General features: G+C 71.4%; 46 protein-coding genes. 27 read left to right on the top strand and 19 right to left on the bottom strand.

Going from position 1 to position 46,672, the window contains the following annotated elements:
- Window positions 1–278: 278 nt before the first annotated feature.
- Window positions 279–944, bottom strand: a complete 666-nt coding sequence (locus tag GV126_RS09150) for a TetR/AcrR family transcriptional regulator (RefSeq protein ID WP_028425529.1) — start codon at window positions 942–944, stop codon at window positions 279–281.
- Window positions 945–1,144: 200 nt separating this feature from the next.
- On the opposite strand from GV126_RS09150, the gene GV126_RS09145 reads away from it, so the two are divergent.
- Together GV126_RS09145 and GV126_RS09140 are read left to right on the top strand one after the other, a co-directional pair.
- The gene (locus tag GV126_RS09145; RefSeq protein WP_159664326.1) at window positions 1,145–2,038 is read left to right on the top strand and encodes a shikimate dehydrogenase; all 894 of its coding nucleotides are present in this window, start codon (window positions 1,145–1,147) and stop codon (window positions 2,036–2,038) included.
- Between the two features lie 50 nt (window positions 2,039–2,088).
- Window positions 2,089–3,876: a bifunctional sugar phosphate isomerase/epimerase/4-hydroxyphenylpyruvate dioxygenase family protein gene (locus GV126_RS09140; RefSeq protein WP_159664324.1), complete on the top strand. Its 1,788-nt coding sequence runs from the start codon at window positions 2,089–2,091 to the stop codon at window positions 3,874–3,876.
- 123 nt (window positions 3,877–3,999) lie between these two features.
- Here GV126_RS09140 and GV126_RS09135 read toward each other — a convergent pair whose 3' ends face one another.
- The 7 genes from GV126_RS09135 to tkt (GV126_RS09105) form a co-directional block, all read right to left on the bottom strand.
- Window positions 4,000–4,593, bottom strand: coding sequence for a histidine phosphatase family protein (locus GV126_RS09135; RefSeq protein WP_159664322.1), 594 nt, complete (start codon window positions 4,591–4,593; stop codon window positions 4,000–4,002).
- A gap of 6 nt (window positions 4,594–4,599) precedes the next feature.
- The gene (gene gnd / locus GV126_RS09130; protein ID WP_159673471.1) at window positions 4,600–5,478 is read right to left on the bottom strand and encodes a phosphogluconate dehydrogenase (NAD(+)-dependent, decarboxylating); all 879 of its coding nucleotides are present in this window, start codon (window positions 5,476–5,478) and stop codon (window positions 4,600–4,602) included.
- A gap of 15 nt (window positions 5,479–5,493) precedes the next feature.
- Window positions 5,494–7,134 carry a glucose-6-phosphate isomerase gene (gene pgi / locus GV126_RS09125; RefSeq protein ID WP_159664320.1) on the bottom strand — a complete coding sequence of 547 codons (1,641 nt, stop codon included), beginning with the start codon at window positions 7,132–7,134 and terminating at the stop codon, window positions 5,494–5,496.
- A gap of 1 nt (window position 7,135) precedes the next feature.
- Window positions 7,136–8,062, bottom strand: a complete 927-nt coding sequence (gene opcA, locus GV126_RS09120; protein WP_159664318.1) for a glucose-6-phosphate dehydrogenase assembly protein OpcA — start codon at window positions 8,060–8,062, stop codon at window positions 7,136–7,138.
- Complete coding sequence (gene zwf / locus GV126_RS09115; RefSeq protein ID WP_159673469.1) at window positions 8,059–9,678, bottom strand: glucose-6-phosphate dehydrogenase; 1,620 nt, start codon at window positions 9,676–9,678, stop codon at window positions 8,059–8,061. Before zwf (GV126_RS09115) ends, opcA (GV126_RS09120) begins: the two co-directional genes overlap by 4 nt.
- Window positions 9,679–9,770: 92 nt before the next feature.
- Window positions 9,771–10,940, bottom strand: coding sequence for a transaldolase (tal, locus tag GV126_RS09110; protein ID WP_159664316.1), 1,170 nt, complete (start codon window positions 10,938–10,940; stop codon window positions 9,771–9,773).
- A 19-nt stretch (window positions 10,941–10,959) separates the two neighbouring features.
- On the bottom strand, window positions 10,960–13,035 hold the full coding sequence (gene tkt, locus GV126_RS09105; protein WP_159664314.1) for a transketolase: 2,076 nt from the start codon (window positions 13,033–13,035) through the stop codon (window positions 10,960–10,962).
- 166 nt (window positions 13,036–13,201) lie between these two features.
- Between tkt (GV126_RS09105) and GV126_RS09100 the strand changes: the two genes are divergently transcribed.
- A complete protein-coding gene (locus tag GV126_RS09100) occupies window positions 13,202–14,134 on the top strand; it encodes a helix-turn-helix domain-containing protein (RefSeq protein WP_159664312.1) in 933 nt (310 codons plus the stop codon).
- 69 nt (window positions 14,135–14,203) lie between these two features.
- Here the strand turns inward: GV126_RS09100 and GV126_RS09095 are convergent, their stop codons facing one another.
- Window positions 14,204–15,628, bottom strand: coding sequence for a glycoside hydrolase family 16 protein (locus GV126_RS09095; RefSeq protein ID WP_236569929.1), 1,425 nt, complete (start codon window positions 15,626–15,628; stop codon window positions 14,204–14,206).
- A gap of 325 nt (window positions 15,629–15,953) precedes the next feature.
- Between GV126_RS09095 and gap the strand changes: the two genes are divergently transcribed.
- The 5 genes from gap to GV126_RS09070 all read left to right on the top strand — a co-directional run bounded on the left by gap (window position 15,954) and on the right by GV126_RS09070 (window position 20,075).
- Window positions 15,954–16,961: a type I glyceraldehyde-3-phosphate dehydrogenase gene (gene gap / locus GV126_RS09090; protein ID WP_159664310.1), complete on the top strand. Its 1,008-nt coding sequence runs from the start codon at window positions 15,954–15,956 to the stop codon at window positions 16,959–16,961.
- A 163-nt stretch (window positions 16,962–17,124) separates the two neighbouring features.
- Complete coding sequence (locus tag GV126_RS09085; protein WP_028422635.1) at window positions 17,125–18,336, top strand: phosphoglycerate kinase; 1,212 nt, start codon at window positions 17,125–17,127, stop codon at window positions 18,334–18,336.
- 5 nt (window positions 18,337–18,341) lie between these two features.
- Window positions 18,342–19,118 carry a triose-phosphate isomerase gene (gene tpiA / locus GV126_RS09080; RefSeq protein ID WP_159664308.1) on the top strand — a complete coding sequence of 259 codons (777 nt, stop codon included), beginning with the start codon at window positions 18,342–18,344 and terminating at the stop codon, window positions 19,116–19,118.
- Between the two features lie 164 nt (window positions 19,119–19,282).
- On the top strand, window positions 19,283–19,519 hold the full coding sequence (gene secG / locus GV126_RS09075; RefSeq protein WP_159664306.1) for a preprotein translocase subunit SecG: 237 nt from the start codon (window positions 19,283–19,285) through the stop codon (window positions 19,517–19,519).
- A 220-nt stretch (window positions 19,520–19,739) separates the two neighbouring features.
- Entirely contained in the window at window positions 19,740–20,075 is a 336-nt protein-coding gene (locus GV126_RS09070) for an RNA polymerase-binding protein RbpA (RefSeq protein WP_078066843.1), read from the top strand.
- Between the two features lie 264 nt (window positions 20,076–20,339).
- Here GV126_RS09070 and pgl read toward each other — a convergent pair whose 3' ends face one another.
- From pgl to tkt (GV126_RS09045), 5 genes are read right to left on the bottom strand one after another with little or no spacing between them, the layout of a single operon-like run.
- Window positions 20,340–21,122: a 6-phosphogluconolactonase gene (pgl, locus tag GV126_RS09065; protein ID WP_159664304.1), complete on the bottom strand. Its 783-nt coding sequence runs from the start codon at window positions 21,120–21,122 to the stop codon at window positions 20,340–20,342.
- Complete coding sequence (gene opcA, locus GV126_RS09060; RefSeq protein WP_159664302.1) at window positions 21,119–22,213, bottom strand: glucose-6-phosphate dehydrogenase assembly protein OpcA; 1,095 nt, start codon at window positions 22,211–22,213, stop codon at window positions 21,119–21,121. Before opcA (GV126_RS09060) ends, pgl begins: the two co-directional genes overlap by 4 nt.
- A complete protein-coding gene (zwf, locus tag GV126_RS09055) occupies window positions 22,210–23,733 on the bottom strand; it encodes a glucose-6-phosphate dehydrogenase (protein WP_159664300.1) in 1,524 nt (507 codons plus the stop codon). The genes opcA (GV126_RS09060) and zwf (GV126_RS09055) overlap by 4 nt, the downstream gene beginning before the upstream one ends.
- A gap of 4 nt (window positions 23,734–23,737) precedes the next feature.
- Complete coding sequence (tal, locus tag GV126_RS09050) at window positions 23,738–24,856, bottom strand: transaldolase (protein ID WP_159664298.1); 1,119 nt, start codon at window positions 24,854–24,856, stop codon at window positions 23,738–23,740.
- 34 nt (window positions 24,857–24,890) lie between these two features.
- Window positions 24,891–26,978: a transketolase gene (gene tkt / locus GV126_RS09045; protein WP_159664296.1), complete on the bottom strand. Its 2,088-nt coding sequence runs from the start codon at window positions 26,976–26,978 to the stop codon at window positions 24,891–24,893.
- A 492-nt stretch (window positions 26,979–27,470) separates the two neighbouring features.
- Between tkt (GV126_RS09045) and GV126_RS09040 the strand changes: the two genes are divergently transcribed.
- The 3 genes from GV126_RS09040 to GV126_RS09030 all read left to right on the top strand — a co-directional run bounded on the left by GV126_RS09040 (window position 27,471) and on the right by GV126_RS09030 (window position 30,138).
- A complete protein-coding gene (locus GV126_RS09040; RefSeq protein ID WP_382222391.1) occupies window positions 27,471–28,457 on the top strand; it encodes a heme o synthase in 987 nt (328 codons plus the stop codon).
- Between the two features lie 105 nt (window positions 28,458–28,562).
- Window positions 28,563–28,895: a hypothetical protein gene (locus tag GV126_RS09035; protein WP_159664293.1), complete on the top strand. Its 333-nt coding sequence runs from the start codon at window positions 28,563–28,565 to the stop codon at window positions 28,893–28,895.
- A 136-nt stretch (window positions 28,896–29,031) separates the two neighbouring features.
- Window positions 29,032–30,138: an amidohydrolase family protein gene (locus tag GV126_RS09030; protein WP_159664292.1), complete on the top strand. Its 1,107-nt coding sequence runs from the start codon at window positions 29,032–29,034 to the stop codon at window positions 30,136–30,138.
- Between the two features lie 22 nt (window positions 30,139–30,160).
- Here the strand turns inward: GV126_RS09030 and GV126_RS09025 are convergent, their stop codons facing one another.
- The 4 genes from GV126_RS09025 to GV126_RS09010 form a co-directional block, all read right to left on the bottom strand.
- Window positions 30,161–31,171 (bottom strand): COX15/CtaA family protein, encoded by a 1,011-nt coding sequence (locus GV126_RS09025; RefSeq protein ID WP_159664291.1) that lies wholly within the window; start codon window positions 31,169–31,171, stop codon window positions 30,161–30,163.
- Window positions 31,172–31,241: 70 nt separating this feature from the next.
- A complete protein-coding gene (locus GV126_RS09020) occupies window positions 31,242–31,958 on the bottom strand; it encodes an ABC transporter permease (protein WP_202035749.1) in 717 nt (238 codons plus the stop codon).
- A gap of 65 nt (window positions 31,959–32,023) precedes the next feature.
- Window positions 32,024–32,947, bottom strand: a complete 924-nt coding sequence (locus GV126_RS09015) for an ABC transporter ATP-binding protein (protein WP_159664289.1) — start codon at window positions 32,945–32,947, stop codon at window positions 32,024–32,026.
- A 31-nt stretch (window positions 32,948–32,978) separates the two neighbouring features.
- Window positions 32,979–33,866: an AAC(3) family N-acetyltransferase gene (locus GV126_RS09010; RefSeq protein WP_159664288.1), complete on the bottom strand. Its 888-nt coding sequence runs from the start codon at window positions 33,864–33,866 to the stop codon at window positions 32,979–32,981.
- 159 nt (window positions 33,867–34,025) lie between these two features.
- Between GV126_RS09010 and GV126_RS09005 the strand changes: the two genes are divergently transcribed.
- From GV126_RS09005 to GV126_RS08950, 12 genes are all read left to right on the top strand, one after another.
- A complete protein-coding gene (locus tag GV126_RS09005; protein WP_159664287.1) occupies window positions 34,026–34,787 on the top strand; it encodes a helix-turn-helix transcriptional regulator in 762 nt (253 codons plus the stop codon).
- Window positions 34,784–36,205 carry a Fe-S cluster assembly protein SufB gene (sufB, locus tag GV126_RS09000; RefSeq protein ID WP_028422652.1) on the top strand — a complete coding sequence of 474 codons (1,422 nt, stop codon included), beginning with the start codon at window positions 34,784–34,786 and terminating at the stop codon, window positions 36,203–36,205. The genes GV126_RS09005 and sufB overlap by 4 nt, the downstream gene beginning before the upstream one ends.
- A gap of 86 nt (window positions 36,206–36,291) precedes the next feature.
- Window positions 36,292–37,476: a Fe-S cluster assembly protein SufD gene (sufD, locus tag GV126_RS08995; RefSeq protein WP_159664286.1), complete on the top strand. Its 1,185-nt coding sequence runs from the start codon at window positions 36,292–36,294 to the stop codon at window positions 37,474–37,476.
- Window positions 37,473–37,796 (top strand): non-heme iron oxygenase ferredoxin subunit, encoded by a 324-nt coding sequence (locus GV126_RS08990; protein ID WP_028422654.1) that lies wholly within the window; start codon window positions 37,473–37,475, stop codon window positions 37,794–37,796. Before sufD ends, GV126_RS08990 begins: the two co-directional genes overlap by 4 nt.
- Window positions 37,797–37,803: 7 nt before the next feature.
- The gene (sufC, locus tag GV126_RS08985) at window positions 37,804–38,568 is read left to right on the top strand and encodes a Fe-S cluster assembly ATPase SufC (protein ID WP_159664284.1); all 765 of its coding nucleotides are present in this window, start codon (window positions 37,804–37,806) and stop codon (window positions 38,566–38,568) included.
- On the top strand, window positions 38,565–39,821 hold the full coding sequence (locus GV126_RS08980) for a cysteine desulfurase (RefSeq protein ID WP_159664282.1): 1,257 nt from the start codon (window positions 38,565–38,567) through the stop codon (window positions 39,819–39,821). Before sufC ends, GV126_RS08980 begins: the two co-directional genes overlap by 4 nt.
- 11 nt (window positions 39,822–39,832) lie before the next feature.
- Window positions 39,833–40,300 (top strand): Fe-S cluster assembly sulfur transfer protein SufU, encoded by a 468-nt coding sequence (gene sufU / locus GV126_RS08975; protein ID WP_028422657.1) that lies wholly within the window; start codon window positions 39,833–39,835, stop codon window positions 40,298–40,300.
- The gene (locus GV126_RS08970) at window positions 40,297–40,629 is read left to right on the top strand and encodes a metal-sulfur cluster assembly factor (RefSeq protein WP_028422658.1); all 333 of its coding nucleotides are present in this window, start codon (window positions 40,297–40,299) and stop codon (window positions 40,627–40,629) included. The genes sufU and GV126_RS08970 overlap by 4 nt, the downstream gene beginning before the upstream one ends.
- A 156-nt stretch (window positions 40,630–40,785) precedes the next feature.
- Window positions 40,786–41,106 carry a DMT family transporter gene (locus tag GV126_RS08965; protein ID WP_159664280.1) on the top strand — a complete coding sequence of 107 codons (321 nt, stop codon included), beginning with the start codon at window positions 40,786–40,788 and terminating at the stop codon, window positions 41,104–41,106.
- On the top strand, window positions 41,106–41,738 hold the full coding sequence (locus GV126_RS08960; protein ID WP_159664278.1) for a TetR/AcrR family transcriptional regulator: 633 nt from the start codon (window positions 41,106–41,108) through the stop codon (window positions 41,736–41,738). The genes GV126_RS08965 and GV126_RS08960 overlap by 1 nt, the downstream gene beginning before the upstream one ends.
- Window positions 41,739–41,783: 45 nt before the next feature.
- The gene (dapD, locus tag GV126_RS08955; RefSeq protein WP_159664276.1) at window positions 41,784–42,770 is read left to right on the top strand and encodes a 2,3,4,5-tetrahydropyridine-2,6-dicarboxylate N-succinyltransferase; all 987 of its coding nucleotides are present in this window, start codon (window positions 41,784–41,786) and stop codon (window positions 42,768–42,770) included.
- A 174-nt stretch (window positions 42,771–42,944) separates the two neighbouring features.
- Complete coding sequence (locus GV126_RS08950) at window positions 42,945–43,193, top strand: SCO4226 family nickel-binding protein (RefSeq protein WP_159664274.1); 249 nt, start codon at window positions 42,945–42,947, stop codon at window positions 43,191–43,193.
- A gap of 141 nt (window positions 43,194–43,334) precedes the next feature.
- Here GV126_RS08950 and dapA read toward each other — a convergent pair whose 3' ends face one another.
- Window positions 43,335–44,240 (bottom strand): 4-hydroxy-tetrahydrodipicolinate synthase, encoded by a 906-nt coding sequence (gene dapA / locus GV126_RS08945; RefSeq protein ID WP_159664272.1) that lies wholly within the window; start codon window positions 44,238–44,240, stop codon window positions 43,335–43,337.
- A gap of 159 nt (window positions 44,241–44,399) precedes the next feature.
- On the opposite strand from dapA, the gene GV126_RS35695 reads away from it, so the two are divergent.
- From GV126_RS35695 to GV126_RS08930, 4 genes are read left to right on the top strand one after another with little or no spacing between them, the layout of a single operon-like run.
- The gene (locus GV126_RS35695; RefSeq protein ID WP_185947508.1) at window positions 44,400–44,561 is read left to right on the top strand and encodes a hypothetical protein; all 162 of its coding nucleotides are present in this window, start codon (window positions 44,400–44,402) and stop codon (window positions 44,559–44,561) included.
- Window positions 44,558–45,277, top strand: a complete 720-nt coding sequence (locus tag GV126_RS08940; RefSeq protein WP_159664270.1) for a hypothetical protein — start codon at window positions 44,558–44,560, stop codon at window positions 45,275–45,277. Before GV126_RS35695 ends, GV126_RS08940 begins: the two co-directional genes overlap by 4 nt.
- A gap of 55 nt (window positions 45,278–45,332) precedes the next feature.
- Window positions 45,333–45,785 carry a phage holin family protein gene (locus GV126_RS08935; protein WP_185947509.1) on the top strand — a complete coding sequence of 151 codons (453 nt, stop codon included), beginning with the start codon at window positions 45,333–45,335 and terminating at the stop codon, window positions 45,783–45,785.
- A complete protein-coding gene (locus tag GV126_RS08930; RefSeq protein WP_159664268.1) occupies window positions 45,782–46,351 on the top strand; it encodes a DUF3618 domain-containing protein in 570 nt (189 codons plus the stop codon). The genes GV126_RS08935 and GV126_RS08930 overlap by 4 nt, the downstream gene beginning before the upstream one ends.
- The last annotated feature ends 321 nt before the right edge of the window (window positions 46,352–46,672 follow it).

The following is a 46,672-nucleotide window of genomic DNA, read 5'->3' as shown; positions in this document are numbered from 1 at the left end:
CGGACACGGCGGCTCCTTCGGGCGGACTCCGGTCCGGCCTCGTCGTCGGGCGGCCGGGCCTGGGCGGAGTGAGCGGAATACGGAACAACAGGACGCGGGGAGAGGGCCGGACGGGGCGGGATGGGACCGGTTCGGCTAATTAACCCACTGGGTAGTTAGTAGCGGTGGGTGGGATGTTGCGCCCGTGTGTCCGCCGTGTCAAGAGGGGCGGCTCGCGAACGACCGCGCGGGCGTCCTCGCACACGGCTGCGCGAACGGTCACGGGGACGACTGCCCGGTCACTCCCCGGCGCGCTCCGCCGTGAGGTAGGCGATCACCATGTCGCCGAGCATGGTGCGGTAGTGCTCGCGCCGCGCCGGATCGACCAGGTCGCGGTCGAACAGGGCGCCGAAGGTGGGCCGGTTGGCGACCCGGAAGAAGCAGAACGAGCTGATCATCGCGTGCAGGTCGACGGCGTCCACGTCCGCCGTGAACAGCCCCGAGGCCCGCCCGGCCGCCAGGATGCGGCGGATCACGTCCAGCGCCGGGGAGCCGATCTTTCCCAGCTTCTCGGAGGCGGCGATGTGCTCGGCGCCGTGGATGTTCTCGATGGACACCAGGCGGATGAAGTCCGGGTGCCGCTCGTGGTGGTCGAACGTCAGCTCGGCCAGGCGCCGGATCGCCGCGACCGGGTCCAGGTGGTCGACGTCCAACTGCTGCTCGGCCTCGCGGATCACGCCGTACGCCCGCTCCAGCACGGCCGTGAACAGCTGTTCCTTGCCGCCGAAGTAGTAGTAGATCATCCGCTTGGTGGTGCGGGTGCGGGCGGCGATCTCGTCCACGCGGGCCCCGTCGTAGCCGGCCCGGGCGAACTCCTGTGTGGCCACGTCGAGGATCTCGGCCCGGGTGCGGGCGGCGTCGCGGGTGCGCGCGCCGGGACGTGCCGGTTCGTCGACGCTGGTCATCACGGTCCTTCAGGTCGTCACGCAAGGGGGCGCGTGCGCCCTCGGCAACGGGGGAGTGCGGGCGCGCCGTCTGGCTCGTGATTGTAGAAGCAGGGCTTCACCGCCCGGGTGGGGTCTTTCCCGGGGGCCGTCCGGCTGATATAGCTAACGTACTAGTTCGTACATTAGCTCTCAGTGCTGCCCGCTCAGGAGGTCCCGCCGTGGCCAAGGACGCTTATCTCGTCGGACTGATCGGTTCCGGCATCGGCCCCTCGCTCAGCCCGGCGCTGCACCAGCGGGAGGCCGACCGCCTGGGCCTGCGGCTGCTGTACCGGCTCATCGACATCGACACCCTCGGCGTGCGCCCCGAGGCGGTCGGCGACCTGGTGCGCTCCGCCCGCGACCTCGGTTTCGACGGGCTCAACATCACCCACCCGTGCAAGCAGCTCGTCCTGGAGCACCTGGACGCCCTCGATCCGCAGGCCGAGGCGCTGGGCGCGGTCAACACCGTCGTCTTCGACGGCGGCCGGGCCACCGGCCACAACACCGACGTCACCGGTTTCGCCGCCTCCTTCGCGCGCGGCCTGCCCGACGCGCCGCTGGAGCGCGTGGTGCAGCTCGGCGCGGGCGGGGCCGGCGCGGCCGTCGCCCACGCGACGCTGACCCTGGGGGCCGAACACGTCACCGTCGTGGACGCGGTGCCCGAACGGGCCGCCGCCCTCGCCGGCTCCCTGTGCCGCCACTTCGGCGCCGGCCGCGCCGCCGCGGCCGGCCCGGACGCGCTCGCGGGCCTGCTCGCCGCGGCGGACGGCGTCGTGCACGCCACCCCGACCGGCATGGCCGCCCACCCCGGCATGCCCTTCCCGGCCGAGCTGCTGCACCCCGGCCTGTGGGTCGCCGAGGTCGTCTATCGCCCGCTGGAGACCGAACTGCTGCGCACCGCTCGCGCGGCCGGCTGCGCCACGCTCGACGGCGGCGGCATGGCCGCCTTCCAGGCCGCCGACGCCTTCCGCCTGTTCACCGGCCGGGAGCCGGACGGCGCCCGGATGCTCGCCGACCTGCGCACCCTCACCGAGCGGGAGCCCGCCGACGGCCCAGCCCTGGCGGGCCAGTAGCGCGGCCGACGGACAGCAACAGCAACAGCAGGAGCAGGAGAGGTATCCAGGTGCGTACGTCCATCGCCACCGTCTCGCTGAGCGGCTCTCTCACCGAGAAGCTCACCGCCGCCTCCCGGGCCGGCTTCGACGGCGTGGAGATCTTCGAGAACGATCTGCTCGCCGCCCCGCTCGCCCCCGAGGAGATCCGCGCCCGCTGCGCCGACCTCGGCCTCGCCATCGAGCTGTACCAGCCGATGCGGGACATCGAAGCCGTACCGAAGGCCGAGTTCGCCCGCAACCTGCGCCGCGCCCGGCACAAGTTCGAGCTGATGCGCAGGCTCGGCGCCGACACCGTCCTGGTCTGCTCCAGCGTCGCCCCCACGGCCGTCGACGACGACGCGCTGGCCGCCGAGCAGCTGAGCGAACTGGCCGATCTCGCGCAGGACTTCGGCATCCGCGTCGCCTACGAGGCACTCGCCTGGGGGCGGCACGTGAGCACCTACGACCACGCCTGGCGCATCGTCGAGGCGGCCGGTCACCCCGCGCTCGGCACCTGCCTGGACAGCTTCCACATCCTCTCCCGGGGCTCGGACCCGAAGGGCATCGAGGACATCCCCGGCGAGAAGATCTTCTTCCTCCAGCTCGCGGACGCCCCGCAGCCGGCCATGGACGTGCTCCAGTGGAGCCGCCACCACCGCTGCTTCCCGGGCCAGGGCGGCTTCGACGTCGCCGGACTGCTGCGGCACGTGCTGCGCGCCGGCTACACCGGCCCGCTGTCCCTGGAGGTCTTCAACGACGTCTTCCGGCAGGCCGAGGCCGGCCCGACGGCGATCGACGCCCACCGCTCGCTGCTCGCCCTGCAGGAGGCCGTCGGCGTCGTGGAGCTGCCCGAGCCCGTCGTGCCGACCGGCATCGCCTTCACCGAGCTGGTCACGCCGGACGCCGAGCCGGTCGCCGCGGTGCTGGCCGCCTTGGGCTTCGTCCGCGCCGCACGGCACCGCGGCAAGCCCGTCGACCTCTGGCAGCGCGGCGAGGCCCGGATCCTGGTCAACACCGGCCCCGCCGCACGCCGTGAGGGCACCCGGCTCGCCGCGATCGGCCTGGAGACCCCGGACCCGGCGGGCGCGGCCCGCCCCGCCCAGGCCCTGCTCGCCCCCCTCCTGCCGCGCCGCCGCGCCCCCGAGGACGCCCCGCTGGAGGCGGTGGCCGCCCCCGACGGCACGGAACTGTTCTTCGGCGCGACGAGCCGGGCCGGCCTGCCCGACTGGCGCGCCGACTTCGACGACCTCGCGGACGCCGACCCCGCCGAGGGGGGCCGTATCGACCACCTCGCCCTCACCCAGCCCTGGCACCACTTCGACGAGGCGGCCCTGTTCCACCGCACGGTGCTGGGCCTGGACGCGCAGGACAGCGTCGACGTCGCCGACCCGTACGGGCTGCTGCGCAGCCGGGCGGTCACGAACGCCGACGGCACCGTCCGGATCGCCCTCGGCGTCGGCGCGGCCCCCGTCGACGACACCGTGCACGCCCAGCACATCGCGCTCGCCACCGACGACGTGGTCGCCGCCGCCCGCCGCTTCCGCGCCGCCGGCGGCCGCCTCCTGCCGATCCCGGCGAACTACTACGAGGACCTGGCGGCCCGCTACGAGCTGCCCGCCGACGACCTGGAAACCTACCGCGACCTCGGCATCCTCTACGACCGGGACGCGGGCGGCGCCTTTTGCCACTGCTACACCGAGACGGTGGGCCGCGTCTTCTTCGAGCTGGTCCAGCGCGATCCCGGCTACGCCGGCTACGGCGCCGCGAACGCCTCCGTCCGGCTGGCCGCCCAGCACTCCCACCGCCCGGCCCGCTGACGCGACCGACGCCGGATGCCGGCCTCGCCCGCGTGACACACCGCGGCCCGGGCCACCGCACAGGTGGCCCGGGCCGGGTGAAAGAGCCGAGGAACCCCGGAGGAAACCTCAGGAAGGAAGAGGCTACGGCCGCGTGTTCCACTCCGCGATCACCGGACGCCCGTGCTCCGTGGACAGCCGGCTGACCGTGCCCGTCTCCAGCCGGAACAGCCGTCCCTCGGCGGGCGGCAGGCCCAGCCTGCGGGCGGTGAGCACCCGCAGGAAGTGCGCGTGCGCCACCAGGACCACATCGCCGTCGTCCCGCGCGAGCGCCGCGTCGACGCGGGCGAGCACCCGGTCGGCGCGCCGCCCGACCTCCTCGGGCGACTCGCCCGGGTGGCCGTCCGGGCCGGGCACCACTCCGTCCGTCCACAGGTCCCAGCCGGGGCGGGTGCGGTGGATGTCGTCCGTGGTCACGCCCTCGTAGCCGCCGTAGTCCCACTCGTGAAGGTCGGCGTCGGGCACCGCGCCGGTCAGGCCCGCCAGTTCGGCGGTGCGCACGGCGCGGGCGAGCGGGCTGGTGCGCACCGCCGCGTAGGTCCGGCCGGACAGGAGCGAAGCGAGCGACTTGGCCTGTTCCTCGCCGTGCCGGGTCAGCGGCAGATCGGTGTAGCTGGTGTGCTGCCCCGACACGCTCCACTCCGTCTCGCCGTGGCGGACCAGCAGCAGGTCCCCCACGGCGGGTCAGCCCTTCTTCTCGACGGCGTGGCCGCCGAACTGGGTGCGCAGCGCCCCGATCATCTTCATCTGCGGCGAGTCCTCCTGGCGGGAGGGGAACCGGGCGAGGAGGGGGGCGGTGATCGCGGGCAGCGGCACGGCGTTGTCGATGGCGGCCTCGACGGTCCAGCGGCCCTCGCCGGAGTCCTCGGCGTAGCCGCGCAGCTTCTCCAGGTGCTCGTCCTCGTCGAGGGCGTTGACCGCGAGGTCCAGCAGCCAGGAGCGGATGACGGTGCCCTCCTGCCAGGAGCGGAAGATCTCCCGGACGTTGTCGACGGAGTCGACCTTCTCCAGCAGCTCCCAGCCCTCGGCGTAGGCCTGCATCATCGCGTACTCGATGCCGTTGTGGACCATCTTCGCGAAGTGCCCGGCGCCCACCTTGCCGGCGTGGACGTAGCCGTAGGGGCCCTCCGGCTTGAGCGCGTCGAAGATCGGCCGCAGCCGGTCGACGTGCTCCTTGTCGCCGCCGACCATCAGCGCGTAGCCGTTCTCCAGGCCCCACACGCCGCCGGAGACGCCGGCGTCGACGAAGCCGATGCCGCGGGCGTGCAGCTGCTTGGCGTGCTTGACGTCGTCGGTCCAGCGGGAGTTGCCGCCGTCCACGACGAGGTCGCCGGGCTTGAGCAGGGTCGCCAGCTGGTCGATGACGTGCTGGGTGGCGCCGCCGGCCGGGACCATGACCCACACCACGCGGGGCTGGGGGAGCTGGTCGACCAGGTCGACCATGCTGGGCACGTCGCTCAGCTCGGGATTGCGGTCGTAGCCGATGACGGTGTGGCCGGCGTTGCGCAGACGCTCGCGCATGTTGCCGCCCATCTTGCCGAGGCCGATGAGGCCCATCTGCATCGCTGCCATGTCAGCTCACTTCCTCAGGGTGCGGTAGGCGGCCACGAGGGCGGCGGTGGAGGGGTCGAGACCGGGCACGTCGGCGCCTTCGGTCAGGGCGGGCTCGACGCGCTTGGCCAGGACCTTGCCGAGTTCGACACCCCACTGGTCGAAGGAGTCGATGTTCCAGATCGCGCCCTGGACGAACACCTTGTGCTCGTACAGCGCGATCAGCTGGCCGAGCACGGACGGGGTCAGCTCGGTCGCCAGGATGGTGGTCGTGGGGTGGTTGCCGTGGAAGGTGCGGTGCGCGACCTGCTCCTCGGCGACCCCCTCGGCCCGCACGTCCTCGGCGCTCTTGCCGAAGGCGAGGGCCTGCGTCTGGGCGAAGAAGTTCGCCATCAGCAGGTCGTGCTGGGCCTTGAGGTCGTCGCTCAGCTCGGCCACGGGCCGCGCGAATCCGATGAAGTCCGCCGGGATGAGCTTGGTGCCCTGGTGGATGAGCTGGTAGTAGGCGTGCTGGCCGTTGGTGCCCGGCGTGCCCCACACCACCGGACCGGTCTGCCACTGGACCGGCTCGCCGTCGCGCTGCACGGACTTGCCGTTGGACTCCATGTCCAGCTGCTGCAGATAGGCGGTGAACTTCGACAGGTAGTGGCTGTAGGGGAGCACCGCATGGGTCTGGGCGTCGTGGAAGTTGCCGTACCAGATGCCCAGCAGGCCCAGGATCAGCGGGGCGTTGGCCTCCGCCGGGGCGGTGCGGAAGTGCTCGTCGACCAGGCGGAAGCCGTCGAGCATCTCACGGAAGCGGTCCGGGCCGATGGCGACCATCAGCGACAGGCCGATGGCGGAGTCGTAGGAGTAGCGGCCGCCGACCCAGTCCCAGAACTCGAACATGTTGGCGGTGTCGATGCCGAACTCGGTGACCTTCTCCGTGTTCGTCGACAGGGCCACGAAGTGCTTCGCCACGGCCTTCTCGTCGCCGCCGAGCCCGGCGAGCAGCCAGGAGCGGGCCGAGGTGGCGTTGGTGATGGTCTCGATCGTGGTGAAGGTCTTGGAGGCGACGATGAACAGCGTCTCGGCCGGGTCCAGGTCGCGGGTGGCCTCGTGCAGGTCGGCGCCGTCGACGTTGGAGACGAACCGGACCGTCAGATCCCGGTCGGTGAACGCCCGCAGCGCCTCATAGGCCATCGCGGGGCCCAGGTCGGAGCCGCCGATGCCGATGTTGACGACGTTCTTGATGCGCTTGCCGGTGTGGCCGGTCCACTCCCCGGACCGCACCCGGCCGGCGAAGTCGCTCATCCTGTCCAGCACGGCGTGGACCTTGGGCACGACGTTCTCGCCGTCGACCTCGATCACCGCGTCCGCCGGGGCGCGCAGCGCGGTGTGCAGCACGGCCCGGTGCTCGGTGAGGTTGATCTTCTCGCCGCGGAACATCGCGTCCCGCAGGCCGAAGACGTCGGTCGCCGCGGCCAGGTCCCGCAGCAGGGCCAGCGTCTCGTCGGTGACCAGGTGCTTGGAGTAGTCGATGTGGAGGTCTCCGACGCGCACCGTGTAGCGCTCGGCGCGGGAGGGGTCCGCCGCGAACAGCTCACGCAGATGCGGCTGCGACCGGTCGCGGTGGTCCTGCAGCGCGGTCCACTCCGGCCGCTGGGTGAGCTTGGGGGTGTCGGACATGTCAGACGGTCTCCTTGATGGGCTCGCCGCGCAGGGCGACGGCGTACATCTCGTCGGCGTCGAGGCGGCGCAGCTCCTCGGCGATGAGTTCGGAGGTGGGGCGCACCTTCAGCGCGAGCGTACGCGAGGGCTGCCCCGGCAGGGTGAGGGTGGCCAGCGGGCCGGCCGGCCGGTCCACGACGATGTCGCCGGTCGCCGTGGACAGGCGGACGGTGGTCACGAACGGGCCCTGGCTGGGCACGCGGTCGACCGTGACGCCGAGGCGCGCCTGGAGCCAGCGGGCCAGCAGTTCCGCGCTGGGGTTGTCCGGTTCGGCCTCCACGGCCGCGGAGGTCACCTCCACCCGGGCCTGGTCGAGCGCGGCGGCGAGCATCGAACGCCACAGCGTCAGCCGCGTCCAGGCCAGGTCGGTGTCGCCCGGCGCGTAGTTGCGCGCCCGGGTCTGCAGGACCTCCAGCGGGCGCTCGAAGGCGTACAGGTCGGTGATGCGGCGCTGGGCCAGCGCGCCCAGCGGGTCGGCGGCGGGGTTGTCGGGCGCCTCCACCGGCCACCACACCACGACCGGCGCGTCCGGCAGCAGCAGCGGCAGGACCACCGAGTCGGCGTGGTCGGAGACCTCGCCGTAGGTGCGCAGCACCACCGTCTCGCCGGTGCCGGCCTCGGAGCCGACGCGGACCTCCGCGTCCAGCCGGGAGTGGGTGCGGTCGCGCAGGGTCCGCGCGTGCCGCTTGATGACGACCAGGGTGCGCGAGGGGTGCTCGCGCGAGGCGTCCTGGGCCGCCTTGATCGAGTCGTAGGCGTTCTCCTCGTCCGTGACGATGACGAGGGTCAGGACCATGCCCACGGCGGGGGTGCCGATGGCACGGCGGCCCTGCACCAGCGCCTTGTTGATCTTGCTTGCCGTGGTGTCGGTCAGGGCGATCTTCATGGCCTGCGCCAGCTCCGTCCGTCTCGTGCGAGCATCTCGTCGGCTTCCCGCGGACCCCACGTCCCCGAGGCGTACTGGGCGGGCCTGCCGTGCTCGTCCCAGTACCGCTCGATCGGGTCGAGGATCTTCCAGGACTCTTCCACTTCCTGGTGACGGGGGAACAGGTTGGCGTCACCCAGCAGCACGTCCAGGATCAGGCGCTCGTACGCCTCCGGGCTGGACTCGGTGAAGGACTCGCCGTAGGCGAAGTCCATCGTCACGTCCCGGATCTCCATCGACGTGCCCGGCACCTTGGAGCCGAACCGGACCGTCATGCCCTCGTCCGGCTGGACGCGGATCACGATGGCGTTCTCGCCCAGTTCCTCGGTGGCGGTGGAGTCGAAGGGGGAGTGCGGGGCCCGCTTGAAGACCACCGCGATCTCGGTGACCCGGCGGCCCAGCCGCTTGCCGGTGCGCAGGTAGAACGGCACTCCCGCCCAGCGGCGGTTGTCGATGCCCAGCTTGATCGCCGCGTAGGTGTCGGTCTTGGAGGCCGGGTCGATCCCCTCCTCCTGGAGGTAGCCGGGCACCTTCGCGCCGCCCTGCCAGCCCTCGGCGTACTGGGCGCGCACCGTGTGGGCGCCCAGGTCCTCCGGCAGCCGCACCGACTTGAGCACCTTCAGCTTCTCGGTGAGCAGCGCCTCGGCGTCGAAGGCGATGGGTTCCTCCATCGCGGTGAGCGCCATCAGCTGCAGCAGGTGGTTCTGGATGACGTCCCGGGCGGCGCCGATGCCGTCGTAGTAGCCGGCCCGGCCGCCGATGCCGATGTCCTCGGCCATGGTGATCTGGACGTGGTCGACGTAGCTGCGGTTCCAGATCGGCTCGTACATCTGGTTGGCGAAGCGCAGCGCCAGGATGTTCTGGACGGTCTCCTTGCCCAGGTAGTGGTCGATGCGGAAGACCTGCTCCGGGTCGAAGACGTCGTGCACGATCCGGTTCAGCTCCCGGGCGCTGGCCAGGTCGTGACCGAACGGCTTTTCGATGACGGCGCGCCGCCAGGAGCCCTCGGGGGCCTGGGCCAGACCGTGCTTCTTGAGCTGCTGCACGACCTTGGGGAAGAACTTCGGCGGCACCGAGAGGTAGAAGGCGAAGTTGCCGCCCGTGCCCCGGGAGGCGTCCAGCTCCTCCACGGCGTCCTTGAGCTGCTTGAACGCCGTGTCGTCGTCGAAGTCACCGGGGATGAACCGCATGCCCTCGGTCAGCTGGTGCCAGACCTCCTCGCGGAACGGCGTGCGGGCGTGCTCCTTGACCGCCTCGTACACCACCTGCGCGAAGTCCTGGTTCTCCCAGTCGCGGCGGGCGAAGCCGACCAGGGAGAAGCCCGGCGGCAGCAGGCCGCGGTTGGCCAGGTCGTACACGGCCGGCATCAGCTTCTTGCGGGACAGGTCACCGGTGACGCCGAAGATGACCAGTCCGGACGGCCCCGCGATGCGCGGCAGCCGGCGGTCGGAGGGGTCGCGCAGCGGATTCACCCAGTCGGCGGCAGGCTGCACCGGCACCCGCACCTCGGACGGCGCGGGCGCCTCCTTCGGCGCGGCGGGCGCGGCCGGCTCGTGGGTCTGCGCCGCGGCCTGCATGGCCTTCGGGCTCGGCTCCTCGGTGCCCACGGCGGCGTCCGGGGACGGGCCTGTGGCCGCGTCCCGCGCCGCCGGCTCGGCGGGCTTCTTGCTCATTCCGCGTCAACTCCCTTGCTGTCCATGGACTTGGTCACCGCGTCCAGCAGGTCCTGCCAGGCCTTGTCGAACTTGGCGACGCCCTCGTCCTCCAGCTGCTGGACGACCTCGTCGTAGGAGATCCCCAGCCGCTCGACCGCCGCCAGGTCGGCGCGGGCCTGCTCGTAGCCGCCGGTCACCGTGTCACCGGTGATGTCGCCGTGGTCGGCGGTGGCGTTCAGCGTGGCCTCCGGCATGGTGTTCACCGTGCCCGGGGCGACCAGCTCGTCCACATACAGGGTGTCCTTGTACGCCGGATCCTTCACCCCGGTGGAGGCCCACAGGGGGCGCTGCGGGTGCGCGCCGGCCGCCGCAAGCGCGGCGAACCGCTCACCGGCCGGGGTCGCACCGCTCGCGGAACCGAACACCTGCTCGTATGCCGCGTACGCCAGCCGCGCGTTCGCCAGCGCCGCGCGGCCCTTGAGCGCCAGGGCCTCCTCGGTGCCCAGCAGGGTCAGCCGCTTGTCGATCTCGGTGTCGACGCGGGAGACGAAGAAGGAGGCCACGGAGTGGATCGCCGACAGGTCCAGGCCCGCGGCACGCGCCTTCTCCAGGCCGGCGAGGTAGGCGTCCATCACCTCGCGGTAGCGCTCCAGGGAGAAGATCAGCGTCACGTTGACACTGATACCCGCCGCGAGTACCTCGGTGATGGCCGGCAGGCCCGCCCGGGTGGCCGGGATCTTGATCATGACGTTCGGGCGGTCCACCAGCCAGGCCAGCTGCTTGGCCTCGGCGACGGTGGCCACGGTGTCGTGCGCCAGGCGCGGGTCGACCTCGATGGAGACCCGGCCGTCGCGGCCGCCGGTCGCCTCGTAGACCGGGCGCAGCACGTCGGCGGCGGCGCGCACGTCGGCGGTGGTCATCATCCGCACGGCCTCGTCGACCGTGACCCCGCGCACCGCCAGGTCGGCGAGCTGCTCCTCGTAGCCCTCGCCGGAGCCGATGGCGGCCTGGAAGATCGACGGGTTGGTGGTGACACCCACGACATTCTTCGTCTCGACCAGCTCGGCGAGGTTGCCCGAGTCGATCCGGCGGCGCGAGAGGTCGTCCAGCCAGATCGACACGCCCTGGTCGGACAGGCGCCCCAGCGCCCCGGCGGTCGTGGTTGCTTCGGTCACAGTGATCATCTTCCTTGTTGCGTTCGGATCATGCGCGCGCGGCGGCCAGGGATGCGCGGGCCGCAGCGGCGACGTTCTCGGCGGTGAAGCCGTACTCGGCGAACAGGGTCTTGGCGTCGGCGGAGGCACCGAAGTGCTCCAGGGACACGATCCGCCCGGCGTCACCCACATAGCGGTACCAGGTCAGTCCGATGCCGGCCTCCACGGCGACCCGCGCCCGCACCGACGGCGGCAGCACCCGCTCGCGGTACGCCTGCGGCTGCTCCTCGAACCACTCCACGGACGGCATCGACACCACCCGGGTGCCGATCCCCTCGGCCTCCAGCGCCTCCCGGGCCGCCACCGCGAGCTGCACCTCGGAGCCGGTGGCGATGAGGATGACCTCCGGCTCGGGCGTGGAGGACTCCCGCAGCACGTAGCCGCCCTTGGCCGCGTCCGGGTTCGGCGCGTAGGTCGGCACGCCCTGGCGGGTCAGCGCCAGCCCGTGCGGGGCCGGGTGGGTGGCGTGCCGCTTGAGGATCTCGATCCAGGCGATGGCGGTCTCGTTGGCGTCGGCCGGACGGACCACGTTCAGGCCCGGGATGGCGCGCAGCGAGGCCAGGTGCTCCACCGGCTGGTGGGTGGGGCCGTCCTCGCCCAGGCCGATGGAGTCGTGCGTCCAGACGTACGTCACCGGCAGCTGCATCAGCGCGGACAGGCGCACGGCGTTGCGCATGTAGTCGGAGAACACCAGGAAGGTGCCGCCGTAGATGCGGGTGTTGCCGTGCAGGGCGATGCCGTTCATCTCCGCGGCCATGGAGAACTCGCGGATGCCGAAGTGGACTGTGCGGCCGTAGGGGCTGGCCCCCGGCAGCGGGTTGCCCTCCGGCAGGAACGAGGAGGTCTTGTCGATGGTGGTGTTGTTGGAGCCGGCGAGGTCGGCGGAGCCGCCCCACAGCTCGGGGATCACCGCGCCGAGCGCCTGGAGCACCTTGCCGGAGGCGGCGCGGGTGGCGACGGACTTGCCCTCCTCGAAGACCGGGACGACGTCCTCCCAGCCCTCGGGCAGCTGCCCGGCCAGGATCCGGTCCAGCAGCGTGGCGCGCTCGGGCTGGGCGTCGCGCCACGCGGCGAGCTGCTTGTCCCAGGCGGCGTGCGCCTCGGCGCCCCGGTCCAGGGCCTGCCGGGTGTGGGCGAGGACGTCCCCGTCCACCTGGAAGGTCTGCTCGGGGTCGAAGCCCAGGACCCGCTTGGTGGCGGCGACCTCGTCCTCGCCGAGGGCCGAGCCGTGCGCGGCCTCGGTGTTCTGCGCGTTCGGGGCCGGCCAGGCGATGATCGTGCGCATCGCGATGATCGAGGGGCGCTCGGTCTCGGCCTTGGCCGCCGTCAGCGCCTCGTACAGGGCGCGCACGTCGATGTCGCCGTTCTCGGCCGGCTCGATGCGCTGGGTGTGCCAGCCGTAGGCCTCGTACCGCTTCAGCACGTCCTCGGAGAACGCGGTGGCGGTGTCGCCCTCGATGGAGATGTGGTTGTCGTCGTAGAGGAAGACGAGGTTGCCGAGCTTTTGGTGGCCGGCGAGCGAGGAGGCCTCCGCGGAGACGCCCTCCTGAAGGTCGCCGTCGGAGACGATCGCCCAGATCGTGTGGTCGAAGGGGGAGGTGCCCTCGGGGGCGTCCGGGTCGAACAGGCCGCGCTCGTAGCGGGCGGCCATCGCCATGCCCACCGCCATCGCGACACCCTGGCCCAGCGGGCCGGTGGTGGTCTCCACCCCGGCCGTGTGCCCGTACTCCGGGTGACCGGGCGTCTTCGAGCCGTAGGTGCGGAACGCCTTCAGGTCGTCCAGCTCCAGCTCGTATCCGGCCAGGTAGAGCTGGGTATAGAGGGTCAGCGAGGTGTGGCCGGGGGAGAGGACGAACCGGTCACGGCCGGTCCACTCCGGGTCCGCCGGGTCGTGCCGCATCACCTTCTGGAAAAGGGTGTACGCGGCCGGGGCGAGGCTCATCGCCGTGCCGGGGTGGCCGTTGCCCACCTTCTGCACGGCATCGGCCGCCAGCAGACGGGCGGTGTCCACGGCACGCCGGTCGAGGTCGGTCCACTCGAAGCGCTCGGTTGTGTGCTCGCTCATCTTCAAGAAGTCCTCGGAAGAAGGAGGGGATGCTGCCGTACGCGTTCAAACTTAAAAGTCTGACTTTTTGGCGTGAAGGTCTCCGTGTGTCAGCCTGTGGTGAAAGTGGGACACCCCGCGACGGACGAGCCCGCCCGGCGGGCGGTCAAGGCGGTACGAGAGGGACATGACGGACGCAATCACCCAGGGCGGAGCCGACCCCGGGAGCGAGGACGACGGCGCGGACGGCGACCCGGTCGACCAGATCAGGACCTTCCCCTTCCCGGTCGACCTCAGCCTCGCCGGCGTCGGGCTCCAGGTGGGCCCCATGGGCACCGGGCGCACCTGGCACGCCGAGGCTCCTTTGCACCGAGTCCACCGCATCGACTTCCACGTGGTCATGCTCTTCAGCGAAGGCCCCGTGCGGCACATGATCGACTTCGCCGAGTACGAGGCCGCGGCGGGCGATGTGCTGTGGATCCGCCCCGGACAGGTCCATCGCTTCTCCCGCGCCGACGAGTACCGCGGAACCGTCCTGACCATGCAGCCCGGCTTCCTGCCCCGCGCCACGGTCGAGGCCACCGGCCTGTACCGCTACGACCTGCCGCCCCTGCTCCACCCCGACGACGCCCAGCGCGCCGCCCTCCAGGCCGCCCTCGCCCAGCTGCGCCGCGAGTACGAGGACACCGAGACCCTCCCGCTGAGCCTGCACACCGCGGTGCTGCGCCACTCGCTCACCGCGTTCCTGCTGCGCCTGGCCCACCTCGCCGCCAGCGCGGCCACGGCGACCCGGCCGCAGACCGACACCACTTTCACCCTGTTCCGCGACGCGGTCGAGAAGGGCTTCACCACCAACCACAGCGTCAGCGCCTACGCCGACGCCCTCGGCTACTCCCGCCGCACTCTGGTCCGCGCCGTGCGCGCCGCCACCGGCGAGACGCCCAAGAGCTTCATCGACAAACGGGTCGTGCTGGAGGCCAAGCGCCTGCTCGCCCACACCGACCTGCCCATCGGCCGGGTCGGCGCCGCCGTTGGCTTCCCCGACGCGGCCAACTTCTCCAAGTTCTTCCAGCTGCACACCGGGCAGACGCCGGTGGCGTTCCGCGCCGAGATGCGCTGAGGACGCGGCACGCCGCGGACACGACACAGGGGCCCCGTGAGCGAACGGGGCCCCTGTGCGCGGGACGGCTCAGTGGCCGAAGTCGAACCAGTTGACGTTCACGAAGTCGGCCGGCTGGCCGCTGGTGAAGGTCAGGTACACGTCGTGCGTGCCGGTCACCGCGGAGATGTTCGCCGGCACCGTCCGCCAGGACTGCCAGCCGCCGGTGTTCGCCACCGCGAAACTGCCGATCGGCGCGTTGGAACGGCTGTCCAGGCGCACCTCGACCAGCCCGCTGACCCCGCTCGCCGCGCCGCTGGCGACCCGGGCGTAGAACTGATTCGCCGCCGTCGAGCCGAAGTTCACGCCCTTGTACAGGGCCCAGTCGCCGTTGGCCAGGGAGCCGAGGTCCTGGCCGCCGCCGCTGTCCGTGGTGGCCTCGGCGACCACGCCGCTCTGGGCGTCGTACGACTCCGCCTGCACGGGGCTGTAGGCGTCGCGGTTGCCGGTGGGCGGGGGAGTGGTGCCGCCCCCGCCGCCGGACTGCAGCACCCGGACGTAGTCCACGGTCATCGGGTGGCCGGGCTCGGTGCCGCTGTCCGGACCGCCGCCGAACGCTCCGGGGAAGCCGCCGCCCATGGCCACGTTCAGGATGACGAAGTAGCCGTGCTGGGTGGCGTTCGCCCAGGTCGTCGCGTCGACCTGGGTGGCCTTGACCGTGTGGAAGGTGACGCCGTCGACGGAGAAGCGGATCTCCTCGGGGCTGGTGGAGCGGTCCCACTCCATCGCGTAGGTGTGGAAGCCGGCCTGGCAGGTGGCGCCGGGGCAGGACGTCGAACCGCCGATGCCGGTGGTCTCGTTGCAGGGACCGCCGGGGTTGGTGCCGCAGTGCATGGTGGCCCAGTCGGTGTTCAGGCCCTGGACGTTCTCCATGATGTCCAGCTCGCCGACGCCCGGCCAGTTCCAGTAGTTGCCGCGGAAGGGCGAGCCCAGCATCCAGAACGCGGGCCAGTAGCCCTTGGCGGCGGCGCCGGTGACGTTCGGCAGCTGGATCCGGGCCTCCACGCGCAGCTTGCCGCCGGCCGGCGGCTGGAAGTCGGTGCGGGTGGTCTCGATACGGCCCGACGTCCAGTGGCCGGAGGCGTCCCGGCGGGGCGTGATGAGCAGGTTGCCGCTGCCGTCCAGGGCGACGTTGCTCGTGGACGAGGTCATCGTCTCCACCTCGCCGGTGCCCCAGTTGGCGGCGCCGCCCGGGTAGGAGGTGCCGGTGTCGTACTGCCAGTTGGCGGTGTTGACGCCGGAGCCGGCGGGGCCGTCGAAGTCGTCCAGGAACGCCGCACCCCCGCGCCCCCGAGGCGGCGGCGCGGGTCCGCCTGTACCGCATCTGGGGATTCCCGGATCTTCCGGCGTGTCGCCGTCGTCCTCGGGGCACCCGGTCCCTGCGTGCGCCGGGGCGCCGGCGGGGTGGCTCCGCAGGTGGCCGGCGCGTGCCGCGGGCGCCGCGACCGTCCGCATTCCGGTCGCCGGGACCTGTCCTCGACGGGCGGCCGGACGGCCTCGGCGAGAGGCCCGGGACGGCGCGTCTCATGTGAGACGAGGCGCTCACGAAAGAGTGATCAATACGGTCAACCCGCCACCGACATCCGTAACGAAATGGAGTGATCCGGACGCTCGTGCGAGCGCCCCGTACCTCTACTGATCGGTATGAAGCGCCGCGCTTTTCGCGGGGCGTCCGAATGTCACTTACGACGCCCCAGAGGGGTAGGGTCGGGGGTGGTCGGGGACATCCCAAAACAGCTCGCCGGCGTCGAAACCGGCGTACCAACGAGGAGATCGGTTCGTGACGATCCGCGTAGGCATCAACGGCTTTGGCCGCATCGGTCGTAACTACTTCCGCGCGCTGCTGGAGCAGGGTGCAGACATCGAGATCGTGGCTGTCAACGACCTGGGTGACACCGCGACCACCGCTCACCTGCTGAAGTACGACACCATCCTCGGGCGCCTCAAGCAGGAGGTCTCCCACACCGAGGACACCATCACCGTCGACGGCAAGACCATCAAGGTCCTCTCCGAGCGCAACCCGGCCGACATCCCCTGGGGTGAGCTGGGCGTGGACATCGTCATCGAGTCCACCGGCATCTTCACCAAGAAGGAAGACGCCGAGAAGCACCTCGCCGGCGGCGCGAAGAAGGTCATCATCTCCGCGCCGGCGAAGAACGAGGACGTCACCATCGTCATGGGCGTCAACCAGGACAAGTACGACGCCGCCAACCACAACGTCATCTCCAACGCCTCCTGCACCACCAACTGCGTGGCGCCGATGGCGAAGGTCCTCGACGAGAACTTCGGCATCGTCAAGGGCCTGATGACGACGGTGCACGCGTACACCAACGACCAGCGCATCCTGGACTTCCCGCACAAGGACCTGCGCCGGGCCCGCGCCGCCGCCGAGAACATCATCCCGACCACCACCGGCGCCGCCAAGGCCACCGCCCTGGTGCTGCCGCAGCTCAAGGGCAAGCTGGACGGCATGGCCATGCGCGTCCCGGTGCCCACCGGCTCGGTCACCGACCTGGTCGTCGAGCTGTCCCGCGAGGTCACCAAGGAAGAGGTCAACGCCGCCTTCCAGAAGGCCGCCGAGGGCGAGCTGAAGGGCATCCTCGAGTACACCGAGGACCCGATCGTCTCCTCCGACATCGTCAACGCCCCGGCGTCCTGCACCTTCGATTCCTCCCTGACCATGGTCCAGGAGGGCAAGAACGTGAAGGTCATCGGTTGGTACGACAACGAGTGGGGCTACTCCAACCGCCTCGTCGACCTGACGGTCTTCGTCGGCAACCAGCTCTGATCGGCCGAAGCAGGCACTCGATGTGACACCAGGGCTCGGGCAGCGCACCACGGCGCGGTCCGGGCCCTGACGCACGTACGGCGGGCCGGCACCTCCGGCCCGCGTGCACACCGATCGCTCAGCCCTCGTACGATCAAGAGCCCCTCCTCAGGAGTCCCATTCCATGAAGACGATCGACGAACTTCTCTCCGAAGGCGTGGACGGCAAGCGGGTCTTCGTCCGCGCCGACCTCAACGTGCCGCTGGCCGACGGTGTCATCACCGACGACGGCCGCATCCGCGCCGTGCTGCCCACCGTCAAGGCGCTGGCCGAGGCGGGCGCCAAGGTGGTCGTGGCCTCGCACCTGGGCCGCCCCAAGGGCGCCCCGGACCCGGCCTTCTCGCTGCTGCCCGCCGCCGAACGGCTCGGCGAACTCCTCGGCGCGCCCGTGGCCTTCGCCCAGGACACCGTCGGCCCCGCCGCCCACGACGCCGTGGACGGCCTGCAGCCCGGCCAGGTCGCGGTCATCGAGAACCTGCGCTTCAACCCCGGCGAGACGTCCAAGGACGACGCCGAGCGCGGCGCCTTCGCCGACCGGCTCGCCGCCCTCGCGGACGTCTACGTCGGCGACGGCTTCGGCGCGGTGCACCGCAAGCACGCCTCCGTCTACGACCTCCCGGCCCGCCTGCCGCACTACGCCGGCTACCTCATCGCCACCGAGGTCGGCGTCCTGAAGAAGCTCACCGAGGACGTCCAGCGGCCTTACGTCGTCGCGCTCGGCGGCGCCAAGGTCTCCGACAAGCTCGCCGTCATCGACCAGCTGCTCGGCAAGGCCGACCGCCTGCTCATCGGCGGCGGCATGGCCTACACGTTCCTCAAGGCCAAGGGGTACGAGGTCGGCAAGTCGCTCCTGCAGGAGGACCAGATCCCGGTCGTCAAGGAGTACATGGAGCGCGCCGAGAAGTCCGGCGTCGAGCTGGTCCTGCCGGTGGACGCGATGGTCTCGCCCGACTTCCCGGACCTGAAGACCAAGGCCCCGGCGAACCCGACCGCCGTCGCCGCGGACGCCATCCCGGCCGACCAGGAGGGCCTGGACATCGGCCCGGAGACCCGCACGCTGTACGCCGCCAAGCTCGCCGACGCCGCCACCGTCTTCTGGAACGGCCCGATGGGCGTCTTCGAGCACCCGGACTTCGCCGAGGGCACCAAGGCCGTCGCCCAGGCCCTGGTCGACTCCAAGGGCTTCACCGTCGTCGGCGGTGGTGACTCCGCCGCCGCCGTCCGCACGCTCGGCTTCGACGAGTCGGCGTTCGGCCACATCTCGACCGGCGGCGGCGCCTCCCTCGAATACCTCGAGGGCAAGACGCTCCCCGGCCTCGCCGCACTGGAGGACTGACCTCAATGACCACCCGCACGCCGCTGATGGCGGGCAACTGGAAGATGAACCTCAACCACCTCGAGGCCATCGCGCACGTCCAGAAGCTCGCCTTCGCCCTGGCCGACAAGGACTACGACGCCGTCGAGGTCGCCGTCCTGCCGCCCTTCACCGACCTGCGCTCGGTGCAGACCCTGGTCGAGGGCGACAAGCTGAAGATCAAGTACGGCGCCCAGGACATCTCGCAGCACGACTCGGGCGCCTATACCGGCGAGATCTCCGGCCCGATGCTGGCCAAGCTCAAGTGCACGTACGTGGTGATCGGCCACTCCGAGCGCCGGCAGTACCACAACGAGACCGACGAGCTGGTCAACGCCAAGGTCAAGGCCGCCTACAAGCACGGCCTGACCCCGATCCTGTGCGTCGGCGAGGAGCTGGAGGTCCGCGACGCGGGCCACCACGTCGCCCACACCCTCGCCCAGGTCGAGGGCGGTCTGAAGGACCTCCCGGCCGAGCAGGCCGAGACCATCGTGATCGCCTACGAGCCGGTGTGGGCCATCGGCACCGGCAAGGTCTGCGGCGCCGAGGACGCCCAGGAGGTCTGCGCGGCGATCCGCGGCAAGATCGCCGAGCTGTACTCCCAGGACGTGGCCGACAAGGTCCGCATCCAGTACGGCGGCTCCGTGAAGTCCGGCAACGTCGCCGAGATCATGGCGCAGGCCGACATCGACGGAGCCCTGGTCGGTGGCGCCTCGCTGGACGCCGACGAGTTCGTCAAGATCGTCCGGTTCCGCGAGCAGTGAGCCGGACCGGCGCGGCCGGCGGCGGCCCGGCCGTGAGTAGGCGGTAGCGGCGATCCGTCGTACGCTGTGCGGGGGCCGCGGGCTCGGACGGTGAGCGGCTAAGCTCACCGGACAAGAGCTTCGGCCCCCGTCGTCCATCCGAGTCCGAGGAAGTTGGTCCAGCCGTGGTTTTGGGGTTCTCGATCGCCCTGATCGTCTTCAGCCTGCTGCTGATGCTGCTGGTGCTGATGCACAAGGGGAAGGGCGGCGGCCTCTCCGACATGTTCGGTGGCGGTATGCAGTCCTCCGTCGGCGGCTCCTCGGTCGCCGAGCGCAACCTCGACCGCATCACCGTGGTGATCGGTGTGCTGTGGGTCGCCTGCATCGTGGTCCTCGGCATCCTGATGAAGAGCAACAGCTGACCGCGGACCGCCCGACGGCGAGCCCCGCACGGTCCGAACGAGAAGCCCCATGGTCGGTACGCGCCCCGCGGCGCGGCCTATCATGGGGCTTGCGTCTGGGAGCGGGGCCGTTGTAACTCCAATCACTGGACGCGCGTTGGGCCTTACGTAGACTGAGGCGCTCGCGGCGAAGCGGAACGCCGACTCGCTTCGCGGCACCATCACGCAGGGAGTTACGACCGTGGCAAGTGGCAACGCGATCCGAGGAAGCCGGGTCGGGGCGGGGCCGATGGGCGAGGCCGAGCGCGGCGAGTCCGCGCCGCGGCTGCGCGTCTCCTTCTGGTGCTCCAACGGGCACGAGACGCAGCCGAGCTTCGCCAGCGACGCGCAGGTCCCCGACACCTGGGACTGCCCGCGCTGCGGCTTCCCGGCCGGACAGGACCGGGACAACCCGCCGGACCCGCCGCGCACCGAGCCGTACAAGACGCATCTGGCGTACGTGCGGGAGCGGCGCAGCGACGCGGACGGCGAGGCGATCCTCGCCGAGGCGCTCGCCAAACTGCGCGGCGAGATCTAGGAACTGACGACCGGCCAGGTTGCCCATGGGCAACCTGGCCGGACGCGGTTTGCCCGCCGCCCGGCGCTCACCGGGCCACCCGGAACCCCCGGCCGCACGAAGATGTACCCCGGTCATGCGTGAGGGCGGGACGGGCCGATGTGCAGCCCGTCCCGCCCTCGACGGCCGTCGGACCTGTCGGCCCGTCAGGCCTTCGCACCTGACACTGCCTCAGGCCCTTCAGGCCCTTCAGGCCCTTTAGCTCCGGCAGGCCCGGCAGGTTCCTCAGGCCGAGGCCGGCGGATACAGCGACCGCGGCAGCTGCGAGGCCGCCGCCGTGTCCAGGAGCCACAGGGTGCGGGCCCGGCCGTAGGCGCCCGCGGCGGGGGCCTGGATCTCGCCCGCGCCCGACAGGGCCATCGCCACCGCGTTGGCCTTGTCCTCGCCCGCCGCCAGCAGCCACACCTCGCGGGCGGAGCGGATCGCGGGCAGGGTGAGCGAGATACGGGTGGGCGGCGGCTTCGGGGAGCCGTGCACGCCGATCACCGTGCGCTCGGTCTCCCGCACCCCCGGGTGCTCCGGGAACAGGGAGGCCACGTGCGTGTCCGGGCCCACGCCGAGCATCAGCACGTCGAAGGTCGGGACCGCGCCGTGGTTCTGCGGGCCGGCCGCGCGGGCCAGCTCCTCGGCGTAGGCCTCGGCCGCCGCCTCGACGTCCGTGCCGTAGGGGCCGTCCGACGCGGGCATGGCGTGCACGCGCTTGGGATCCAGCGGCACCGCGTCCAGCAGCGCCTGCCGGGCCTGCGTGACGTTGCGCTCGGGGTCGCCCTCCGGCAGGAACCGCTCGTCGCCCCACCACAGGTCGAGGCGGCCCCAGTCGATGGCGTCGCGGGCGGGCGCCGCGGCCAGCGCGGCGAGCACCCCGTTGCCGTTGCGGCCCCCGGTCAGGACCACGTTCGCCGAGCCCGTCGAGGCCTGCGCGTCCACGATCTTCGTGATCAGCCGGGCCGCGGCGGCCTGCGCCATCAGCTCCTTGTCACGGTGGACGACCAGTTGCGGAGTGCTCACTTCGCCGTCGCCTTCCGGTTCGGGGACTTCCGGGCGGTCTTGGCGGCCGCCCGCCGCGCGGGGGCCTTGACCGCCTCCTCCTCGGGTGTGGCCACCGCGACCGGCTCCTCGGCGGACACGGTGTCCTGAGCGGCCGCCGGGGAATCCGGCCGGTCCGCGGACGCCGGCCCGCCCAACCGGGACACGCCGTAGCGCAGCGCCGAGGCGTAGGTGTCGTCCGGGTCCAGCCGCCGCAGTTCCTCGGCGATCAGCTCGGCCGTCTCACGCCGCTTCAGCGCCACCGCGCGCTCCGGCTGCCCCTCGATGGACAGGGTGGCCAGCCGGCCGTCGGCCCGGTCCAGCGCGATCGGGCCGCAGGTGGTGTCCAGGCGGCCCGCGGTCAGCCCCGGCCCGGCGGACATCGAGCGCTTCACCGGCACGTCCAGCCGGTCCGCGAGCCACATCGCCAGCAGCTCGCAGCTCGGATTGAACTCCTCGCCCTCCACCTCCACGGACTTCACCTCGCAGGTGACCTGGTCCAGGGCCGCCGCCAGCATGGAGCGCCACGGCGTGATCCGGGTCCAGGCCAGATCCGTGTCGCCGGGGCTGTAGGCCTCGGCGCGCGCCGCCAGTTCCCGCAGCGGGTCCTCGCAGGCGTAGGTGTCGGTGACGCGGCGCTGCGCCAGCGCGCCCAGCGGATCCCTGGCCGGGTCCAGCGGGCCGTTCACCGGCCACCAGACGACGCCGGGCGCGTCCGGCAGCAGCAGCGGCAGCACGACCGACTGGGCGTGGTCGCAGACCTCGCCGTACAGCCGCAGGACCACCGTCTCGCCGGTGCCCGCGTCGGCGCCGACGCGGACCTCGGCGTCCAGCCGGGAGGAGGTGCGGTCGCGCAGGGTGCGCGAGACGCGCCGGATGACGACCAGCGTGCGGGAGGGGTGCTCGCGGGAGGCGTCACCGGCGGCCTTGAGCGCGTCGTAGGCGTTCTCCTCGTCGGTGACGATGACGAGGGTGAGCACCATGCCGACGGCCGGGGTGCCGATGGCGCGGCGGCCCTCCACCAGCGCCTTGTTGATCTTTCCGGCATTGGTGTCGGTCAGGTCTATCTTCATGGCCGGCGCCAGCTCCGTCCGTCTCGTGCGAGCATCTCGTCCGCCTCGGCGGGCCCCCACGTCCCGGACGGGTACTGCGCGGGCGTGCCGTGCGTGTCCCAGTACTCCTCGATCGGGTCGAGGATCTTCCAGGACAGCTCGACCTCCTCCGTGCGCGGGAAGAGGTTGGCGTCGCCCAGCAGCACGTCCAGGATGAGCCGCTCGTAGGCCTCCGGGCTGGACTCGGTGAAGGACTCGCCGTAGGCGAAGTCCATCGACACGTCCCGGATCTCCATGGACGTGCCCGGCACCTTGGAGCCGAAGCGCACGGTGACGCCCTCGTCGGGCTGGACGCGGATGACGACCGCGTTCTGGCCGAGCTCCTCCGTCGCCGTGGTGTCGAAGGGGGAGTGCGGGGCGCGCTGGAAGACGACCGCGATCTCGGTGACGCGGCGGCCCAGGCGCTTGCCGGTGCGCAGATAGAAGGGGACGCCCGCCCAGCGGCGGTTGTCGATCTCCAGCTTGATGGCCGCGTAGGTGTCGGTCTTCGACTTCTTGTCGATGCCCTCTTCCTCGAGGTAGCCGATGACCTTCTCACCGCCCTGCCAGCCGGCCGCGTACTGCCCGCGCACCGTCGAGGCGCCCAGGTCCTTGGGCAGCCGCACCGCGCCGAGGACCTTCTCCTTCTCCGCGGCGAGCGCGGCGGCGTCGAAGGAGGCCGGCTCCTCCATCGCGGTCAGGGCGAGCAGCTGCAGCAGGTGGTTCTGGATGACGTCCCGGGCGGCACCGATGCCGTCGTAGTAGCCGGCTCGGCCGCCGATGCCGATGTCCTCGGCCATGGTGATCTGCACATGGTCCACGAAGGACCGGTTCCAGATCGGCTCGAACATCTGGTTGGCGAAACGCAGCGCCAGGATGTTCTGGACGGTCTCCTTGCCCAGGTAGTGGTCGATGCGGAAGACCTGGTCCGGGGCGAACACCTCGTGGACGATGGCGTTGAGTTCCTCGGCGGACTTCAGGTCGTGCCCGAAGGGCTTCTCGATGACCGCGCGCCGCCAGGAGCCGCCGGTCTGCTCCGCCAGCTGGTGCTTCTTCAGCTGCTGGATCACCACGGGGAAGGACTTGGGCGGTACGGAGAGGTAGAAGGCGAAGTTGCCGCCCGTGCCCTGCGCCTTGTCCAGGTCCTCGATCGTGGCGCGCAGCCGTTCGAAGGCCTCGTCGTCGTCGAAGGTGCCCTGCACGAAACGCATGCCCTGGCTGAGCTGCTGCCAGACCTCCTCGCGGAACGGCGTGCGGGAGTGCTCCTTGACGGCATCGTGCACGACCTGGGCGAAGTCCTCGTCCTCCCAGTCGCGGCGGGCGAAGCCGACGAGCGAGAAGCCCGGCGGGAGCAGACCCCGGTTGGCGAGGTCGTACACGGCGGGCATCAGCTTCTTGCGGGACAGATCGCCCGTGACGCCGAAAATGACCAGGCCCGACGGCCCCGCGATACGCGGGAGCCGTCGGTCTGCGGGGTCACGCAGCGGGTTACCGCTGGTCAAGGTGTCAGCCCTCCGCGGGAGCGAGGCGCTCCAGCTCCGCCTCGGTCGACTTCAGCAGGTCGTTCCACGAGGACTCGAACTTCTCCACGCCCTCGTCCTCCAGGACCTGGACGACGTCGTCGTAGGAGATGCCGAGCTTCTCCAGCGCGTCCAGGTCGGCACGGGCCTGCTCGTAGGTGCCCTTGATCGCGTCGCCGCGGATCTCACCGTGGTCCTCGGTGGCCTGCAGCGTGGCCTCGGGCATGGTGTTCACCGTGTTCGGCGCGACCAGCTCCTCGACGTACATGGTGTCCTTGTACGCCTTGTCCTTCACACCGGTGGACGCCCACAGCGGACGCTGCCGGTTGGCGCCCGCGTTCTCCAGCGCGCTCCAGCGGTCCGAGGAGAAGACCTCCTCGTACGCCTGGTAGGCCAGGCGCGCGTTGGCCACGCCCGCCTTGCCGCGCAGCGCCTTGGCCTCGTCGGTGCCGAGCTCGTCGATGCGCCGGTCGATCTCGGTGTCCACGCGGGAGACGAAGAACGACGCCACCGAGTGGATCTTCGACAGGTCCAGGCCCTTCTCGCGGGCCTTCTCCAGACCCGTGAGGTAGGCGTCCATGACCTTGCGGTAGCGCTCCAGCGAGAAGATCAGCGTGACGTTGACGCTGATGCCGTTGGCGATCGTCTCGGTGATCGCCGGCAGACCCGCCTGGGTGGCCGGGATCTTGATGAGGGTGTTGGGGCGGTCCACCAGCCAGGCCAGCTGGCGGGCCTCGGCGACGGTCGCCCGGGTGTTGTGCGCCAGGCGCGGGTCGACCTCGATGGAGACCCGGCCGTCCTTGCCGTCGGTGGCGTCGAACAGCGGGCGCAGGATGTCGGCGGCGTCCCGGACGTCCGCCGTGGTGATCATGCGGATCGCCTCTTCCACGGTGACCTTGCGGGCGGCCAGGTCCGTCAGCTGCTGGTCGTAGCCGTCGCCCTGCGAGATCGCCTTCTGGAAGATCGTCGGGTTGGTGGTGACGCCCACGACGTGCTGCTGGTCGATCAGCTCGGCGAGGTTGCCGGACGTGATCCGCTTGCGCGACAGGTCGTCCAGCCAGATCGCGACGCCTTCGTCGGAGAGGCGCTTGAGTGCGTCTGTCATGGAAATTGCATCTCCTACGTGTCGTTTATGAGCGTCAGCGCTGGGCGGCGGCGATGGATTCCTTGGCCTTTGCGGCCACGTTCTCGGCGGTGAAGCCGAATTCCTTGAACAGCAGCTTGCCGTCGGCGGACGCACCGAAGTGCTCCAGGGAGACGATGCGACCGGCGTCCCCCACGTACTTGTGCCACGACAGGCCCACGCCCGCCTCGACCGCCACGCGCGCCCGCACGGCCGGAGGCAGCACGCTGTCCCGGTACCCCTGGTCCTGCTCCTCGAACCACTCGATGCAGGGCATGGACACCACACGGGTGGGAATGCCCTCGGCCTGCAGCTGCTCGCGCGCCTCGACGGCGACGTGCACCTCGGAGCCGGTGGCGATCAGGACGACCTGCGGCTCACCGCCCTCGGCCTCGAACAGGACGTAGCCGCCGCGGGCGGCGTCGTCGTTGGGCTCGTAGGTCGGCACGCCCTGACGGGTCAGGGCGAGACCGTGCGGCTGGCCCTTGCCGTACTCCTTGGTCCAGCGCGCGAGGATCTCCCGCCAGGCGATGGCGGTCTCGTTGGCGTCGGCCGGGCGGACCACGTTCAGGCCCGGGATGGCGCGCAGCGAGGCCAGGTGCTCCACCGGCTGGTGGGTGGGGCCGTCCTCGCCCAGGCCGATGGAGTCGTGCGTCCACACGTACGTCACCGGCAGGTGCATCAGGGCCGACAGGCGCACGGCGTTGCGCATGTAGTCGGAGAACACCAGGAAGGTGCCGCCGTAGACGCGGGTGTTGCCGTGCAGCGTGATGCCGTTCATCTCCGCGGCCATCGCGTGCTCGCGGATGCCGAAGTGGATGGTGCGGCCGTAGGGGCTGGCCTCGGGCAGCGGGTTGCCCTCCGGCAGGAACGACGACGTCTTGTCGATGGTGGTGTTGTTGGAGCCGGCGAGGTCGGCGGAGCCGCCCCACAGCTCGGGGATCACCTCGCCGAGCGCCTGGAGCACCTTGCCGGAGGCGGCGCGGGTCGCGACCGACTTGCCCGTCTCGAACACCGGGATCTTCTCGTCCCAGCCGGTGGGCAGCTCGCCCTTGGCGATCCGGTCGTACTCGGCGGCCCGCTCGGCGTTCGCCTCGCGCCAGGCCTGGAAGGACTTCTCCCACTCGGCCTTGGCCTGCCGGCCGCGCTCCAGTGCCTTACGGGTGTGCTCGATGACCTCGTCGGCGACCTCGAAGTGCTTCTCCGGGTCGAAGCCGAGGACCCGCTTGGTGGCCGCGACCTCGTCCTCGCCGAGGGCCGAACCGTGCGCGGCCTCGGTGTTCTGCGCGTTGGGGGCCGGCCAGGCGATGATCGAGCGCATCGCGATGAACGACGGCTTGTCGGTGACCTTCTTCGCCTCCTGGATCGCGGCGTAGATCGCCCGCGGGTCCAGGTCGCCGTTCTCCTGCGGCTCCACGCGCTGCACGTGCCAGCCGTAGGCCTCGTACCGCTTGACGGTGTCCTCGGAGACGGCGGTCTCGGTGTCGCCCTCGATCGAGATGTGGTTGTCGTCCCACAGCAGGATCAGGTTGCCCAGCTTCTGGTGCCCGGCCAGCGAGGACGCCTCCGCGGAGATGCCCTCCTGCAGGCAGCCGTCACCGGCGATGCAGTAGATGTAGTGGTCGAAGGGGGACTCGCCCGCCGGGGCCTCGGGGTCGAACAGGCCGCGCTCGTAGCGGGCGGCCATCGCCATGCCCACCGCGTTGGCCACGCCCTGGCCCAGCGGGCCGGTCGTGGTCTCCACGCCCTTGGTGTGGCCGTACTCCGGGTGACCGGGGGTCTTCGAACCCCAGGTGCGGAAGGACTTCAGGTCGTCCAGCTCCAGGCCGAAGCCCGCCAGGTACAGCTGGGTGTACAGGGTCAGGGAGGAGTGGCCGGCGGACAGCACGAAGCGGTCGCGCCCCACCCACTGCGGATCGGCCGGGTCGTGCCGCATCACCTTCTGGAACAAGGTGTAGGCGGCGGGCGCCAGGCTCATCGCCGTACCGGGATGGCCGTTGCCGACCTTCTGTACGGCGTCGGCGGCCAGGACACGCGCGGTGTCCACCGCACGCTGGTCCAGCTCGGTCCACTCGAGGTCTGTGGTGGTCGGCTTGGTGCTCACCCTGGGTCAGGGCTCCTCTCCACATGTCGGATGCCGGTGCACATGACCACGCACCGGCTGCCGGCGTTCTCGGCGTCGGCCGGCATTGCTGAGCCTACCCCCGTAAGGACGTGCATTTTTTCGAGCGATTCCAGACTGCCGGGACTTCTGGAAATCCGCCTCCCGACCCGCGCGTTCCGCATTCCGCACCTGAATACGCAGGCGCTCATTCGATCGCTCAATCGAGCTGTGTCGCGCCCGTCGGACAACTCTTCGCGCGGCGCTCCCGGTGACCTGCCCGCGCACTCCGGCGCGACGCGGCGCAGGCCCCCGCGCCGGGGAGCGGAGGGGGTGCGGCGGCCCCGGCGGAGGGGCCCCGCAGGCGGGTGCGGCCAACACGACACCACCCCCGCGAATGTCCGGGTCTGGGCAACGTCTACAGTGGCGTGGTACGCGCGAGCCTTTACCGTGAGTTCACGGGGGTGGGGGCTCGCTGGGATGTCTCTGTCAGGGGTGTGCGTGACGGCCGTCGAATCCCGTCCAACGGGTGGGGGCACCGCCCATGCCGTTCAGGCGATGGGGGAACTCGGTGCAGGCCAGAGCCCGAGCCACCGGCCGTTCGGGGCCCGTGTCAAGGCGTTCGTGGCACTGACCAAGCCGCGGATCATCGAGCTGCTGCTGATCACCACCGTTCCGGTGATGTTCCTGGCGCAGCAGGGTGTGCCCGACATGAAGCTGGTGCTGCTCACCTGCGTCGGCGGCTACCTGTCCGCGGGCGGCGCCAACGCCCTGAACATGTACATCGACCGCGACATCGACGCGCTGATGGACCGCACCTCGCAGCGGCCACTGGTCACCGGCATGGTCAGCCCACGCGAGTGCCTGGCCTTCGGCATCACGCTGGCGGTCGTCTCCACGCTGCTGTTCGGTTTCACCGTCAACTGGCTGTCGGCGTGGCTGTCGCTCGGCGCGCTGCTGTTCTACGTCGTCGTCTACACGATGATCCTCAAGCGGCGCACGTCGCAGAACATCGTGTGGGGCGGCATCGCCGGCTGCATGCCGGTGCTGATCGGCTGGTCCTCGGTCACGAACTCCATGTCCTGGGCGCCCGTCATCCTCTTCCTCGTCATGTTCTTCTGGACGCCGCCGCACTACTGGCCGCTGTCCATGAAGGTCAAGGACGACTACGCGCGCGTCGGCGTGCCGATGCTGCCGGTCATCGCCTCGAACAAGGTCGTCGCCAAGCAGATCGTGATCTACAGCTGGGTCATGGTCCTCGTCTCGCTGCTGCTGACGCCGCTCGGCTACACGGGCTGGTTCTACACGGTGGTGGCCCTGGCGGCCGGCGGCTTCTGGCTGTGGGAGGCGCACGCGCTGCAGAACCGGGCCAAGGCCGAGGTGACCGGCGCGAAGCTGAAGGAGATGCGCCTGTTCCACTGGTCCATCACCTACGTGTCGATCGTGTTCGTCGCGGTCGCGGTGGACCCGTTCCTGCGCTAGGTCACAGTCCCCTGAGGGACTCTCTCGCCGACGGGCGGGGTGTCGTGGTCAAGGCCACGCACCCCGCCCGTCGCCGTTTCGGCTACCCGTGGGTAGTCTCCAGGCATGGCAGACACGCAACAGGCTGACACCAAGGCCGAGCGGACGGCGGCCCGCCTCGCCCACCGCATCGGCTCCTTCTCCAAGGCCCACGGAGGGGCCGAGGGGCAGGTCGCGTACCTCGGGCAGCGCGGCGCCCGTATCGTCCTCGTCGGCGAGGACGGCGCCTGGGGTGACATCGTGGCCCCCAGCTACGCCGTCGCCGAGAAGGCCGTGGAGAGGTCCGGGATCACCGTCCACGAGGCGTTCGACGGCGAGCTGGCCGCGAAGGTCAAGACGGGCCGGTACGAGTGGTCCCGCATGGCGGGGATCCAGCTGGGCGGCCCGAGCAACCGCTGAGACGGGCCGGGCGGCGGAGGCGAGTCCCGGGCGGCCGGCGGAGCCCGCGCCGCGGAGGCGACGGCCGAGCAACACCTGACGGCCGGTTCACCCGTTAGGACCCATGGAGCAAGCGGTCCACCCACGGGAGCCCCGGATGATCGACACGCCGTCCCTCGTGGACCAGCACTGCCACGGCGTCCTGAGAACGGAGCTGGGCCTCGGCACCTTCGAGGCCCAGCTGGCCCGCACCGAGGGCCCGCCCGCGCCCGGCACCACCCTCTTCGACACGCAGACCGGTTTCGCCGTACGCCGCTGGTGCCCGCCGCTGCTCGGCCTGGAACCGCACTGCCCGCCCGCCCGCTACCTCGCCCGGCGCCGCGAACTGGGCGTCCTGGAGGCCGGCCGCAGGCTGCTGCGGGGCAGCGGCATCACCACCTACCTCGTGGACACGGGACTGCCCGGGGACCTCACCGGCCCGGGCGAGATGGCCTGCGCCGCGGACGCCGCCGCCCACGAGATCGTCCGCCTGGAACTCCTCGCCGAGCAGGTCGCGGACACCTCCGGCACCGTGGAGTCCTTCCTCGCCAACCTCGCCGAGGCCGTGCACGGCGCCGCCGCGCACGCGGTCGCCTTCACCTCCGTGGCGGGCCTGCGCCACGGCCTGGCGCTCGCACCCGAACCGCCCGGTCCCGGCCAGGTGCGCGGCGCCGCGGGCCGCTGGCTGGCGGCGCGGCGGGTCGGCGGGCAGCTGAGCGACCCGGTGCTGCTGCGGCACCTGCTGTGGAGCGCGGTCGCCTCCGGCCGGCCGCTGCAGCTGCACGCGGGGCTCGGCGAACCGGGCGTGCGCATCGACCGCACCGATCCGGTGCTCCTGACGGACTTCGTCCGGGCCACCGCGGGCCTGGGCACCGACCTGGTCCTGCTGCACGGCTACCCCTACCACCGGCACGCCGCCCACCTGGCCGGCGTCTTCCCGCACGTGTACGCCGACGCGGGCGCCGCCCTGGTGCGCACCGGGGCGCGGGCCGCCACGATCCTCGCGGAGGTCCTGGAGCTGGCCCCGTTCGGCAAGGTGCTCTTCTCCAGCGGGGCGCACGGCCTGCCCGAGCTGCACGTGGTGGCCGCCCGCCTGTTCCGCGAGGCGCTGGGCCGCGTGCTGGGCGCCTGGGTCGCCGAGGGCGCCTGGTCACCGGCGGACGCGCAGCGGGTGGCGGGGATGGTCGCGGCGGGCAACGCGCGGCGGGTGTACGGGCTGGAGTGACCCGCCGGAAGGTACGCCGGGGCTACGCCTTGGTGAGCGCGGCCTCGGCGGACTGCTCCGGCAGCTGAGCCGGTACCGTCTCCGGCCGCTCCCGCAGCGACAGCAGCACCCGCAGCACCCCGATCCACATCAGGCACGAGCCGAGCATGTGCAGGGCCACCAGGACCTCGGGGAGGTGGGTGAAGTACTGGATGTAGCCGATGGCGCCCTGCAACAGGAGCACGACGAACAGATCCCGCGTGCGGCTCAGCGGCCCCTTGGGCGCGTCCACGGCCTTGAGCACGAACCACAGCGCGAACGTCAGCGTCACCACGATCCAGGCGAGCACCGCGTGCAGCTTGGCCACCGTCTCCCAGTCGATCGGGATGCGGTAGACCTCCTTGGAGTCGCCCGCGTGCGGGCCGGCGCCGGTCACCACCGTGCCCACCCCGATCAGCAGCACGCTCGCCGCGACCAGGAACCACACCAGCTGCTGCACCGCCTTGCCGACGAGCGGACGCGGGGCGGCGTCGCCCTCGCGGGTGCGCTGCCACATGACCGTGGCCACCGCGATCAGCGCCGTGGACAGCAGGAAGTGCGCCGCGACCGTGTAGGGGTTCAGGCCGACGAGGACGACGACGCCGCCGAGCACCGCGTTGCCCATCACGATCCAGAACTGTGCCCAGCCCAGCCTCGTCAGGGAGCGCCGCCACGGCTTCTGCGACCGCGCGGCGATGATCGCCCAGCCGACGGCCGCGCACAGCACGTACGTCAGCATGCGGTTGCCGAACTCGATGACCCCGTGGAAGCCCATGGCCCGGGTGGTGGTCAGTGAGTCGTCGGTGCAGGTCGGCCAGGTCGGGCAGCCCAGACCCGAGCCGGTCAGGCGGACGGCGCCGCCGGTGACGACGATGACGACCGCCATCACGAGGGCGGCCAGCGCCGCCCGCTGGACGGTCCTCGGCTGCGGGGTCCAGCGTGCGGCGATGAAGGCGAGCGGGTTGCGCGCGGCGGATGCGGCGTCGGCGCGGGTCAGCTTTGGCACGCGTCCCATGGTAGGCGTCCGCTTGTGCACGCTTTCACGAGGGTCGCTCCGAGCCGTGTGCACGGGATGCCTCCGGGGCCTACTCCCAGCGGAAGAACTTCCCAGCGGCCGCCAGCCCCACGACCGCCCAGACGGCGAGGATCCCCATGTCGCCCCACGGCATCCCGGCGCCGTGCTGCAACACGTCCCGCAGCCCGTCGGACAGGGCCGAGATGGGCAGCAGGCCGAGCGCGTCCTGGGCGCCGGCGGGGAACTTGTCCAGCGGCACGACCACCCCGCCGCCGACCAGCAGCAGCAGGAAGACCAGGTTGGCGGCGGCCAGCGTGGCCTCCGCCTTCAGCGTCCCGGCCATGAGCAGGCCGAGCCCGGAGAAGGCGGCCGTGCCCAGCACCATCAGCAGCAGCACCGCGAACGGGTTGCCGTGCGGGGACCAGCCCAGCGCGAAGGCGATCACGGTCAGCAGGATCACCTGAAGGATCTCGGTGACCAGCACCGACGCCGTCTTGGCGGTCATCAGGCCCCAACGCGGCAGCGGCGAGGCGGCCAGCCGCTTCAGCACGCCGTAGCGGCGTTCGAAACCGGTGGCGATGGCCTGCCCGGTGAACGCCGTCGACATCACGGCCAGCGCCAGCACGCCGGGCGTGAGGAAGTCCACGGACCGGCCCGATCCGGTGTCGACGATGTCCACGGAGCTGAACAGCACCAGCAGCAGCGTCGGGATGACCACGGTGAGCAGCAGCTGTTCGCCGTTGCGCAGCAGCATCTTCGTCTCCAGCGCCGCCTGCGCCGCGATCATGCGGGGCAGCGGGGCCGCGCCGGGCTTCGGCGTGTAGGCGCCGGTGGGGATGGAGGTGGCGGTGGTCACGAGCGCAGCTCCTTGCCGGTCAGCTCCAGGAAGACGTCCTCCAGTGTGTGCCGCTCGACGGAGATCCGGTCGGGCATCACGCCGTGCTGCGCGCACCAGGACGTCACCGTGGCGAGCAGTTGCGGGTCGACCTTGCCGTTGACCCGGTAGGCGCCCGGTGTCAGCTCGGCGGCCGAGCAGTCGGCGGGCAGCGCCTTGAGCAGGGAGGCGACGTCCAGGCCGGGGCGGCCGGTGAAGCGCAGCGTGTTCTCGGCGCCGCCGCGGCACAGTTCCTCGGGGGAGCCCTGGGCGATGACCCGGCCGGCGTCGACGATGGCGACGTCGTCGGCGAGTTGTTCGGCCTCGTCCATGTGGTGCGTGGTGAGGATCACGGACACGCCGTCGGCGCGCAGGTCACGCACCAGGTCCCAGGTGGCCCGGCGGGCCTGCGGGTCGAGTCCGGCGGTCGGCTCGTCGAGGAAGACCAGCTCGGGCCGGCCGACCACGGCCATGGCGAGCGCGAGCCGCTGCTGCTGCCCGCCGGACAGCCGGCGGTAGCTGGTGCGCCCGCAGCTGCCCAGCCCCAGCCGTTCGATCAGGGCGTCCACGTCCAGCGGGTGGGCGTGCAGCTTGGCGATGTGCCGCAGCATCTCCTCGGCGCGCGCGCCGGAGTAGACGCCGCCGGACTGCAGCATGACCCCGATGCGGGGGCGCAGCTCGGCGGCCTGGGCGACGGGGTCGAGGCCCAGGACGCGCACCGTGCCGGAGTCCGGCTTCCGGTAGCCCTCGCAGGTCTCGACCGTGGTCGTCTTGCCGGCGCCGTTGGGGCCGAGGACGGCGGTGATGCCCGCCCGGGCCACCAGGTCGAGGCCGTCCACCGCGGTCTTCGTGCCGTACCGCTTCACCAGGGCCTGGACCTGGACCACGGGCTCACTGTGCATGGCATCAGAGTCTAGGGACGCGCCGGACCTTTCAGCCGTGGGGGTGGGTGATGTCCTCCCCGTGGACGTCCTCCGCGCGGACGTCCTCCGCCCGAACGGCCTCCCCATGGACGCCCGCCTCGTGGACGCCCTCCTCGCGGGGGCGGTGCACCGGCAGCCAGCGTTCGGCGTAGGCCACCGCGTCGGCCAGGGGGAACAGCCGGGCCGTGGCCGCCCCGACCGTGCCGCGCACGACCGGCCGGTCGCGTTCGAAGTCGTGTCCCAGCTCGTCGAAGCGGTCGGAGGTGATCGACACCTCGGTGACCACCTCCCAGCCGTGCGGCCCGGGCCGGCCCACGGCGACGCGCGGTGCGGGGATGCGGTATTCGGCCAGGTGGAAGCAGGTGCAGGAGGCGTATCCGGCGCCGAGCAGCAGCACCCGGGCGCCGGCGGCCTCCAGCCGGGCGAGCGGGCTGCGCTCGCCCAGGCGGCAGTCGGCGGCGTGCCCGTCCGTGATCTCGGCGGCGCGCGGCCCGATCGCCGCGAACGACGTCTGGGGATGCGCGCTGCGCCGGGCGCCCGGCCAGGTGCGCACGGTCTCGGGGATCACGCCGACCCCGCGGGTGGGCGTGATCCGCGGGTCGTACGCGGGCATCGTGGCCCGGATCTCCTCCCACCACTGCTCGGGCACCGGCGGGCTGCTCCACACCGCAGGGTCGGACAGGTCGCCGGACTGGGTGGGCACCACGAGGGTGCCGTCCGGGCCGAGGGCGTCCAGGAGTGCCTGGACGACCGCGACGGCCCCGCCGCACACCCAGCCGAGTGAGCTGAGGGAGGAGTGCACCAGGAGCAGCTCGCCGGGGCGGACGCCGAGGTCGCGCAGCCCCTCGGCGAGCGAGCGGCGGGTGACGAGTGGGCCGGTGGGAGAGGGTGCGGACATGGGTGGCAGTCTCGCCCATCGGGGCGCCGGACGGGGCTCTTTGATCGATCGGAGATCGTTTCCGCAGGTCACGTTAGGTATACCTAAGTGATGCAGGGCACCGTCCGGCCCGATGGAGGTCGCTTGTCAGGCTCCGCGGAATTACGCAACAATGGCGTTGTGAAAAACGTCGGCGAGGCTCGGGAGACCCCCACGGGGGCCCCTCAGGAGGAACTCGCGGCCGGGATGCGTTCGGACCGTTCCACACGCAACCGGGTCGCGCGCTCCATCCTGGACCACGGCCCGTCGACCGTCGCCGAGCTGGCCGAACGGCTGGGACTCACCCAGGCGGCCGTACGGCGTCATCTGGACGCCCTGGTCGCCGATGACGTGGTCGAGGCCCGCGAGCGCCGGGTGTACGGGGCGCGCACGCGCGGCCGGCCCGCCAAGGTCTTCGCGCTCACCGACTGCGGCCGGGACGCCTTCGACCAGTCCTACGACCAGCTGGCCGTGGACGCGCTGCGCTGGATCGCCGAGCGGGAGGGCGGCCGGGAGGCGGTCGCCGCCTTCGCCCGGGCCCGGCTCGCCGCCCAGGCGAGCGCGTACCGCGAGGCGATCGAGACGGCCGGTCCGGACCGGCGCACCGAAGCGCTGGCCAAGGCGCTGAGCGCGGACGGGTACGCTGCTACGGCGCGCAGCGCGCCCCTCCCGCAACAGGGTGAGCAGCTCTGCCAGCACCACTGCCCGGTCGCCCACGTCGCGGAACAGTTCCCGCAGCTGTGCGAGGCGGAGACGGAGGTCTTCGCCGAACTGCTGGGAACGCACGTCCAGCGGCTGGCGACCATCGCCCACGGCGACGGCGTCTGCACGACGTTCATCCCCAAGATTTCCAAGTCCAGCGACACCGCATCTGCTAGCACGGCCGGGAGGAACCCCGCATGACTCTCCCCACGGAGACTGCCCACCCCGAACTCGAGGGCCTGGGCAAGTACGAATACGGCTGGGCCGACCGGGACGTGGCCGGTGCGTCGGCGCGCCGCGGCCTGGACGAGGACGTCGTCCGGGACATCTCCGCCAAGAAGTCCGAGCCGGAGTGGATGACCAAGCTCCGCCTCAAGGGCCTGAGGCTCTTCGAGAAGAAGCCCATGCCGAACTGGGGCTCGGACCTGTCGGGGATCGACTTCGACAACATCAAGTACTTCGTGCGCTCCACGGAGAAGCAGGCGGAGTCCTGGGAGGACCTGCCCGAGGACATCAAGAACACGTACGACAAGCTCGGCATCCCCGAGGCGGAGAAGCAGCGCCTCGTCGCCGGTGTCGCGGCCCAGTACGAGTCGGAGGTCGTCTACCACCAGATCCGCGAGGACCTGGAGGAGCAGGGCGTCATCTTCCTCGACACCGACACCGCGCTCAAGGAGCACCCGGAGCTCTTCAAGGAGTACTTCGGCACGGTCATCCCGGCCGGTGACAACAAGTTCGCCGCGCTGAACACCGCCGTGTGGTCCGGCGGCTCCTTCATCTACGTGCCGCCGGGCGTCCACGTCGAGATCCCGCTGCAGGCCTACTTCCGCATCAACACGGAGAACATGGGCCAGTTCGAGCGGACCCTGATCATCGTCGACGAGGGTGCCTACGTGCACTACGTCGAGGGCTGCACCGCGCCGATCTACAAGTCGGACTCGCTGCACTCCGCGGTCGTCGAGATCATCGTCAAGAAGAACGCCCGCTGCCGTTACACGACCATCCAGAACTGGTCGAACAACGTCTACAACCTGGTCACCAAGCGCGCCGTGGCCTACGAGGGCGCGACCATGGAGTGGATCGACGGCAACATCGGCTCCAAGGTGACGATGAAGTACCCGGCCGTCTACCTGATGGGCGAGCACGCCAAGGGCGAGACGCTGTCCATCGCCTTCGCCGGCGAGGGCCAGCACCAGGACGCCGGCGCCAAGATGGTCCACATGGCGCCGAACACCTCGTCCAACATCGTCTCCAAGTCGGTCGCGCGCGGTGGTGGCCGTACCTCCTACCGCGGTCTGATCGAGATCGGCGAGGGCGCCGCCGGCTCCAAGTCCAACGTGCTGTGCGACGCGCTGCTGGTGGACACCATCTCCCGGTCGGACACCTACCCCTACGTCGACGTCCGCGAGGACGACGTGTCCATGGGCCACGAGGCCACCGTCTCCAAGGTCTCCGAGGACCAGCTCTTCTACCTGATGAGCCGCGGCCTGTCGGAGGACGAGGCGATGGCGATGATCGTGCGCGGCTTCGTCGAGCCGATCGCCAAGGAACTGCCCATGGAGTACGCGCTGGAGCTGAACCGGCTGATCGAGCTGCAGATGGAGGGCGCGGTCGGTTAATCCCCGGCCCGGGCCGGGGCACGACCCCGGCCCTCCCCGCCCCCGTCAAGCCCCATACGCAACGGAAAGCGAGCATTACGACAGCCATGGCTGAGGCCCAGAACATCCCCGTGGGATCCACCACCGCGGGCTCGATCGCGGTCGCCGCCGAGTCGACCGTCGCCACGCGCATGAGCGCGCCGCCGTCCTTCGACGTGGCGGACTTCCCCGTCCCGCACGGCCGTGAGGAGGAGTGGCGGTTCACCCCGCTCGAGCGCCTGCGCGGCCTGCACGACGGCACCGCCGTCGCCACCGGCCAGGGCGTGAAGGTCGTCGTCGAGGCGCCCGAGGGCGTCACCGTCGAGACCGTCGGCCGCGACGACGCCCGGCTCGGCAAGGCCGGCACGCCGGTCGACCGCGTCGCCGCCCAGGCGTACTCCGCCTTCGAGCAGGCGTCGGTCGTCACCGTGCCGAAGGAGACCGTGCTGAGCGAGCCGATCCGCATCGCGGTGCACGGCGAGGGCGGCACCGCCTTCGGCCACCAGGTCGTCGAGGTGGGCGCGTTCGCCGAGGCCGTCGTCGTCATCGACCACACCGGTGACGCGGTGCTCGCCGCGAACGTCGACTACGTCCTCGGTGACGGCGCCAAGCTGACCGTCGTCTCCGTCCAGGACTGGGACGACAAGGCCGTCCACGTCGCCCAGCACAACGCGCTGGTCGGCCGCGACGCCTCCTTCAAGTCCGTGGTCGTCACCTTCGGCGGCGACCTGGTCCGGCTGCACCCGCGGGTCACCTACGCCGGCCCCGGCGGCGAGGTGGAGATGTACGGGCTGTACTTCACCGACGCCGGCCAGCACCAGGAGCACCGCCTCTTCGTCGACCACGGCGCCCCGCACTGCAAGTCGAACGTCGCCTACAAGGGCGCGCTCCAGGGCGACGACGCGCACGCGGTGTGGATCGGTGACGTGCTCATCGAGGCCAAGGCCGAGGGCACGGACACCTATGAGATGAACCGGAACCTGGTGCTCACCGACGGCGCCCGGGTCGACTCCGTGCCGAACCTGGAGATCGAGACGGGCGAGATCGTCGGCGCCGGCCACGCCTCCGCCACCGGCCGCTTCGACGACGAGCAGCTGTTCTACCTGATGGCCCGCGGCATCCCGGAGCACGAGGCCCGCCGCCTGGTGGTCCGCGGCTTCTTCGCCGAGCTGGTCCAGCAGATCGGCGTGAAGGACATCGAGGAGCGCCTGCTCGCCAAGATCGAGGAGGAGCTGGAGGCGTCGGTCGCATGAGCAACGCCTTCGTACGCGTCTGCGGGCTGAGCGAGCTGGAGGACGACACCCCCAAGCGGGTGGAGATCGACGGCACGCCCGTTTCCGTGGTGCGCACCGAGGGCGAGGTGTTCGCCATCCACGACATCTGCTCGCACGCGAACGTCTCGCTGTCGGAGGGCGAGGTCGACGACTGCCACATCGAGTGCTGGCTGCACGGCTCGCGCTTCGACCTCCGTTCCGGAAAGCCCGACGCACTTCCGGCGACGCGTCCCGTCCCCGTTTACCCCGTAAAGATCGAAGGGGACGACGTGCTCGTCTCCCTCTCCCAGGAGTCCTGAGGCACCCATGGCAACGCTTGAAATCCGAGACCTGCACGTCACCGTCGAGGCCGACAACGCCACGAAGGAGATCCTCAAGGGCGTCGACCTGACCGTGAAGCAGGGCGAGACGCACGCCATCATGGGCCCCAACGGCTCGGGCAAGTCGACCCTCGCCTACTCGCTCGCCGGTCACCCCAAGTACACGATCACCGGCGGCACCGTCACCCTCGACGGCGAGGACGTCCTGGAGATGTCCGTCGACGAGCGCGCCCGCGCGGGCCTGTTCCTGGCGATGCAGTACCCGGTGGAGGTCCCCGGCGTCTCCGTCTCCAACTTCCTGCGCACCTCCGCCACCGCCATCCGCGGCGAGGCCCCCAAGCTGCGCACCTGGGTGAAGGAGGTCAAGGAGACCATGGAGCGTCTCCACATGGACCCCTCCTTCGCCGAGCGCAACGTCAACGAGGGCTTCTCCGGCGGTGAGAAGAAGCGCCACGAGATCCTCCAGCTGGAGCTGCTCAAGCCGAAGATCGCGATCCTGGACGAGACGGACTCCGGTCTGGACGTCGACGCGCTGCGGATCGTCTCCGAGGGCGTCAACCGTGTCCGCGAGACCGGCGCGGTCGGCACCCTGCTGATCACGCACTACACGCGCATCCTGCGCTACATCAAGCCCGACCACGTCCACGTCTTCGCCGGCGGCCGCATCGTCGAGTCCGGCGGCCCCGAGCTGGCGGACAAGCTGGAGAACGAGGGCTACGAGGCGTACACGAAGGGTGGCGCATCCGAGTGACAGAGCTGCCGGGCCTCCTCGACACCGAGGCGATCCGCAAGGACTTCCCCATCCTGGACCGCCTGGTCCACGACGGGCGCAAGCTCGTGTACCTGGACAACGCGGCGACCTCGCAGACCCCGCGCCAGGTGCTCGACGTGCTCTCCGAGTACTACGAACAGCACAACGCCAACGTCCACCGCGGGGTACACGTGCTCGCCGAGGAGGCCACGGCGCTGTACGAGGGCGCGCGCGACAAGGTCGCCGCGTTCATCAACGCGCCCAGCCGCGACGAGGTGGTCTTCACCAAGAACGCCTCGGAGTCGCTGAATCTCGTGGCGAACATGCTGGGCTGGGCGGACGAGCCCTACCGGGTGGACTCCGACACCGAGATCGTCATCACGGAGATGGAGCACCACTCCAACATCGTGCCCTGGCAGCTGCTGGCGCAGCGCACGGGCGCGAAGCTGAAGTGGTTCGGCCTGACCGAGGACGGCCGCCTGGACCTGTCGAACATCGACGAGGTCATCACGGAGAAGACGAAGATCGTCTCCTTCGTGCTGGTGTCCAACATCCTCGGCACCGTCAACCCGGTCGAGGCGATCGTGCGCCGCGCCCAGGAGGTGGGCGCCCTGGTGTGCGTCGACGCCTCCCAGGCCGCGCCGCACATGCCGCTGGACGTGCAGGCGCTGCAGGCCGACTTCGTGGCCTTCACCGGCCACAAGATGTGCGGCCCGACCGGCATCGGCGTGCTGTGGGGCCGCCAGGAACTGCTGGAGGACCTGCCTCCGTTCCTCGGCGGCGGCGAGATGATCGAGACGGTGTCGATGCACTCCTCGACGTACGCGCCGGCGCCGCACAAGTTCGAGGCGGGCACCCCGCCGATCGCGCAGGCCGTCGGCCTGGGCGCGGCGATCGACTACCTGAACTCCATCGGCATGGACAAGGTCCTCGCCCACGAGCACGCGCTCACCGAGTACGCGGTGAAGCGGCTCGCCCAGGTCCCCGACCTGCGGATCATCGGCCCCACCACGGCCGAGGACCGCGGCGCGGCGATCTCCTTCACGCTCGGTGACATCCACCCGCACGACGTGGGTCAGGTCCTCGACGAGCAGGGCATCGCGGTCCGGGTCGGCCACCACTGCGCCCGCCCCGTCTGCCTGCGGTACGGAATTCCTGCGACCACGCGAGCGTCGTTCTATCTGTACTCCACGCCGGCGGAGATCGACGCCCTGGTCGACGGCCTGGAGCACGTACGGAACTTCTTCGGATGAGGGGCTGAGGCGTGAAGCTGGACTCCATGTACCAGGACGTCATCCTGGACCACTACAAGAACCCGCACGGTCGGGGCTTGCGGGACGGCGACGCCGAGGTGCACCACGTGAACCCGACGTGCGGCGACGAGATCACGCTTCGCGTCAAGTACGACGGCACGACGATCGAGGACGTCAGCTACGAGGGCCAGGGCTGTTCCATCAGCCAGGCATCGGCCTCCGTGCTCAACGACCTCCTGGTCGGCAAGGAGCTGGCCGAGGCGCAGAAGATCCAGGAGACCTTCCTGGAGCTGATGCAGTCCAAGGGCCGGATCGAACCCGACGACGCGATGGAGGACGTGCTGGAGGACGCGGTCGCCTTCGCCGGCGTCTCCAAGTACCCCGCGCGGGTCAAGTGCGCCCTGCTGAGCTGGATGGCGTGGAAGGACGCGACGGCCCAGGCGCTGGGCGGCGCCGAAGCCGAAAGGAAGACGGCATGACCGACACCGCTGAGATGAAGCCGGTCTCGGAGGAGGAACTCCGCGAGGCCCTGATGGACGTCGTCGACCCCGAGCTGGGCATCGACGTCGTCAACCTCGGCCTGATCTACGGCATCCACATCGACGACTCCAACGTGGCCACCGTCGACATGACCCTGACCTCGGCGGCGTGCCCGCTGACCGACGTCATCGAGGACCAGGCCCGGTCCGCGACCGAGGGCATCGTCAACGAGCTGCGCATCAACTGGGTCTGGATGCCGCCGTGGGGCCCCGACAAGATCACCGACGACGGCCGCGAGCAGCTGCGCGCGCTCGGGTTCAACGTCTGAGATCGACGTCCGAGACCGACGAGAAGACGGCGGGATCCGTTCGGGATCCCGCCGTCTTCCTGTGTCCGCACCCGCCCGCGCCGGTCCGCACCGCACGGTCGTGTACGGCCGCACGGTTGTGTACGGCCGTACACAACGGCCGGTACGCTCCCCGGCATGGGATACGTGATGCTCGCCGGCGCCATCGCCGCGGAAGTCGCCGCCACCACCGCGATGAAGTACAGCGAGGGCTTCAGCCGGCTCGGGCCGTCGCTGGTGACCCTCCTCGGCTATGTGCTGTCCTTCCTGCTGCTGGCCCAGACCCTGAAGTCGGTGTCCATCGGCACGGCCTACGCCATCTGGTCCGGCATCGGCACCGCGGCCGTCGCCGCGCTCGGCCTGCTCCTGTTCGGCGAGGGCCTCGACGCGGCCAAGATCGCCGGGATCGTGCTGATCATCGGCGGCGTGGTGGTGCTGAACCTCGGCGGAGCGCACTGATGCCCCGCCGCTACGACCCCGAGCGCCGGCAGCGGATCATCGACGCGGCGATCCGCGTGGTGGGCCGCAAGGGCATCGCCGGTCTGAGCCACCGCACGGTGGCGGCCGAGGCGGACGTCCCGCTGGGCTCCACGACGTACCACTTCGCCACCCTGGACGACCTGCTGGTCTCCGCCCTGCGCCAGGCCAGTGAGGGCTTCGCCAAGGTGATCGCCGCCCGCGGCGGGCTGAGCGATCCGGGTGCCGACCTCGCCGGGGAACTGGCGGGCCTGATGGGGGAGTGGCTGGCGGGCGACCGCACCGGGGTGGAACTGGAGTACGAGCTGTATCTCGCCGCCCTGCGCCGCCCCGCCCTGCGCCCGGTGGCCGCCGAGTGGGCCGACGACCTGGCCGCGCTGCTCGCCCGCCGCACCGACCCGGTCACCGCCCGCGCGCTGGTGGCGCTGATGGACGGCATCTGTCTACAGGCGCTGCTCACGGGCACGCCGTACGACGAGGCGTACGCGCGCGAGGTGCTGGCGCGGGTCATCGGCCGCCCCGCCGTCGCGCCCGGATCGCCCCCTGGCGCCGCGCCTGGATCACCTGCCGGCCCCGGGCCCCGACCGGCCCCTGACGCCGCGCCCGGCAGGTGAGACGCGGTTCGCCCTCACGACCCCGCTCACGTTAGGTTTTGTCCCATGACCGAGTCTGCTACCCGCACCACCGGCGCCGTGGCCGCCGGACTTGCCACGATCGCCTCCGACGGCACCGTTCTCGACACCTGGTTCCCCGCGCCCGAGCTGACGGACCAGCCCGGACCGGCCGGTACCGAGCGGCTGTCCGCCGAGCAGGCCGCGCAGCTGCTGGGCGGCGGCGCGACGGCGGCCATCGGCCCGGACGCCCGCCGGGGCGTGGAGGTGGTAGCGGTCCGCACGGTCATCGCCTCGCTGGACGAGAAGCCGATCGACGCCCACGACGTCTACCTGCGCCTGCACCTGCTCTCGCACCGCCTGGTCAAGCCGCACGGCCAGTCCCTGGACGGCATCTTCGGTCACCTCGCCAACGTCGCCTGGACCTCGCTCGGCCCGGTCGCCGTGGACGACATCGAGAAGGTGCGCCTGAACGCCCGCGCCGAGGGCCTGCACCTGCAGGTCACCTCGATCGACAAGTTCCCCCGCATGACGGACTACGTCGTCCCCAAGGGCGTGCGCATCGCCGACGCCGACCGGGTCCGCCTGGGCGCCCACCTCGCCGAGGGCACCACGGTCATGCACGAAGGCTTCGTCAACTTCAACGCGGGCACCCTCGGCACCTCCATGGTCGAGGGCCGCATCTCCGCCGGCGTCGTGATCGGCGACGGCTCGGACATCGGCGGCGGCGCCTCCACCATGGGTACCCTCTCCGGCGGCGGCAATGTGATCATCTCCATCGGCGAGCGCTGCCTGATCGGTGCCGAGGCGGGCGTGGGCATCGCGCTCGGCGACGAGTGCGTGGTCGAGGCCGGCCTGTACGTCACCGCGGGCACCCGTGTGACCCTGCCCGACGGCCAGATCGTCAAGGCCCGCGAGCTGAACGGCGCCTCCAACATCCTCTTCCGCCGCAACTCGGTCACCGGCGCGGTCGAGGCCCGCCCGAACAACGCGGTCTGGGGCGGCCTGAACGAGATCCTGCACAGCCACAACTGACCCCGCGGCCCCGGCCGGTCACCGAGGCGGTCGCCTCCGCCGCCTCGCGGACCGGCCCGGCCCCTGGTCGCCCGCACGGCCGTGCGGGCCCAGGATGGAGAGGACAGAGCAGGGCGAGCCGGCCCGGCGCCGTTCGGACGCCGGGACACGGCAGCCGGAAGGAGGCGTGCTCCCATGCCCCGGTTCATGGACGTCCATCACGGGATGCAGGGCATCACGGCCGACCAGTTGCACCAGGCGCACGAGGCCGATCTCGCCGTCGAGAAGGAGGAAGGCGTCCACTTCGAGCAGGCCTGGGCGGACCCGGAGTCCGGGATCGTCTACTGCCTCTCCGAGGCGCCCTCGGCCGAAGCGGTGCGGCGCGTCCACGAACGCGCCGGGCACCGCCCCGACGAGATCCACCCGATCCCCTTCACCGCCTGACCGCCTGACCGCCTGACCGCCCGCGAGCCCGAGCGTCCGAGCGGCCTCCGGCCCGAGGTACACGCGGGCCGGAGGCGGGTGCGCCGCTGTGCTCCGTCCGCTCGGCCGCAGGGCGGCCGCCGTCACGATCGTCTCCGACGCTCACCCCGCGGTCAGCCGCGCGTACGCGGCCAGCAGAGCGTCGACCGCGGCCGGGGCGGCCGGCCGCAGGGGCGCGCGGACCGGGCCCGCCGGAAGCCCGAGGGCGCCGAGCAGGCCCTTGACGGTGACCGTGCCGGGCAGTCCCGCATGCAGCGTCAACTCGATGAGTTCGGTGGCCTGTTGCTGGAGCCGGGCGGCCCGGGCGGTGTCGCCCGCGTCGAACGCCTCCAGCACGGCGCGCAGGTGACGCGGGACCGCGTTCGCCACCGTGCTGACGTAGCCGGTGCCGCCCACCGCGTACAGCGCGAGGTTGTGTTCGTCGCTGCCGGCGTAGACGGCCAACTGGCTGTGTGCCAGCACCTTCTGGATGCCGAGCAGATCACCGGAGCAGTCCTTCACCGCAACGATGCCGGGGTGCTCGGCGAGCCGGAGCAGGGTGTCGGGTTCGATGCGGGTGCCGGTGCGGGCGGGGATGTCGTAGAGCACGACGGGCAGGGGGCTTGCGTCCGCGACGGCGCGGAAGTGCGCCTCGACCGCGTCCTGCGGCGGCTTGCTGTAGTACGGCGTCACCACCAGCACGGCGTCGGCCCCCGCCTTGTGGGCCGCGCGGGCGAGTTCCACGGTGTGCCGGGTGTCAGAGGTGCCCACGCCCGCGATGATCGAGGCCCGCTCGCCGACCGCCTCGCGCACCGCCCGGATCAACGCCGCCTTCTCGGCGTCCGTCGTGGTCGGCGACTCGCCCGTCGTGCCGTTGAGCACCAGGCCGTCACATCCCTCGGCCACCAGGCGGGCGGCGAGGTGCTGGGCGCCCGGCAGGTCCGGCGCGTCCGAGGCGGCGGTGAACGGCGTGATCATGGCGCACAGGGCACGGCCCAGGAGTGGTGCAGGTGTGACCGGTGATGTCATGCCGACAGTGTCGCCACCACCTTCCTACAGCTCCACTTAATTCTCCTGCGCTGTACGGGAAAGCTTTGCTTCACGATCGCGCTCTGCCCTGTGGGCAAACCCGCCCGGATGGGTCACCATGGTTCAGGAGGTCACCGACCGGCAGCTCATGGAGGCGTCATGAAGCTCGGCAAGGCACTGGCCACCGGAGTCGCGCAGGAGCAGCAGCCGCGGCTCACCCCCGAGGAGGTCGAGCACCCCGACCGCGAGCGCGTCGAGGGCACCCTCGCACCGCGGGCCGCCGCGTCCGAAGAACCCGAAGAGGTCCCGGCCGCCCGATGAGGCTGCGGCTGCCGACGGAACGCCCGACGGAGCCGCCGACCGGCTACAAGATCGCCCACCCGGTGCTGTCCCAGGACGGCACCTGGGCAGGCTTCACCGGAGTGTCGCTCGGCGGTGCGCTGCCCTACGGCGTCGTCGCGGACGCGGCCTGCGTGTACGGCCGCCGCCACCGCCCGCCCGCCCGGCTGTGCGACTGCGGCTTCCACTGCGTGCACGAGCGCACCGCCGCCGAGGCCCTGCTGTGCACCGCCGAGCACCGCACCGCCGTGCTCCTGGAGGTCTCGGTCCTCGGCGCCTACATCCGCTTCGAGCGCGGCTTCCGTTACGCCCGCCAGCGGGTGCGCACCATGACCGTCGGCCCCTGCGCGTGCGGGGCGCCCGCCGTCGCCCTGGCCGACGCCGGCTGGGGGCGGCCCGGCGTACGGGCGCTGACCGGTGTGTGCGCGGGCTGTGTGCGCGGCCGTACCTCCGTCACGCTCGCGGGGTTCGCCCGGCTGGCCGGGAACGGGCTGCGGGTCCTCGCCGAGGGCGGGGCGGGCGGTGCCGTCGACGTGGCCGGGGCGCCCGGTGAGCCCGCCGGAGCGGGCGGGCCCGACGGGCTCGGTGTGCCCGAACTCGTCGCGGAGGCCGCTTTGTTGCAGGCGAGGCTCGACTGGTTCCAGACCCAGCTGGCCCGGCTCGGCGAGCGCGGGGCGGGCGGCACGGGGCACGGGTAACGCGGCCCCGCCCGGGGTACCCGGGGTGTTCCGGACCGAGAGGAGGCGGGACACCGTGACCGGGACCATCGACGCCAGAACTGTGCACGACGAGCGCCGCTCGGTGAACGGACACCCGACGGGCCAGCGCTCGGTGGGCGACCTCGTTCACCAGGCCACCGAACAGCTCTCCCTGCTGGTACGGCAGGAAGTGGCCCTCGCCAAGGAGGAACTGTCGGCGAAGGGCCGGCGCGCGGGACGCGGCGGCGGACTGCTGGGCGCCGCGGGCGCCTTCGGCTACGTCGGCCTGTTCGCGCTCGCCGGAGCGGCCGGCGCGGCCCTCTCACTGGTGCTGCCCGTATGGGCGGCGGCGCTGGTCGTGGCCGGTGTGCTGTTCCTGATCGCCGGAGCGCTGGCCCTGACCGGCCGGGCCCAGTTGCGGCGGATCGGACCGCCCACACCGCAGCGGACGATCGGCAGCGTCCGGGCGGATGTCGAGGAGATCAAGGAAAGGGCGCACCACCGATGACGGACAGGACCCAGGGGGCGGACGGCGGTGCCGCGCGCGCCGTCGGCGCGAAAGGCCCCGACGAGTTGCGGCTGCAGATCGAGCGGACCCGGCGCCAACTCGGTGACACGGTCGAGGAACTGGCCGCGAAGGCCGACGTGAAGGGCCGTGCCCGGGCGCGCGCGACCGATCTGCGCGACAAGGCCGGCGCGATGACGGTCCAGTTGCGCAGCACCGCCGCGCAGGCCGGGCACCGCGCACAGGAGAAGGTCAGCCACGCCGGGCACCGCGCGCAGGAGAAGGCGAGCCGGGTGGGCCACCGGGCGCAGGACGGCGCCGGGCAGGTCGGCCGGCGCACCCAGGAGAAGGCCGGGCAGACCCGGCAGCAGGTGCGGGAGACGGCCGGCCAGGCAGGAGACCGGGTGCAGCGGACGGCCGGCCGCGCGGGGCGCTCGGTGGCGCGGCCCGTCAGCGACGCCGTGCAGGCCTGCCGCAGTCACCCGCGCACGGTGATGATCGCGGGTGCGGCGGGCGCGGCGCTGGTGACCCTCGCGCTGCTGGCCCGCCGACGCACCAGGTGCCCGTGACCGGCCGCGCGTGAGCACACCACGTGACCACCGCGCGTGACCGCCGCCGGTGACCGACTGCTCAGGGCACCATCGTGAGGAGCCGGTCCACGGCAGGCGCCGCGAGCCACCTGAAGGCCGCCCCACCGTACGGCTGGGGCGGCCTTTCCCGTGTCCCGCCCACCCGCTCACCTCGGGCCACCGCGCCCCCCGGACCGTCCACCGCGGCCCTCTGGCGGCCCCTCGGGCCGCTCAGCCCCTCGGTCCCTCGGACCACTTGACCTCAAGCGAAGTCGAGGTCACAGGGTGGTCGGTGTCCGCACGCACCGCCCTCGCCGAGAC

Source organism: Streptomyces mexicanus (assembly GCF_902506575.1).
Taxonomy (GTDB): Bacteria; Actinomycetota; Actinomycetes; order Streptomycetales; family Streptomycetaceae; genus Streptomyces; species Streptomyces mexicanus.
Note: the sequence above shows the minus strand (reverse complement) of the source record. Positions and strands in the feature narration are given on the sequence as shown.

Excerpts from the sequence above, each read along its gene's own strand:
- zwf (WP_159673469.1), bottom strand. The coding sequence starts at position 9,678 with ATGCAGGCCGCGGCGCAGACCCACGAGCCGGCCGCGCCCGCCGCGCCG.
- opcA (WP_159664318.1), bottom strand. The coding sequence starts at position 8,062 with ATGAAGATCGCCCTGACCGACACCACGGCAAGCAAGATCAACAAGGCG.
- GV126_RS09030 (WP_159664292.1), top strand. The coding sequence starts at position 29,032 with ATGATCGACACGCCGTCCCTCGTGGACCAGCACTGCCACGGCGTCCTG.
- GV126_RS09020 (WP_202035749.1), bottom strand. The coding sequence starts at position 31,958 with ATGATCGCGGCGCAGGCGGCGCTGGAGACGAAGATGCTGCTGCGCAAC.
- GV126_RS09035 (WP_159664293.1), top strand. The coding sequence starts at position 28,563 with ATGGCAGACACGCAACAGGCTGACACCAAGGCCGAGCGGACGGCGGCC.
- sufB (WP_028422652.1), top strand. The coding sequence starts at position 34,784 with ATGACTCTCCCCACGGAGACTGCCCACCCCGAACTCGAGGGCCTGGGC.
- GV126_RS08965 (WP_159664280.1), top strand. The coding sequence starts at position 40,786 with ATGGGATACGTGATGCTCGCCGGCGCCATCGCCGCGGAAGTCGCCGCC.
- sufC (WP_159664284.1), top strand. The coding sequence starts at position 37,804 with ATGGCAACGCTTGAAATCCGAGACCTGCACGTCACCGTCGAGGCCGAC.
- tal (WP_159664316.1), bottom strand. The coding sequence starts at position 10,940 with ATGATCACTGTGACCGAAGCAACCACGACCGCCGGGGCGCTGGGGCGC.
- tpiA (WP_159664308.1), top strand. The coding sequence starts at position 18,342 with ATGACCACCCGCACGCCGCTGATGGCGGGCAACTGGAAGATGAACCTC.
- opcA (WP_159664302.1), bottom strand. The coding sequence starts at position 22,213 with ATGAAGATAGACCTGACCGACACCAATGCCGGAAAGATCAACAAGGCG.
- GV126_RS08970 (WP_028422658.1), top strand. The coding sequence starts at position 40,297 with ATGACCGACACCGCTGAGATGAAGCCGGTCTCGGAGGAGGAACTCCGC.
- tkt (WP_159664314.1), bottom strand. The coding sequence starts at position 13,035 with ATGAGCGAGCACACAACCGAGCGCTTCGAGTGGACCGACCTCGACCGG.
- GV126_RS08950 (WP_159664274.1), top strand. The coding sequence starts at position 42,945 with ATGCCCCGGTTCATGGACGTCCATCACGGGATGCAGGGCATCACGGCC.
- GV126_RS08960 (WP_159664278.1), top strand. The coding sequence starts at position 41,106 with ATGCCCCGCCGCTACGACCCCGAGCGCCGGCAGCGGATCATCGACGCG.
- tal (WP_159664298.1), bottom strand. The coding sequence starts at position 24,856 with ATGACAGACGCACTCAAGCGCCTCTCCGACGAAGGCGTCGCGATCTGG.
- GV126_RS09100 (WP_159664312.1), top strand. The coding sequence starts at position 13,202 with ATGACGGACGCAATCACCCAGGGCGGAGCCGACCCCGGGAGCGAGGAC.
- GV126_RS08990 (WP_028422654.1), top strand. The coding sequence starts at position 37,473 with ATGAGCAACGCCTTCGTACGCGTCTGCGGGCTGAGCGAGCTGGAGGAC.
- sufD (WP_159664286.1), top strand. The coding sequence starts at position 36,292 with ATGGCTGAGGCCCAGAACATCCCCGTGGGATCCACCACCGCGGGCTCG.
- gnd (WP_159673471.1), bottom strand. The coding sequence starts at position 5,478 with ATGCAGATGGGCCTCATCGGCCTCGGCAAGATGGGCGGCAACATGCGC.
- dapA (WP_159664272.1), bottom strand. The coding sequence starts at position 44,240 with ATGACATCACCGGTCACACCTGCACCACTCCTGGGCCGTGCCCTGTGC.
- GV126_RS09015 (WP_159664289.1), bottom strand. The coding sequence starts at position 32,947 with ATGCACAGTGAGCCCGTGGTCCAGGTCCAGGCCCTGGTGAAGCGGTAC.
- GV126_RS08940 (WP_159664270.1), top strand. The coding sequence starts at position 44,558 with ATGAGGCTGCGGCTGCCGACGGAACGCCCGACGGAGCCGCCGACCGGC.
- GV126_RS09010 (WP_159664288.1), bottom strand. The coding sequence starts at position 33,866 with ATGTCCGCACCCTCTCCCACCGGCCCACTCGTCACCCGCCGCTCGCTC.
- GV126_RS35695 (WP_185947508.1), top strand. The coding sequence starts at position 44,400 with ATGAAGCTCGGCAAGGCACTGGCCACCGGAGTCGCGCAGGAGCAGCAG.
- GV126_RS09095 (WP_236569929.1), bottom strand. The coding sequence starts at position 15,628 with ATGCGGACGGTCGCGGCGCCCGCGGCACGCGCCGGCCACCTGCGGAGC.
- GV126_RS09025 (WP_159664291.1), bottom strand. The coding sequence starts at position 31,171 with ATGGGACGCGTGCCAAAGCTGACCCGCGCCGACGCCGCATCCGCCGCG.
- GV126_RS09085 (WP_028422635.1), top strand. The coding sequence starts at position 17,125 with ATGAAGACGATCGACGAACTTCTCTCCGAAGGCGTGGACGGCAAGCGG.
- GV126_RS08930 (WP_159664268.1), top strand. The coding sequence starts at position 45,782 with ATGACGGACAGGACCCAGGGGGCGGACGGCGGTGCCGCGCGCGCCGTC.
- GV126_RS09150 (WP_028425529.1), bottom strand. The coding sequence starts at position 944 with ATGACCAGCGTCGACGAACCGGCACGTCCCGGCGCGCGCACCCGCGAC.
- dapD (WP_159664276.1), top strand. The coding sequence starts at position 41,784 with ATGACCGAGTCTGCTACCCGCACCACCGGCGCCGTGGCCGCCGGACTT.
- pgi (WP_159664320.1), bottom strand. The coding sequence starts at position 7,134 with ATGTCCGACACCCCCAAGCTCACCCAGCGGCCGGAGTGGACCGCGCTG.